This window comes from Mycobacterium sp. MUNTM1, assembly GCF_054660795.1.
In genome coordinates this window covers 1-43,989 of the sequence record NZ_BAAGDE010000053.1, presented here as the reverse complement: position 1 = coordinate 43,989, position 43,989 = coordinate 1, and the positions used below count along the sequence as shown (strand labels likewise).

The following is a 43,989-nucleotide window of genomic DNA, read 5'->3' as shown; positions in this document are numbered from 1 at the left end:
CCCAAGGCCGCCGCGGCGCCCACCCCGGCGCCCCCGCTGGCCCACTTGCGGGGCACCACCCAGAAGGCCAGCCGGATCCGGCAGATCACCGCGAACAAGACCCGCGAATCCCTGCAGGCCACAGCCCAGCTCACCCAGACGCACGAGGTCGACATGACCCGGCTGGTCGGGTTGCGGGCCAAGGCCAAGGCGGCGTTCGCCGAGCGCGAGGGGGTGAACCTGACCTTCCTGCCGTTCATCGCCCGCGCGGTGATCGACGCGCTGAAGATCCACCCCAACGTCAACGCGAGCTACAACGAGGACACCAAGGAGATCACCTACTACGACGCCGAGCACCTCGGCTTCGCGGTCGACACCGAGCAGGGCCTGCTCTCCCCTGTCGTGCACAACGCGGGCGACCTGTCCCTGGCCGGGTTGGCCAGGGCGATCGCCGACATCGCCGCGCGCGCCCGGTCGGGCAACCTGAAACCCGACGAGCTGTCCGGTGGCACCTTCACGATCACCAACATCGGCAGCCAGGGCGCGCTGTTCGACACCCCGATCCTGGTTCCGCCGCAGGCCGCCATGCTGGGCACCGGCGCGATCGTCAAGCGGCCGCGGGTGATCGTTGACGAGTTCGGTAACGAATCGATCGGCGTCCGCTCGATCTGCTACCTCCCGCTGACCTACGACCACCGGCTGATCGACGGCGCGGACGCCGGCCGCTTCCTGACCACCATCAAGCACCGGCTGGAAGAGGGAGCCTTCGAGGCCGACCTCGGCCTGTAAAGAAGGGCAAGCGAACGTGGCTCGCGCTGGTCAGAACGCCGTCATCGCCATTGCGGGTTCGTCCGGCCTGATCGGCTCCGCCCTGGCCGCGGCGCTGCGCGCCGCCGACCACCGGGTGCTGCGCATCGTGCGCCGCGCCCCGGCGAACGCCGACGAGCTGCACTGGAATCCCGAGACCGGCGATCTGGATCCCGACACGCTCGTCGGCGTCGACGCCGTCGTCAACCTGTGCGGCGTCAACATCGGCAAGCGGCGGTGGTCGGGCGCCTTCAAGCAGAGCCTGCGCGACAGCCGCATCGCCCCCACCGAGGTGCTGGCGCACGCCGTCGCCGACGCAGGGGTGGCAACCCTGGTCAACGCCAGCGCGGTGGGCTTCTACGGCAACACCAAGGACCGGGTGGTCGACGAAAATGACCGTGCGGGAACGGGTTTCCTGGCCCGGCTGTGCGAAGACTGGGAGGCGGCCACGCTGCCGGCCCAGTACGGCGGCGCCCGGGTGGTGCTGGCCCGCACCGGGCTGGTGTTCTCCCCCGCCGGCGGCGCGCTGGGCCGGTTGCGGCCATTGTTCCGCACCGGCCTCGGGGCCCGGCTGGGCGGCGGGCGGCAATACATGTCGTGGATCACACTGGAAGACGAAGTGCGCGCGCTGATGTTCGCGATTTTCGACGCGGAGCTGTCCGGCCCGGTGAACATGACCGGGCCCGCGCCGGTCACCAACGCCGAATTCACCACCGCCTTCGGGCGGGCGGTCAACCGCCCCACGCCCTTGATGGTGCCCGGTTTCGCCATCCGGGCGGCGCTGGGCGAGTTCGCCGACGAGGGGCTGCTGATGGGGCAGCGCGCCATCCCGGCCGCGCTCGAGCGCGGTGGTTTCGTCTTCCACCACAACACCATTGGCGAGGCGCTCGCCTACGCCACGGCCCGACGCGACCACGACTAGTGGCGCCGAGCTGGGGGCACCTCCCGCTTGCGGGGGACACGCCAGAGTGACGCGCACCGCACCGATCGCCCGGGCTGTGCCCCGCGGGGCGGGGCCGAGTACCGTCGCGGACGTGATCGATTCCATCCGGTCCAGCCAGGCCCTGATCGACGTCCGCCAACTCGGCATCGTCGACTACCGCGTGGCCTGGCAGCAGCAACGCGATCTGGCCGACGCCCGGGTGGCCGGTGGCAGCGACACGCTGCTGCTGCTGGAGCACCCCGCGGTCTACACGGCGGGGCGGCGCACCGAACCGCACGAACGGCCGGTGGACGGCACGCCCGTCGTCGACACCGACCGCGGCGGCAAGATCACCTGGCACGGTCCCGGCCAGTTGGTCGGGTATCCGATCATCGGCCTGGCCGAACCACTCGACGTGGTCAACTACGTACGGCGCCTGGAAGAGGCGCTGATCAAGGTCTGCGCCGACCTGGGCGTGGACGCGGTCCGGGTGCCGGGCCGGTCCGGGGTGTGGGTGCCGGGCGGCGAGGGCCGGCCCGACCGCAAGGTCGCCGCGATCGGCGTCCGGGTGTCGCGGGCGACCACCCTGCACGGGTTCGCCCTCAACTGCGACTGCGACCTGGACGCCTTCAGCGCGATCGTGCCGTGCGGCATCAGCGACGCCGGGGTGACGTCGCTGTCGGCCGAACTGCTCCGCCCGGTGTCGGTCGAGGACGTCCAGACGGCCGTCGGCGACGCGGTCTGCGACGCCCTGGACGGCGTGCTGCCGGTCCGTGATCACGACGCCGCCCGCGTAGCATCAGCGATGTGACTGTCGCACCCGAGGGACGCAAGCTGCTGCGCCTGGAAGTGCGCAACGCCGAGACCCCGATCGAGCGCAAACCGCCGTGGATCAGGGTGCGGGCCCGGATGGGCCCGGAGTACACGCAGCTCAAGAGTTTGGTCCGGCGCGAGGGGCTGCACACGGTCTGCGAGGAGGCCGGCTGCCCCAACATCTTCGAATGCTGGGAGGACCGCGAGGCCACCTTCCTGATCGGCGGCGACCAGTGCACCCGCCGCTGCGACTTCTGCCAGATCGACACCGGGAAGCCCGCCGAACTGGATCGCGACGAGCCCCGGCGGGTCGCCGACAGCGTGCGCACGATGGGGCTGCGCTACGCCACGGTCACCGGGGTGGCCCGCGACGACCTGCCCGACGGCGGCGCCTGGCTGTACGCCGAGACGGTGCGCGCCATCAAGGAACTCAACCCGTCGACCGGCGTCGAGCTGTTGATCCCCGACTTCAACGGCGAGCCCAGCCGGCTGGCCGAGGTGTTCGGGTCGCGCCCGGAAGTGTTGGCGCACAACGTCGAAACCGTCCCGCGCATCTTCAAGCGGATCCGGCCCGCCTTCACCTACCAGCGCAGCCTGGACGTGCTGACCGCGGCGCGCAACGTCGGGCTGGTCACCAAGAGCAACCTCATCCTCGGCATGGGCGAGACCCCCGACGAGGTGCGCACCGCCCTGGCCGACCTGCGCCACGCCGGCTGCGACATCATCACCATCACCCAGTACCTGCGCCCGTCGGCGCGTCATCACCCCGTGGAGCGCTGGGTGAAGCCGGAGGAATTCGTCGAGTTCGCGCAGCACGCCGAACGGTTGGGCTTCGCCGGGGTGCTGGCCGGACCGCTGGTGCGCTCGTCCTATCGCGCGGGCCGGCTCTACGAGCAGGCCGCTCGCAGCCGCGCCTGACGACGCCGCGGCACGGTGGCGGCGTCTGCCGGTCGCGACCCTACGTATTCTTTGACTATGGCTAAACCCCGCACCGCCGCTGAGAACAAGGCCGCCCGAGCGCAGGCGCAGGCCGCCCGCAAGGCCGCCGCGCGGGAGCGGCGCACCCAGCTGTGGCAGGCGTTCAACATTCAGCGCCAGGAGGACAAGCGCCTCCTGCCGTACATGATCGGCGCCTTCGTGCTGATCGTGGGCGTCTCGGTGGGGGTGGGTATCTGGGCCGGCGGGCTGACGATGATCACCCTGATCCCGCTCGGGGTGGTGCTGGGCGGGCTGGTCGCCTTCATCGTGTTCGGTCGCCGCGCCCAGAAGTCGGTGTACCGCAAGGCCGAAGGCCAAACCGGCGCCGCCGCATGGGCTTTGGACAACCTGCGGGGCAAGTGGCGGGTGACCCCTGGGGTGGCGGCCACCGGCCACTTCGACGCCGTGCACCGGGTGATCGGACGGCCCGGCGTCATCCTGGTCGGCGAGGGGGCGTCGAACCGGGTACGCCCGCTGCTGGCGCAGGAGAAGAAGCGCACCGCGCGGCTGATCGGGGACGTGCCGATCTACGACATCATCGTCGGCAATGGCGAGGACGAGGTGTCGCTGGCCAAGCTGGAGCGCCACCTGACCAAGCTGCCGGCCAACATCACCGTCAAGCAGATGGACACCCTGGAGTCGCGGCTGGCCGCGCTGGGGTCGCGGGCCGGGGCCGCCGTCATGCCCAAAGGCCCGCTGCCCAACTCGGGCAAGATGCGCGGCGTGCAGCGCACCGTGCGCCGCAAGTAGAGGGTCGCCGCCATCGAGTCAGCGGCGATCGCAAGCGCGGCGAAAGCCGGGCGCTGCGGGTCGCCGCCATCAAGTCAGCGGCGCACCACGGCCGTCGCGGTCAGCCGATCCTGCATGCCGCGGCCGTCCCAGTCGGTGAACAACGCCGGCACCACCGTCCCGACCAGCACGCCGCGCACCACCGCCCGGCCCAGGCCGACGGATCCGCGGCCGTCCACCGTGACCACCTGCAGGCGCAGCGCCAGCTGGCCGGGGGTGAACCCGAACAATCGCAAAAACAGCACGCCCAGCACGAACCAGATCACCAGGACCGCGGTGGAAAGCGCCGGCTGGGACAACCAGCCGAAGCGCATGGCCAGCGCGGCCAGACCGTACGAGATCAGCCAGTCGATCATCAGCGCGCCCAGCCTGCGGCCCATCGGCGCCAGCGATCCCGGCCCGCTCTGTGGAAATCCGAGCTGCTCCCCCGGGTATGCGGATCGGGATTCCGCCATCATCGGCGCGGACCGCGGTCCGAATAGCCGGCCGGCACGGCCCGGCGAGGAGGGCAGGCGGTGCGCCCGGCCACCGGAAAAGATACGATCTTGCGATCCATGGCCCCACAATAGAACCCGCCGCCGACGCGGCCACTTTTAGCGTGTGGCATGGTCACGTAACGTGCGCGCAACATCGGGTTGACTGACGGGCAACATCTGCTCCATAGCGTCAGGCCGCGGATCTCACCAAGTAAAGGAGCATTCTGTGACGGAAACGACGCCCGACGACGTCTTCAAACTCGCCAAGGACGCAAACGTCGAATTTGTCGACGTCCGGTTCTGTGACCTGCCCGGCATCATGCAGCATTTCACAATTCCGATTTCGTTCTTCGACGAGAGTGTTTTTGAAGACGGCCTCGCCTTCGACGGCTCGTCGATTCGCGGATTCCAGTCCATTCACGAATCCGACATGCTGCTCCTCCCCGATCCCGCGACCGCGCAGATCGACCTGTTCCGCGAAGCCAAGACGCTGAACCTCAACTTCTTCGTGCACGACCCGTTCACCCTCGAGCCGTACTCGCGCGACCCGCGCAACATCGCCCGCAAGGCCGAGAACTACCTGATCAGCACCGGCGTGGCCGACACCGCCTACTTCGGCGCCGAGGCCGAGTTCTACATCTTCGACTCGGTCAGCTTCGACTCGCGCACCAACGGCTCGTTCTACGAGATCGATGCGATCTCGGGCTGGTGGAACACCGGCTCGCCCAACGAGCTCGACGGCAGCCCCAACCGCGGCTACAAGGTGCGTCCCAAGGGTGGTTACTTCCCCGTCGCCCCCGTCGACCACTACGTCGACCTGCGCGACAAGATGCTGTCCAACCTGATCACGGCCGGCTTCAGCCTGGAGAAGGGCCACCACGAGGTGGGCACCGGCGGCCAGGCCGAGATCAACTACAAGTTCAACACGCTGCTGCACGCGGCCGACGACATGATGCTGTACAAGTACATCGTCAAGAACACGGCCTGGCAGAACGGCAAGACCGTCACGTTCATGCCCAAGCCGCTGTTCGGTGACAACGGCTCCGGCATGCACACCCACCAGTCGCTGTGGAAGGACGGCAGCCCGTTGATGTACGACGAGACCGGCTACGCCGGCCTGTCGGACACCGCCCGCCACTACATCGGCGGCCTGCTGCACCACGCGCCGTCGCTGCTGGCGTTCACGAACCCCACGGTGAACTCCTACAAGCGGCTGGTGCCCGGCTACGAGGCCCCGATCAACCTGGTCTACAGCCAGCGCAACCGATCGGCGTGTGTCCGCATCCCGATCACCGGTACCAACCCGAAGGCCAAGCGGCTCGAGTTCCGTTGCCCCGACTCGTCGGGCAACCCGTACCTGGCGTTCTCGGCCATGCTGATGGCCGGCCTGGACGGCATCAAGAACAAGATCGAGCCGCAGGCGCCGGTCGACAAGGACCTCTACGAGCTTCCGCCCGAGGAGGCTGCCAACATCCCGCAGGCGCCCACGCAGCTGTCCGCGGTGATCGACCGGCTGGAAGAAGACCACGAATACCTCACCGAGGGCGGCGTTTTCACGCCCGACCTGATCGAGACGTGGATCAACTTCAAGCGCGAGAACGAGATCCTGCCGGTCCAGATCCGGCCGCACCCTTACGAATTCGCGCTGTACTACGACGTATAGGCCGGCTAGACGAAACCACCCGCGCGGAGAATGCCGTGCGGGTGGTTTCGTTTTGCGGACGTTGAGGCCGCCCGTTTCATTCGACTGCCGTGACAATGGCGCCGCGATATCGCGGACACCGTCGACCAGCGGTGAAACGATATCGACGTGGGTGACGGGATTCGCGGCGCGCGACAGGCGGGGCCGTGTCAGTCGTGCGGAACCGTGCTGTCGCCGAGCTCCAAGTTCTGTCACGAGTGCGGTAGGCCGGTCATACAGGTGGACCGATCGGCTGAGTACAAGCAAGTAACGGTGTTGTTCGCCGACGTGGTTCATTCGATGGATATTGCCGCGGCCGTGGGCGCGGAGCGCCTGCGCGAAATCATGGCTGAACTGGTCGACCTGGCTTCCGCGGTCGTCCAGCGTTACGGCGGCACGCTGGACAAGTTCACCGGTGACGGGATCATGGCGCTGTTCGGCGCGCCGGCGGCATTGGAGGATCACGCCGTACGCGCATGCCTTGCGGCGCTCGGCATCCAGCAGGCGGTGAGCCGGCTTGCCGGCATCGTCCGCGAGCAGGACGCTGTCGAGTTGCAATTGCGGGTGGGACTGAACTCGGGTCAGGTGATCGCTGGCGAGATCGGTTCGACCGCTTTGGGTTACACCGCCATCGGAGACCAGGTGGGCATGGCGCAGCGGATGGAGTCCGTGGCGCCGCCGAACGGGGTGATGCTCAGCGCATCCACCGCGCGGTTGGTCGAACGTACCGCGGTCCTCGGCGAGCCGGAGCTGGTCCATATCAAGGGCAACGATCAGCCGATCCAGGCCCATCGATTGGTCGCCGTGCCGGCCCGTGATGCCCCGGTCACCGGCACGGCATCGAGTCTTGTCGGCCGGCATTGGGAAATCGCCGCTGCCGAAGGTTTACTGGCTCGGGCCGCCGACGGGCATGGCGGGGTGCTCACGGTGGCCGGCCCCGCGGGAATCGGCAAGAGCCGACTGGTGCAGGAGATCACCGCGCCGGCCAGAACAGGCGGAGTTGACGTGATGCGGGCTTACTGCGAATCACACACCAGCGAGGTCTCGTTCCAGGTGGTGTCGCGGCTACTGCGGTCGGTGACAGGCATCCGGGACCTCGACGACAGCGCGGCCCGTACACAAATCCGTTCGCAACTTCCCGCCGCCGACGAGCAGGACATGCTGCTCTTGGACGACCTGCTCGGTATCGCCGATCCCGACGAGACCATGCCCAGCATCGATCCCGATGCCCGACGCCGACGGTTGACCGCACTCATACGCGCCATCGTGTTGTCTCGTCGGACACCAACGATCTACGTCATCGAGGACGTGCACTGGATCGATGACGCCAGTGAATCCATGCTGGCCGACTTGCTCGCGGTGATCCCCGAAACCGCCTCGCTGGCGCTTGTCACCTACCGCCCCGAATACCGCGGCGCCTTGACCCACATCGACGGCGCCCAGGTCTTTGCTCTTGCGCCGCTGAGTGATTCCGAGACCTCCGCGTTGGTAGCCGAGCTACTCGGGCACGACGAGTCAGTTTCCGATGTCGGCACCTTGATCACCGAAAATGTCTCTGGCAATCCGTTTTTCGTCGAGGAGATGGTGCGAGACCTGGCAGAACGCGGTGTGCTCGACGGCAGCCGAGGAAGCTACCGGTGCACCAGGAATGTGGCCGATGTTCGGGTGCCGGCGACCTTGCAGGCCACTCTGGCCTCGCGCATCGATCGCCTTGCGCCCCAAGCGAAGAGGACCCTGAACGCCGCGGCGGTGATCGGCTCGCGGACCGACGCGGCCTTGTTGGTCAGCCTGGTCGACAACCCCGAGGTGAATGCCCTGATCGAGGCGGAGCTGATCGAGCAGGTGACGACCGGTGCGCGCACTCAATACGCATTTCGGCACCCGCTGATACGCGCGGTCGCCTACGAGTCGCAGCTGAAGTCCGACCGAGCCGAGCTGCATCGCCGCTTGGCCACGGTGTTGGAGAAGCACGATCCCGAATCCGCTGACGACAGTGCGGCGTTGATCGCCGAGCACCGGGAAGCCGCCGGCGACCTGTCCGCCGCGTACGGATGGCGTATGCGGGCCGGCGCTTGGCTGATGGGGCGTGACGTCGCTGCGGCGCGGCGTAACTGGGAACGCGCTCGCCAGGTAGCCGACATGCTCCCATCCGATCTTCCCGACCGCGCAGCGTTGCGCGGTTATCCCCGAGCGATGTTGTGCCAGACCGCATGGCGAGAGGGCAGCGGCGTCGACGAGACCACATTCGACGAATTGCGAACGCTGTGCGCCGCATCCGGTAACCGAGCCTCGCTGGCCGCCGGCCTATCGGGAGCCACGTTGTCGTTGACGATGGCCAACCGCCACAACGAGTCCGCACGGTTGGCGTCTGAACTGATCGCCCTGTTCGATTCGGTCGACGATCCGATGAACCTATTCGTGGTGATGTCGGCACCGATGTTCGCCAAGTTGCATGCCGGTGAGGTGGGCGAAGCGCTCCGCGTGGCCCAGGCTGTGACCGATCTGCTGGCCGACGATGCCTCCAAGGGCAACATTGCGCGGTGGGGATTGGGCTCTCCCCTGGCGGTCGCGTTGCTCTACCGCGCTCTGGCCCGGGCGTGTCTCGGCGATCGCTCGTGGCGCGCGGATCTGAGACGCGCCATCGCGATACAGCGAGAGCTTGCCGATGCGGCAATCGTCATCGTGATCACCTACGGCTACTCCGTTTCCATCACCAACGGCCTGCTGGTGCCGGATGCCGCATCGCGAGCCGAGACCGACGATGTGCTCCGCTATGCCGAAAAGTCCGGCGATGCAGTGGCATTGGCGCTCGCTCAGGTGGCTCACGGCCTGGTCCTGACGCGCACCACGCCAGCGGATCGCGGTGCCGGCGTAGCGCTGATCACCGAGGGTCGCGCGGCCCAACTGCGGCAGCGCAACCTGCTCGGCGTATCGATTGTCGACATCGAGAAGACACGCTTGAAAGCCGAAACCGGGGACCTGGACGACGCCATCGCACTTGGCCGCGCGACCGTTGATGAGCTGATCTCTTCCGGCGAAATGGTGTTACGCGGGGCCGCGATCGCCGCGCTCGTGACTGCGCTACTCATGAGGGGCGGCGACGGCGATGTCCGTGAGGCCGAAACGACGGTCGACCGCTTATCCGCTACGCCAACCGAATCCGGATTTGTCATGAATGACATCTGGGTGCAGCGGCTACGCGCCCTGCTCGCACAAGCGCACGGCGACGGTGCAGCCTATCGCGACTACCGGGACCACTACCGCGCGATGGCGGCATCGTATGGGTTCGAGGGGCACATGACATGGGGCCGAGCAATGCCATGATCTCAGCGCTCGCCGCAGCCGGCACGCTCCCACCCAGCTGTCCGCGGTGACCGGCAGCTGGAAGAAGCCACGAATACCGATTGCCACGCTGGCGGTTTCGTCGTACACGCCGTCGGGCGGTTCGTGTGCCGGCGGGACACACAACTCCTGGATGCGTAGATCATCGGGAATAGGACTACACGCAATTGGTTGTGGTGTGGGATGAAAGCGAACGCAACGCACGCACACTTGTGCGAACACCGACTAGCGTCGCCCCGGTTGCCGCCGCCTCCCTCTTCTCATGAATGTGGTGATCCGCCTATGTCATGCGCGACGGGCCCGCCGTCCTCACGCTCGACGCGGGCACGGTGACGGGCGCCGCCGGATCGCTGGGCGCGATCATGCACGCGTGGTAGCCGAATAAGGCGGCGCAGCCTCCGCCGCGCTGAACGCCCTGTACGGATCGATCTCGGATTCATCCAACCAACATTCGAAAGGACCATCGCCATGCGCGCGTACCGATTCGATTACCACGGCGGGCTGGACGGCCTGCAGGTGCACGACGAACCCGTCCCCTCTCCCCAACGAGGAGAACTCCTGCTGCGGATCAAAGCGGTCTCGCTGAACTACCGCGACATAGCAATCCCGTTGGGCCGCTACGTGCGCAAGGCCAAAGCCGGTTTGGTGCCGTGCAGCGACGCCGTTGCCGAAGTCGTCGAGATCGGTGAAGGTGTTGCCGACTACCGCCCCGGCGACCGGGTGGTGGCAACGTTTCAGCCTAGGTGGTTCGGTGGACCGCTTCCGGCGACCGCAGAGTCCGACAGTTACGGTAGCGGGCAGGACGGATGGCTCACCGAATACAAAGTGGTCTCGCAGGAATCGGTCGTCGGCGTGCCACCCGGCCTGTCCGACGAACACGCCGCCACGCTGCCCTGCGCCGGTGTGACCGCCTGGAATGCGCTAGGCGGTCCCGCACCGATCCGCGCCGGCCAAACCGTGTTGACTCTCGGTTCCGGCGGGGTATCGGTCTTCGCCGTGCAGCTGGCGAAACTTGCCGGGGCTCATGTCATCGCGACGACTTCAAGCACAGACAAGGCGCGGGTGTTGCAGTCGTTGGGCGCTGACGCGGTGATCAATTACCGCACCAACTCTCAATGGGGTCAACGGGTACGCGAACTAACCGAAGGCCGCGGCGTCGACCGCGTCGTCGAAGTTGGCGGTCCGGCCACCATCGAGCAGTCGTTGCGGGCGGTCGCCGTGGGCGGGGAAGTGACCCTGATCGGATTCCTGAGCGAGGATAATCCCGGGATCGACTATTTCTTGCTCAAGGGCAGTGACGCAATAACGCGGTCCATAACGGTCGGCGACCGCACTCATCTTCAAAGTCTCGTGCGGGCCGTCACCGCAACCGGGCTCACACCGGTCATCGACGAAATCTTCGAATTCTCAAATGCACGAGCGGCATTCGAGCGGCTGCGCGACGGAAAGCATCTCGGCAAGCTCGTCATCAGGGTCAACTGAGCCGGTTTGACGAAACCACCCGCGTGGAGATCGCCGCGCGGGTGGTTTCGCATTTTGCTGCCTCGGCTGTTATCCGCGGCGAGCGCAGTCCTTGTCCGTGGGCGCTGACGGCCACACGCAGGCGTCGATGTCGGTCGCGCCGCCGGAGCCCCCTCCAGTGAAGACGCCGAAAGCGTTGCCGTTTCTGGCGGTATACGTCGCCCCGCCGCCGCCCGGTCCAGCGCCGGCGCTGTCGACGATCAGCGTCCAGTTCATCCGCAACAGCGCGGCCTTGTAGGCGCCCATCACGTCGGTGGCAGAGCCGTTGACGAAGAAGTGCGAACGGATGCCGCCGTCGTGAATGGGATCGGGGCCGTCGGTTCTGTTCGTGGTCGCCGGCGTCGGGATCAGCGACCGCAGATACGCGACGGCGGCGGCGGTCGCGGCCTGCGACACGATGGTCGTGACGGTGTTGGTGGGGTTTGCCCGCGTGGTCATGGCCATGCCCGTATACGGCGAACCACCGCACGCCGCCGTCACCATTGCGACGGCGACGGCCGCGACGCACACAGTGGGGCGCATCTGGACTCCGTTCGGGGCAAGGTTCCCCGAAACATAGGCGATGGCGTGTCGCGCCAGCGCGCGTTCGCCTCGGGTTAGGTGCCGGGACGACCCGAATTAGGTGTCGACTAGCCGTCCAGCGCGAGGTCCTTGCGGAAACGCTGCATGCCGTCGATCTTGTCGTCCAGGCTGGCATCGGGCCCGGTGTAGAACATCCACGGCATGGTGATGATGCCGGTGACGCCGGCGTCCTCGACGCGCTGGTAGTCGGCGGTGGTGAACGCGTCGGTCAGCGGTGTCAGGATGGTGAAATCGTCCATGGTCAAACCGTTTTCGGCGCGCATCTGCCGCAGCCGGCCGACCGCCTCGATGGCCCGCTCGGACTTGATCAGATCGCCGATCCAGCCGTCGTTGCGGGCGGCGCGGCGCAGCGCGATGTCGCTGAGCCCACCGACGTACACGGGTATCGGTGGCGGAGTGGGTTGCATCTCCAGCCGCGGCGCGTGATAGAACTGGCCGTCGAACTCGGTCCAACCCGGCGACCACAGCGCCCGCATCAAATCGATGATTTCGTCGGTGCGCTTGCCGCGGGCCTCGAATTGCTCGCCCATCAGCGCGAATTCCTCGCGGCACCATCCCACGCCGATGCCCAGCTCCACCCGGCCGGACGCCAGAACCGCCGCGGTGCCAATGGCTTTGGCTGCCGAGTACGGGTTGCGCATGGCGGGGATGTAGACGGTGTTGACGAACCGCAACCGCGTGGTGACCTGAGCCAGCGCACCGACGAGCACCCAGGGATCGGGCCAGTCGGTGAAGGGCTGCCAGCGCCGTTCCCCGTCTTTGGTGTACGGGTACGGGGTGTCCAGGGTCTCCAGGTTGACGACGTGGTCGGGGATGCCGATCCCGTCGTAGCCGAGCTCGTCGGCCGCCTTGGCGAGCTCGATGATCTCGCGGGTGTTCAGGAAGGCGCTGCTGATGTAGAACTTCACCGCGCCTCCTGCGCCCAGGCCGGCTCGATGAAGACGCCGTCGGCCTCGACGGTGACGCCCGCGGCATCCGAAATGGTGCCGCGGGCAAAGACTTTGCGGCCCTCCTTGCCGTCGACCCACGCCTCGCAGCGGAGCGGGCCCAGCGGAGTGCCGCGCAGGTATTTCACGGTGATGGTGCCGGTGAAGCGCGCCTTGGACAGTCCCTCGCTGGCCGCCTCGCCGAGCATGTGGTCGAGCACCAGGGCGCTGACGCCGCCGTGCACCAGCTTGGGCGGACCCTCGTAGGCGGAGCCGAGGGTGAACTCGCTCCAGCAGCGGCCCTCGCCCTCGTGGTGCACGACGATCGGCGGGGCGATGGGGTTGCACACGCCGATCGCGGCGTTACCCAACGGCAGCGGACGGCCGTCGACGCGGTAGCTCACCCCGAGCGGTCGGGTGCGTTGCCGCAACGACGCGGTGACCGCCTCGATCGCCCGCTTCGCCTCGGCGACGACGTCGGCGTCGGCCTCGGTCCGGATGGTGGCGTCGACGAGCTCGCGGACCGTGTCGGCCAGCGGAGCGTACAGCGCGGTCACGCGATCGGCCTCCGCCGCGCTGAGCACCTCGAATATGGCGTCCAACGCGCCGGCCTCCTGACTCAACTTCCAAACACCTTGCGCACCACCGCTTTTGCTCGTCGCGTCACCCGAAGATAGTTGTCCAGGAATTCGCCGCCCTCGTCGGTCGGCCAGCCCGCGGCCACCGCGACGGCGTTGAGCTGACGCCCGGGCCCGGGCAGCTGGTCGGTGGGCTTGCCGCGGACCAGCACCAGCGCGTTGCGGGCCCGGGTGGCTGTCAGCCAGGCCTGCCGCAGCAGCTCCACCTCGTCGGCCGGCACCAGGTCGGCCGCGGCGATCGCGTCCAGGCACTGCAACGTCGAGGTGTTGTGCAGCGCGGGAATCTCGTGCGCGTGCCGCAGTTGCAGCAGCTGCACGGTCCATTCGACGTCGGCCAGGCCGCCACGGCCGAGCTTGGTGTGCGTGTTGGGGTCCGCCCCGCGCGGCAACCGCTCGGAGTCGACGCGGGCCTTGATCCGCCGGATCTCCTGCATCGCCTCGGCGGACACCCCGTCGGCCGGATACCGCGTCTTGTCGGCCATCAGCAGGAACCGCTGCCCCAGTTCCGCGTCGCCGGCGACCGAGTGTGCGCGCAGCAGCGCCTGGATCTCCCACGGCTGCGCCCACTGCTCGTAGTAGGCGGCGTAGGACGCGAGCGTGCGCACCAGCGGGCCGTTGCGGCCCTCGGGCCGCAGGTTGGCGTCGACCTCCAGCGGCGGGTCGACGCTGGGCGTGCCCAGCAACGCCCGAACCTGTTCGGCGACACCCGTCGCCCAGCGCACCGCCGCGGAATCCTCGACGCCGGGCGCGGGTTCGCAGACGAACATCACGTCGGCGTCGGAGCCGTAACCCAGCTCGGCGCCGCCCAGCCGGCCCATCCCGATGACCGCGATCGCGGCCGGCGCTTTCCCGGAGCCGTCGTCGGGCAGGTTGGCTCGGATCATCGCGTCGAGCGCGGCCTGCAGCACCGCCACCCACACCGAGGTCAGCGCCTCGCACACGTCGGTGACCTCGAGCATGCCGAGCAGGTCGGCGGACGCGATGCGGGCCAGCTCGCGCCGCCGCAGCGTGCGCGCCCCGGCGATCGCGCGCACCGGGTCGGAGTAGCGGCTGGCCGAGGCGACCAGCGCGCGGGCCACCGAGGCGGGGTCGGTGTCGAGCAGCCTGGGGCCGGACGGCCCGTCGCCGTAGTCCTGAATCACCCGCGGCGCGCGCATCAGCAGGTCCGGCACGTACGCCGACGTGCCCAGCACGTGCATCAGCCGGCGGGCCACGGCGGGCTTGTCCCGCAGCGTGGCCAGGTACCAGCTTTCCCCGGACAGCGCCTCGGACAGCCGCCGGTAGGCCAGCAATCCGCCGTCGGGGTCCGGCGCGTAGGACATCCAGTTCAGCAGTCTGGGCAGCAGCACCGACTGCACCCGGCCGCGCCGGCCGCTCAGGTTGACCAGCGCCGACATGTGCTTCAGCGCGGTCTGCGGGCCCTCGTAGCCCAGCGCCGCCAGCTGGCGCTCGGCGGCCTCGGAGGTCATGCCGCGGGAGATCTCCAGGCCCGGCGGGCCGATCGACTCCAGCAGCGGCTGATAGAAGAGCTTGGCGTGCAGCTGGGACACCCGCAGGTTCTGGTGCCGCAACTCCTCGCGCAACACCCCGGCCGCGTCATGGCGCCCGTCCGGCCGGATGTGGGCGGCCCGCGCCAGCCAGCGCACCGCCTCCTCGTCGTCGGCCTCGGGCAGCAGGTGGGTGCGCTTGAGCCGCTGCAACTGCAACCGGTGCTCGAGCAGGCGGAGGAACTCGTAGGAGGCGGTCAGGTTGGCGGCGTCCTCGCGGCCGATGTAGCCGCCCTGGCCCAGCGCGGCCAGCGCGTCCACCGTCGACGCCACGTGCAGCGAGTCGTCGCCGCGGCCATGCACCAACTGCAGGAGCTGCACGGCGAACTCCACGTCGCGCAGCCCGCCGCTGCCGAGCTTGATCTCGCGGCCGCGGACCTCGGCCGGCACCAGCTGCTCAACCCTGCGGCGCATCGCCTGCACCTCGACCACGAAATCCTCACGCTCGCAGGCGACCCAGACCATCGGCATCAGCGCGTCCAGGTAGCGCCGGCCGAGCTCCGCGTCGCCCACCGCCGCACGGGCTTTAAGCAGCGCCTGGAACTCCCAGGTCTTGGCCCAGCGCTGGTAGTAGGCGATGTGCGACTCGACGGTGCGGACCAGTTCCCCGCTGCGCCCCTCCGGCCGCAGCCCCGCATCGACCTGGAAGAAGGCTTCGGAGGCCAGCCGCATCATCTCGCTCGCCACCCGGGTGGTGACCGGGTTGGCCTGCTCGCCGACGAAGATGACGTCGACGTCGCTGACGTAGTTCAGTTCGCGGGCACCGCATTTGCCCATCGCGATGACCGCCAGCCGCGGCGGCGTGCGGTCGCCGCACACGCTGTTCTCGGCCACCCGCAGCGCGGCGGCCAGCGCGGCGTCCGCCAGGTCCGACAGGTGCGCCGCCACCACCGTGAAGGGGACCACCGGTTCGTCCTCGACCGTCGCGGCCAGATCCAGTGCGGCCAGCACCAGCAGCTGGTCGCGGTACAGCGTGCGAAGGCGCACCATCGCCGAACCCGGCGCCGCCAGCGCCTCGTCGACGCATTCGGTGAACCTGTCGCACAGCTGGTCGTGGGTGGGCAGTGTGACGTTGCCGCGCAAGAGTTTCCAGGACTGCGGCTGAGCGATCAGGTGATCGCCCAGTGCCAGCGACGAGCCGAGCACGCCGAACAGCCGGCCGCGCAGCGGACGTTCCGCCAGCAGGGCCGCGTTGAGCTCATCCCATCCCGATTCCGGGTTCTCCGACAGCCGGACCAAGGCGAGCAGCGCGGCGTCGGGATCCGCCGCGCGCGACAGCGACCAGAGCAGGTCGACGTGGGCCTGGTCGTCGTGGTCGTACCAACCCAGCTGCGCCATGCGTTCGGCCGCTTGCGGATCGACCAACCCGAGCCGGCCGACGCTGGGCAACCTGGGGCGCTGCGTCGCGGGTTTGGTCACGCCCACGACCGTAGCGCAAGCCGCAGGCGTTTAACCTGATCGGCGCCCGATCCGGGCTACAGCGACAGGTAGGTGCTCAGCTCGTACGGGGTGACGTGGCTGCGGTAGTTGGCCCACTCCGTCCGCTTGTTGCGCAGGAAGAAGTCAAAGACGTGCTCCCCCAACGTTTCCGCGACCAGTTCGGAGGACTCCATCGCGCGCAGCGCGCTGTCCAGGCTCGTCGGCAGCTCGCGGTAGCCCATCGCGATGCGTTCCTCGGCGGTCAGGTCCCACACGTTGTCCTCGGCTTGCGGCCCCAGCACGTAGCCCTTCTCCACCCCGCGCAGCCCGGCGGCCAGCAGCACCGCGAAGGCCAGGTACGGGTTGCACGCCGAGTCGGGGCTGCGGACCTCGACGCGCCGCGACGACGTCTTGTGCGGCGTGTACATGGGTACCCGCACCAGCGCGGACCGGTTGGCCGCACCCCACGACGCGGCGGTGGGCGCCTCGCCGCCGCCGACCAGCCGCTTGTAGGAGTTGACCCATTGGTTGGTGACGGCGCTGATCTCCGAGGCGTGCTCGAGGACCCCGGCGATGAAGGACTTGCCCACGTCGGAGAGCTGCAGCGGGTCGTCGGGGCTGTGGAACGCGTTGACGTCACCCTCGAAAAGGCTCATGTGGGTGTGCATCGCGGAGCCGGGGTGCTGCCCGAACGGCTTGGGCATGAAGGACGCGCGGGCGCCGTTCTCGATCGCGACCTCCTTGATGACGTAGCGGAACGTCATCACGTTGTCGGCCATCGACAGCGCGTCGGCGAAGCGCAGGTCGATCTCCTGCTGTCCGGGCGCGCCCTCGTGGTGGCTGAACTCCACCGAGATGCCCATGAATTCCAGGGCCTCGATCGCGTGGCGGCGAAAGTTGGAGGCCGAGTCGTGGACGGCCTGATCGAAGTAGCCGGCGTTGTCGACGGGAACTGGCGGCGTGCCGTCGTCGGCGCCCGGCTTGAGCAGGAAGAATTCGATCTCGGGGTGCACGTAGCAGGAGAAGCCCAGGTCGTTGGCCTTCTGCAGCTGGCGGCGCAGCACGTGCCGCGGGTCCGCCCAGGACGGCGATCCGTCCGGCATGGTGATGTCGCAGAACATCCGCGCCGAGTGGTGGTGGCCGTTGGCCGAGGCCCACGGCAGTACCTGGAAGGTGGACGGGTCGGGATTGGCCACCGTGTCGGATTCCGAGACCCGCGAGAAGCCCTCGATCGAGGAGCCGTCGAAGCCGATGCCCTCCTCGAAGGCGCCCTCGAGCTCGGCCGGGGCGATGGCGACCGACTTCAGGAAACCGAGCACATCGGTAAACCACAGCCGAACGAAGCGGATGTCTCGTTCCTCGAGGGTGCGGAGGACGAATTCCTTCTGTCGATCCATATCTCGAACAGTATGCAACTGCTGTTAATTCTGTGTTACCGATGCCCGCTCAGAACCATTGCGGCGCGTGGCGGACGCTGGTCAGGACTGGCAGCGGTAGGCGGCCGGCGGCGGCGTGCCGGCGACCAGATAGCGGACGACGGCGTTGTCCACGCACTGGTGGCCGTTGAACACCGCGGTGTGCTGCGTCCCGTCGTAGGTGATCAGCGGGCCGCCCAGCTGCCGGGCCAGGTTCACGCCGGCCTGATACGGCGTGGCCGGATCGTGCGTGGTGGAGACGACGACGACCTTGCCGGCGGCCATCGGCGGCGCGGCGTGCGGCGCCGACGTCGCGGGCACCGGCCACAGCGCGCACAAATCGCGGGGAGCGTTTCCGGTGAATTGCCCGTAGCTGAGGAACGGCGCGGCCTGACGGATGCGCTGATCGGCGCTCACCCAGCTGGCCTGGTCCGTCGGATTCGGCGCGTCGACGCAGCGGATCGCGTTGAACGCATCCTGATCGTTGGCGTAGTGCCCGTTCTTGTCGCGCCCGTCGTAGTCGTCGGCGAGCAACAGCAAGTCGCCGGCGTCGGTGCCGCGCGCCAGGCCGAGCAGCCCGCTGGTCAGGTATTTCCAGTGCGCCGGCGTGTAGAGCGCGTTGATGGTGCCGGTGGTCGCGTCGGCGTAGCTCAGGCCGCGCGGGTCCGCGGTGCGGCCCGGCCTGGTCGCCAGCGGGTCGACCAGCGCGTGGTAGCGGTTGACGAATTGGGTCGGGTCGGTGCCCAGCGGGCAGGCCGCCGAGCGGGCGCAGTCGGTGGCGTAGTCGTTGAAAGCGGTTTGAAATCCCGCCATCTGATTGACGTTCTCGTCGACGGGCCCGACGGTCGGGTCGATGGCGCCGTCGAGCACCATCGTGCGCACGTGGTTGCTGAACTTCTCCAGGTAGGCGGTGCCCAGCTCGGTGCCGTAGCTGTAGCCCAGGTAGTTGATCTGGTCGTCGCCCAGCGCCTGGCGGACGGCATCCATGTCGCGGGCGACCGAGGCGGTGCCGGTGTTGGCCAAAAACGCCGTGCCCATCCGGCTGACGCACTGCTGGGCCAGCTGGCGGTAGAGCTGCTCGATGTGCGCCACCCCGCCGGGGCTGTAGTCGACCATCGGCTCACGCCGGTAGGCGTCGAACTCCGCGTCGGTGCGGCAGCGCAGCGCAGGCGTCGAGTGACCGACTCCCCGGGGATCGAACCCGACCAGATCGAAGTTGCGCCGGACCGGAGAGTTTTCCAGGTTCGAGGACATCGCGGCCACCATGTCGACCGCCGAACCGCCGGGACCGCCGGGATTGACCAGAAGCGATCCGACCCGCTGTCCCGTCGCGGGTACCCGGATCACCGCCAGCTTGGCCTGCCCGCCGCCGGGGTTGTTGTAGTCGATCGGCACCGACACGGTGGTGCACTGCGCGGTGGGGATATCGCTTGTGTCCTCGACGAATTGGCCGCAGCTTCCCCAACCCTGCGGCACGGCGGCCGACGGCGGGTTCGGGCCCGGCGTCTGCCCGGCGCCGGGTTCGGGCGTGGCGAGGGCCGCGGGCGGCGCGACGACGCAGGGGCCACCGAGCAGCAGCCCGAATGAAAACAGCGCCGAGCTCAGGGATCTCAGACGCGACATGGCTGTCATCGTTGCAGCCGCGGGTACCCGTGACAGCGCGAAATGGTTACGCCTTGGTCTCGGCTGCCGCGTTCGCCGAGCGTGCAACCATGGCGAGAAATCGACGAAAGTTTCGCCGTGAGTGCATGTTCGGCGTCAGCGGGCGGCTAGCACTTGGCGCCGTCGGGCGGGATGGACCCGCTGACCAGATACGCCGTGATGTAGTTGTCGATGCAGCCGTCGCCCTGAAAGACCACGGTGTGCTGGGTGCCGTCGTAGGTGAGCAGCGAGCTGCGCAGCTCGTTGGCCAGATCCACGCCGGCCTTGTACGGGGTGGCCGGGTCGTGGGTCGTCGACACCACCACCGTGGGCGCCAGACCGGGCGCGGAAATGGTGTGCGGCTTGCTCGTTGGCGGCACCGGCCAGAATGCGCAGGTGCCCAGCGGGGCATTGCCGGTGAACTGCCCATAGCTCATGAACGGCGCGAGCTCGCGGGAGCGGCGGTCCTCGTCAACCACCTTGGAGCGGTCGGTGATCGGCGGCTGGTCCACGCAGTTGACCGCCACCCGCGCGTCGGTGGCGTTGGTGTAGTGGCCGTGCGAGTCGCGGCGCATGTACATGTCGGCCAGGGCGAGCAGGGTGTCGCCGTGGTGGTCGACGAGTTCGGACAGGCCGTCGGTCAGGTGATGCCACAGGTTCGGCGAATAGAGCGCCATGATGGTGCCGATGATCGCGTCGGAGTAGCCAAGTCCGCGTGGATCATTCGTCGGCACCGGATGGCCGACCATGGGGTTGTTCGGGTCGACCATCGGGTCGACCAGGCTGTGGTAGACCTCCACCGCCTTGGCCGGGTCGCTGCCCAGCGGGCAGGTCGGCTGCTTGGCGCAGTCGGCGGCGTAGTTGTTGAACGCGTCCTGGAATCCCTTGGCCTGACGCAGGTCGGCTTCGATCTGATCGGCGTTGGGGTCGACGGCGCCGTCGAGGATCATCGCCCGCACGTTGTGCGGGAAGGCCTCGGCGTACGCCGAGCCGATCCGGGTGCCGTAGGAGTAGCCGAGGTAGGTCAGCTTCTCATCACCGAGCGCCGCGCGGATGGCGTCGAGATCCCGTGCGACGTTGACGGTCCCGACGTTGGCCAGGAAGCCCTTGCCCATCTTGTCGATGCAGCGGCCGACGAACTGCTTGGTTTCGTCCTCCATGTGGGCCACGCCCGCCGGGCTGTAGTCGACGTTGGGCTCCGTGCGCAGCCGGTCGTTGTCGGCGTCGGAGTTGCACCAGACCGCCGGGCGCGACGCCCCGACCCCGCGCGGGTCGAAGCCGACGAGGTCGAATCGTTCGCGCACCTTCTTGGGCAACGACTGGACGACCCCGAGCGCCGCCTCGATGCCGGACTCCCCCGGCCCGCCGGGGTTGATCACCAGCGAGCCGATCTTGTCTCCGGTCGCGGGGAAACGAATCATGGCCAGCGTCGCCACGTCGCCGTCGAGATGGTCGTAGTCGACCGGGACGGCCAGTTTGCCGCACAGCGCGCCGGCCGGGAGTTTGACTTTCGGGTTCGCGGCCCGGCACGGCGTCCACTCCACCGCCTGGCCCAGCTTCGGCCCGGACATGACGGCGCGCCCGACCACGACGCGGACGCACCCCGCTGCAAGCAGCGCGACGGCAGCCATCGACGTCCAGATCAGCAGCGTGCGCGCGATCTTGGCGCGACGAGACAGGCCCATGCCAACCTATGCTGCCAGAGGAAACCTGAGATCCCGATTAGCGGCACCGCCGCCGGAGCTAGCGCGCGAGCGCGAGCAGCTCCTCCATCCCGACCGCAAACTCGTCGGCCATCTCCCACAAGTCAGGCAGCAGATCCGGGCAGCCGACGAGCCCGATGTCGAGTTTGCCCTGCAGCGACATCGCGGTGATGTTGAGTCCGGAGCCGTGAAATATCGGCCCCAACGGGTACATCGATTTCACCTCGCAGCCCAGCATGTACAGCGGAACCTGCGGTCCCGGAACGTTGGAGACCACCAAATTGTGCACGGGCATGCTGGCGGTGAATCGGGTTCTGGCGTAGATCCGCATCGCGATGCCGAAAACCGCCGGGGCGGCGAATTGTGACCAATCCTGCAGCAGTGACGCACCGATGGCTGAACTGTGTTCTTTGGCAACCGAATTCGCCCGGGCGATGGCTTTCAGCGGCTCCACCGGATCGGTGATCTGGGTGTGCAAACTGGAAAACATCGCCGACACTTGATTGCGGCCGGGACGGTCGGATTTGCCATGCACCGAAACGGGGACGGATGCCACCAGCGACGAATCCGGCAATTCATTTCGGTCCGTCAGGTATTGGCGAAGCACACCGGAAACCAATGCCATCACGACGTCGTTGACTTTGACGCCGAAATGGTTCTTCACCCCTTTGACGTCGTCGAGATCCAATTCGGCATAAGCGACGTTGCGGCGGTCACTGATCCTGGCGTTGAATACGGTTCCGGGCGCCGCGAACGGGCGGGCCATGGCGAGGCCCTCGCGCGCCCGTCGCACCGTGGCGAGCACCGACGAGACGGTGTCGGGCACCACGCTGGCCAGGTGCAGCGGCCGGGCCGCGAAGCGGACCAGCCCGCCGGCCGCGATCTGCCAGCCTTGCGCTCCCCCGACGCCCTCGGCCGGCTCCGGCGCGGGCGCGTCGGCTTCGGTCGCGCACAACTGCGACATCAGGTTGGCGCCCGTTACCCCGTCGACGCCGGCGTGGTGCACCTTGGTCATCACCGCCAGCCGCCCGTCCCGGTGGCAGTCCGTGCCGGCCACGCCTTCGATGACCCACATCTCCCAGAGCGGCCTGCCGCGGTCCAACGGCCGCTCGGCGATGTGGCCACAGATCTCGGAGAGCTCGGCCCGCCCGCCCGGCGCGGGCACCGCGATGCGGTGCAGGTGGCGATCGATGTCGAACCTCTGGTCGTCTACCCACACCGGGTGGTCGAGATTCAACGGACTGTTCGCGAGCTTCTCGCGGAACGCCGGGATCGCCTTGATGCGGAGCGCAAGCGCGTCGCGCAGCCGGTCGAAGCTGTAGCCGCCCGGCGCGGTCGACGTGTCGAGCTCGATGATCGAACACACATGCATGGGCTGTGACGAGGTCTCCAGGTACAGGAAGCTGGCGTCCAGTCCACTCAGCCGCTGCATGCGCGCATGGTATGTCTCACACCGTCGCGGCGATGCAACTGCGCAAAAGAAATGGCAGAATCGAGTAGTCCGACGAACCCGGGGACCACTAACGGCCACGAGGATCGAACCGACCACCATTAGGGACAATGATGTCTGAGCACAACGTTTACGGTGCCAACTCGCCTGCGCAGCCCGAAAAGCCGCGGACCAGGATTCGCACCCACCACCTGCAGAAGATGAAGGCCGAAGGCCACAAGTGGGCGATGCTCACCGCCTACGACTATTCGACCGCGCGCATTTTCGACGAGGCCGACATCCCGGTGCTGCTGGTCGGCGACTCGGCGGCCAACGTGGTGTACGGCTACGACACCACGGTGCCCGTCTCGATCGACGAATTGATTCCGTTGGTGCGCGGTGTGGTGCGGGGCGCCCCGCACGCGCTGGTCGTCGCGGACCTGCCGTTCGGCAGCTACGAGGCCGGGCCGGCCGCAGCGCTGGCCGCCGCCACCCGGTTCATGAAGGAGGGCGGGGCGCACGCGGTCAAGCTCGAGGGCGGTGAGCGGGTGGCCGAGCAGATCGCCTGCCTGACCGCCGCCGGCATCCCGGTGATGGCGCACATCGGGTTCACCCCGCAGAGCGTGAACGGACTGGGCGGCTTCCGGGTGCAGGGCCGCGGCGACGCGGCCGAGCAGACGGTGCACGACGCGATCGCCGTCGCCGAGGCCGGCGCGTTCGCCGTCGTCATGGAGATGGTGCCGGCCGAACTGGCCACCCAGATCACCGGCAAGCTGACCATCCCGACCGTCGGCATCGGCGCCGGGCCCAACTGCGACGGCCAGGTCCTGGTTTGGCAGGACATGGCCGGCATGAGCAGCGGCAAGGCCGCCCGCTTCGTCAAGCGGTTCGCGGACATCGGCGGGGAATTGCGCCGGGCCGCAACGCAATATGCGCACGAGGTGGCCGGCGGGGTCTTTCCCGCCGACGAACACTGCTTCTGATCCGCCCGCCGCGGGCCCGCCTCGGCCGGTGGCGATGTGTTGCGCGGTCGCGCCGTCGGCCTGAAGTACGCGCCTGGTCCACGCGTTATTCCCGTCACCATGAAACCGCTGAAAAGCGTTGCGGTACAGGGATGTACGATGGCTCGTGGAGACAATCTGAACTCTGACGAGCAGGGGTGGACCACATCGACCGGGGGAATCGCGGTGCCTTCGTGCACCGTCGAACCGTGCTGACGCTGCCGCTGCTGGTAGCGGGAGGCATGGCTGTGGCCCAGACATCACGCGCGTCGGCGCAACCACCGCCCAACACTTCGCCGCAGGCGAGCCGGTGGTCGCCCGAACGGGCCAACCGCTGGTATGAGGCGCAGGGCTGGCTGGTGGGCGCGAACTACATCACGTCCAACGCCATCAATCAGCTGGAGATGTTCCAACGCGAAACATTCGATCCCCGGCGCATCGATACCGAGCTGGGCTGGGCGCGGACCAACGGTTTCAACGCGATACGGGTCTTCCTGCACGATCAGCTTTGGGCGCAGGACTACCGCGGGTTCCAGGGCCGGCTCGCCCAGTTCGTCGACATCGCCGCCCGGCACGGCATCAAACCGCTGTTCGTCCTGTTCGATTCGTGCTGGGACCCGTTCCCCCAGGCCGGTCCGCAGCGCGCGCCGCGCCCGGGCATCCACAACTCCGGTTGGGTGCAGAGTCCGGGGGCGGCGCGCCTCGACGATCACGGCTACCTGCACACCATGCGCGGCTACGTCACCGGGGTGCTGACACAGTTCCGCAGTGACGACCGCATCCTGGGCTGGGACCTGTGGAACGAGCCGGACAACCCGGCCGACGCCTACGCCGCGGTGGAGCGCAAAGACAAGGTGGACCTGGTCGCCCGGCTGTTGCCCCAGGTGTTCGAGTGGGCGCGGCTGGTCGATCCGCGCCAGCCGCTGACCAGCGGCGTCTGGCACGGCGAGTGGGCCGACCCGGGACGCCGCAGCGTGATCAGCGGCATCCAGCTGGACAACTCCGACGTCATCACCTTCCACTCCTATGCCGGCCCGGAGGAGTTCGAGAGACGCATCGGCGAGCTCGTCCCGCTGGGCCGCCCGATCCTGTGCACCGAGTACATGGCCCGGCCGCTGGGCAGCACGGTGCAGTCCATCCTGCCGATCGCGAAGCGGGCCAACGTCGGCGCCTTCAACTGGGGTTTGGTCACCGGGAAGACGCAGACCTTCTTCCCCTGGGATTCCTGGGACCAGCCGAACCCGGACCCCGCGATGCCGCGGGAGTGGTTTCACGACCTGCTGGGCCCCGACGGCCGGCCCTTCCGCGACACCGAGATCCAGACGATCTTGGAGCTGAGCGACCTGGCGATGCACCTGCAGTCGCCCCCGCCGCCGCCTCCGGCCGGCTGACGGCGATCGGTCAGCGGCACCGATTCTGGAAGTCGGTCAACGGCTGGCGAATGCCCTCGAGGTCGGCGTGGGTCTGCGGGTTGGCGTCCATGTACTGCTTCAACTGCGCGCGCATGTCGTCGCGCGGCTGACCCTTCAAGCTGGTGAAGTAGGCGTTGACGTCGGGATGGGTGAACAAATACGCCGACGTCGCCGCGGCCACGCCCGACGAGACCTGGGCAAGGTCGGCCGCCGTGCAATTCGGTTGCGACGAGGGCGCCGGTTCCGGGTCGTCCATCGGCCAGTCCGCGGCGGCCGAACCCGCCGTCGCGAAAAGCATTGCCACACCGACCGCGCCGGACGCCACTGCGCCGGTAACAACTCGGGGCGCCGGGCGAACAAAAGACACCATGGAAACGCTCCTTCGCCGTCGCATCCGCAATCGCGGCCGTTATCCGTATCGCAAACCTTAGGGCGTTTTCTCGGCGCGCATGCGTTAATCACCGGCAACGGAAACTGGAGCCATTCTTCGATCTCGGCCCGTCGGTCGGGCCGCGGCGGCAGAATGCGTTAGGGGTGGCAGGAAGGAGGCCGCAGATGATTCGGCGCCGCTGGTTTGCCGTAATTCTGGTGTTCTCGGGCTTGGCCGTAAACCCCGCAATCGTGGTTGCCGCGCATTCCGCCGACCGGGCGGAGGCTACCGTGTGTGTGGGCGCGGGCCGGCGCATCTCGGTCAGCGGGTGCACCAACATCGCCGACAACATCGAACGCTACGTCCCGCCGCCGGCCGCTTACGCGCCACTGCCCGAGGACGACGCGCCGCCTGCTCCCCCGCCGCCCTGAGCGCGGCCGCAACGGGCGCTTCACTCGCCGGCCGATCCGCGGCGGCCTCGTCGCTTCGGTGTGGCAGGCTATGGGTGCTCATTTCCCATCCAATCCGTTCACGGCCGCGGCGACGCGCCCAACGCGCCCTCAATGGAGCCGAAGATGCCTGCAAAAGCGCCCTCGCGTCATCTCGAGGTCGAGCGCAAGTTCGATGTAGTCGAATCCACCGTGTCGCCCTCGTTCGAGGGGATCGCCGCGGTCGCGCACGTCGAGAAGTCACCGGCGCAAACCCTCGATGCGACGTACTTCGACACGCCCATCCACGATTTGGCGCGCAACAAGATCACGCTGCGCCGCCGCACCGGTGGCTCCGACGCGGGATGGCACCTGAAGCTGCCGTCCGGTCCCGACGCCCGCACCGAGGTCCGCCTACCGCTGGACGCATCGGACGGAAACGACTCCGTGCCCAACGAGTTGACGGACGTGGTGCTGGCGATCGTCCGCGACCGCCCGCTGCAGCCCGTCGCGCGCATCACCACCCGGCGCGAGAGCCAGGTGCTGTACGACGCCGCGGGCACCGCTCTGGCCGAGTTCAGCAACGACCATGTCACCGCGTGGTCGACGCGGGGATCCGAGGACACCGACTCGCCGACCGAACAGGAATGGCGCGAATGGGAATTGGAGCTCCTCGAGGCGAGTGGGCTGTCCAACGGGACGGCCGGCGCCGAGCTGCTGAGCCGGTTGAGCAACCGGCTGCTGGACGCCGGGGCCGCGCCGGCGGGTCACGGCTCCAAGCTGGCGCGGGTGCTCGGCACGCCGCCCAACGGCGCCACGCCGCCCGAAGACCCGCTGCAGCGCGCGATCGCCGAGCAGGTCCGCGAGCTGGTGGTGTGGGATCGCGCGGTACGCGCCGACGCCTACGACTCCATCCACCAGATGCGGGTGACCACCCGCAAGCTGCGCAGCCTGCTGCGGGATTACCAGGAGTCGTTCGGGCTGCCCGAGGAGGGGTGGGTGCTGGACGAGCTGCGTGAGCTCGCCGGGATTCTGGGCGTGGCGCGCGACGCCGAGGTGCTCGCCGAGCGATACGAACGCGACTTGGACGGGCTCGCACCGGAATTGGTGCGCGGACCGGTGCGCGAACGCCTGGTCGGGGGGGCCCAGCGGCGCTACCAGACCGGGCTGCGCCGGTCGTTGATCGCGATGCGCTCGCAGCGGTACTTCCGCCTGCTGGACTCCCTCGACCTGATAGCGGCCGCGACGCCGGGCGTCGCCACGGCCGAGGAACAGGCGCCGGTGACCATCGAGGCCGCCTACAAGAAGGTGCGCAAGGCTCAGAAAGCCGCCGCCCAGGTCGACCGCGAGCACCCGGACGACCACCACCAACGCGACGAGGCGATCCATCGGATCCGCAAGCGCGCCAAGCGTCTTCGCTACACCGCCTCCGCTACCGGCGCCGCGAAGGTGTCCGAACAGGCCAAGGCGGTCCAGTCGCTGCTCGGTGACCACCAAGACAGCGTCGTCAGCCGCGAGCATCTGCGTCAGGAGGCCGAGATCGCCCACGCCGCCGGCGAGGACACCTTCACCTACGGGCTGCTGTATCAGCGGGAGGCCGACCTCGCCGACCGCTGCCGCGACGCACTCGACGACACCCTGCGCGAACTCGCCAGGGCCGTCCGCAAGGCGGGGCATTAGAAGGCGGACGAGTTGGCCTGTAAGCCGGATTCTGTTCCCCGCCGCCGCGCATAAGCAACGGCGGCGCGGCGGCGACCATCCATCTGGACACACCGTCACCGGGTGCCTCGAGCGGCCTACCCGCAGGCTCGGGCGAGCAGCCCTCGAACGCCTGCGCGGCCACACCATAGGTGCGGCCTTCTTGGCCTTGCTTCGGGTGGGGTTTGCCTAGCCACCCCGGTCACCCGGGATGCTGGTGCGCTCTTACCGCACCGTTTCACCCTTACCACCGCGAGGGTGGCGGTCTGTTTTCTGTGGCACTTTCCCGCGAGTCACCTCGGATTGCCGTTAGCAATCACCCTGCTCTGTGAAGTCCGGACTTTCCTCGAACCGCCTTGCGGCGGTCCGCGGCCGCCCGGCCAACTCGTCCGCGACGATCCACGGTACTACCTGCGGCATTCCGGTGCCAGCAACGATTGCTCGCGCGGCTCTATCGTGGACCTGATGGACCGATGGCAAACGCGTGTCGACTCCGGCGATTGGGACGCCATCGCCGCCGCGGTCGGCGAGTACGGTGGTGCGCTGCTGCCGCGGCTGATCACGCCGGGTGAAGCGGCCCGGCTGCGCAGGCTCTGCGCCGACGACGGCCTGTTCCGGTCGACCATCGACATGGCGCCCAAACGCTATGGCGCCGGGCAATACCGCTATTTCCATGCGCCCTATCCCGAACCGATCGAAGAGCTCAAGCAGGCCCTCTATCCCCGGCTGCTGCCGATAGCGCGCGATTGGTGGGGCAAGCTCCGCCGCGACGCACCCTGGCCGGACCGCCTCGACGATTGGCTGGCGGCCTGTCATGCCGCCGGTCAGAGCAGGTCGACCGCCCTGATGCTGAAATACGGTGCGGGCGACTGGAACGCGTTGCACCGGGATCTGTACGGTGACTTGGTTTTCCCGCTCCAGGTCGTCATCAACCTGAGCAACCCCGGGTCCGACTACACCGGCGGCGAATTCCTGCTCGTCGAACAACGGCTGCGGGCCCAATCACGGGGCATGGCAACGCAACTGCCGCAGGGACACGGGTATGTCTTCACCACCCGGGAGCGACCGGTGCCCTCGGCCCGCGGGTGGGCCGCGGCGCCCGTGCGCCACGGTGTCTCGGTCGTTCGTTCCGGTGAGCGCTACGCGATGGGGTTGATCTTTCACGACGCGGCATAGGGGGCTATCCCGCTCGCCGCAACACCATGATGTTGTCGGCCATCGTTCCGACTTCGCCGTTCGGGCTTACCATTTCGCGCTCGACGGCCTCGGTCCTCACCCGCGTCCACCGCGGCGCCTTTAGGCGCAGCGAGTCGAGGACCTCGTCGATGCCGGCGAAGTGGTGATCGTGATGATCCGCCCAGGGCGGGGGTGCCCCGTGGTCGACGATCACCAGCACCCCACCGCGATCCACCCGCTCGGCCGCCCGCTGCAGCACCCCGTCGCGTTCCAGCCGCGCCGGGGAGTGCAGATACTGCGCGGACACCAGGTCGAAGGACCCGTCGGGGAAGCTCTCGTTGAGGTCGTGGCGCTGAAAATCGATGTGTGCGAGCATGTTCCGTGCCGATGCGGCCTCGGTGGCGCGCTGCAGCGCGGTGGCCGAGATGTCGACGGCCACCACCCGCCAGCCGCGCTCGGCCAGCCACAACGCGTCGGCGCCCTCCCCGCAGCCCAGGTCGAGCGCGCGGCCGGCCGGCAGGCCGGCGGCCACCTCGGCCAGGCGGGGATTGACCCGTCCGCTCCACGCTCGCTCCACCGAGCGGTAGCGCTCCTCCCAGAAGCGCTGGGCATCATCGGGTTTGCATGAATTGTCCACACCGCGAGCTTGCCTACCCGGTACAGTTTTGCCAAGCTGAATTGCTATGCCGGCAAATACCGCCCCGGACATCGACCTCCTGGTGCGCCGGCGGCTGCGCGAACTGCGGGTGCAGCGCGGCCTGACGCTGCAGGACGTCGGCGAGCGCGCCGGCATCGACGTCTCGACGCTCAGCCGCCTCGAGTCCGGGAAACGCCGGCTGGCACTGGATCACCTGCCGAGGCTGGCTCGGGCCCTGTCGGTCAGCACCGACGAGCTGCTGCAGGCGCCGCCCACCCCCGACCCTCGGGTGCGCGGGACCGCGCACACCCACCACGGCGTCACCTATTGGCCGCTGACCCGCCAGGGTCCCGCCGGGGGCCTGTACGCTTTCAAGGTCCGGGTCAGCGCGCGTCGCCGCACCCCGCCCGACGAGCTGCCGGTGCACGAGGGCCAGGACTGGATGTATGTGCTTTCCGGCCGGATGCGGCTCATCCTGGGCGACCGGGACTTCACCATCGACCCCGGCCAGGCCGTCGAGTTCTCGACGTGGACGCCGCACTGGTTCGGCGTGGTGGACGGGCCGGTGGAGGCCATCGTGATCTTCGGGGCGCACGGCGAGCGGCTTCACCTGCATAGTTGACCAGCGGTAGACCATTGCCCAACAGGCACGTCGGTGCCAGGCTGACCGCATGACAGAAGCCGAAAGTTTCGTCGACCAAACGGTCACGGGGCTCGCGGAGCCACAACCGATGTACAAGGCGCTGCGGGAAACCGCCCCCGTGTTCCGGTCGCCGCGGGCGGTCGTTCTCAGCCGCCTGGCCGACATCGAATTGGCGCTCAAACACACCGAACTGTTCTCGTCGAACATGGATGCGGTCGACCTGGGTAACGTGCGGCCGCTGATCCCGCTGCAGATCGACCCGCCCGAGCACGCCAAGTACCGGCGGATCCTCGATCCGCTGTTCACTCCGCGGGAGATGGCCCGGCGCGAGCCACGCGTCACCGAGCTGGTCAACGAGATGATCGACCGCTTCGCCGGCCGGGGCGAGTGCGACTTCCACACCGAGTTCGCGGTGCCGCTGCCCTGCACCGTCTTTCTGCAGCTGCTCGGCCTGCCGCTGAACGACCTCGACCAATTCCTGGTGTGGAAGGACGGCGTCATCCGCCCCGCGGGCGACTCGGGCTACGACCGCCGCCACGAGAGCTCCGCCGGCGTGGCCCAACAGATCTACGAGTACTTCGACCGCGCGATCGACGACCACATCGCCAGCCCGCGCGACGACGTGCTGTCCGCGATGATCGCGGCGAACTTCAAAGACGAGGCCGGCCAACCACTGTCGCGCGAGGAGCTGCTCGACATCTGCTTCCTGTTCCTCATCGCCGGGCTGGACACGGTCACCGACTCGCTCGACTGTTTCTTCGTCTACCTGGCGCGTCACCCCGATCACCGCCATCAACTCGTCGAGCAGCCTGACGTCCTGCCGAGCGCCGTCGAGGAGTTGTTGCGTTGGGAGACACCGGTTCCCGGCGTTGCCCGGGTGGCCGTCCAGGACGTCGAGGTGGGCGGGTGTCCGATCAGCAAGGGCGAGCGGGTCAGCCCGTTGCTGGGGGCGGCCAACACCGACCCGGCCGAATTCCCCGACCCGGAGCTGGTGGACTTCACCCGCAACCCCAACCGGCACCGGGCTTTCGGCGGCGGGCCGCACCGCTGCCTCGGCTCACATCTGGCCCGCATGGAACTCCGGGTGGCGCTGCGTGAATTCCACCGTCGCATACCGGATTACCAGATCAAGCCCGGCACCGAGCTGACCTACACCGCCGCGCTGCGCTCGGTGGAGTCGCTGCCGCTGGTCTTTCCGGTGTCATGAGCCGCGTCGATGACGATGCAGAGCGAAGCGATGAGGAGCGGCGCAAATGACTAACGTCGGCGTGGACCCCGACCGGTGCAGCGGCCACGGGCGCTGCTACACCCTGGCCCCCGACGTCTTCGACGCCGACGATGCCGGATACTGCCTGGTGCTCGTCGACGAGGTGTCCGGCGAGCTGGAATCACAGGCCGTCACGGCCGAACGGAACTGTCCGGAAAGCGCCATCACGCTGTCGCGCTGAACACCGGCCATCGAAGCGCGCTAGAACACGCCGTACCGGGGTAACCCGAGGTATGGCCATGAACGTCGCTCACAAGCTGATCAGCTCGCATCTGGAGTCCGGGGAGATGTCCCCGGGAGAAGAGATCGCGATCCGCATCGATCAGACGCTGACCCAGGATGCGACCGGCACGCTGGTGATGCAGGAACTCGAGGCGCTCGGGCTCGATCGCGCCCGCACCGAGGTGAGCGTGCAGTACGTCGACCACAACCTGTTGCAGGGCGACGAGAAGAACGCCGAGGATCACGAGTACCTGCGCACCGCGGCGCAGCGCTTCGGGCTGTGGTTCTCCAAACCGGGCAACGGCGTCTCGCACCCAACTCACATGCAGCGCTTCGGCATCCCCGGCAAGACGATGGTGGGCTCCGACTCCCACACTCCGGCGGCGGGATCGCTGGGCATGCTCGCGATCGGCGTCGGCGGGCTCGAGGTGGCGCTCGCGATCACGGGGCGGCCACTGCACATTCGCATGCCCGAGGTGTGGGGCGTGCGACTCGACGGTGAGCTGCCCCCGTGGTGTTCGGCCAAAGACGTGATCCTGGAGATGTTGCGGCGCCACGACGTCAAGGGCGGGGTGAACCGGATCATCGAGTACCACGGCCCCGGCGTGCGGACGCTGACCGCGATGGACCGCCACGTCATCGCCAACATGGGGGCCGAACTCGGCGCCACCACGACGGTGTTTCCCAGCGACGAAGCCGTGCGCGAATTCCTGCGCGCCGAGGAGCGCGAGGACGACTGGATGGAGTTGCTGGCCGATGACGACGCGGCGTATGACGTCGAGGAGACCATCGACCTGTCGCAGATCGAGCCGTTGATCGCCAAGCCGTCGTCGCCGGGCAACGTGGTGCCCGTTCGCGAGGTGGCCGGCGAGGAGATCGCTCAGACCGTGATCGGGTCCAGCGCCAATCCCGGGCTGCGGGATTTCGCGATCGCGGCCGCGATGGTGGCGGGACGCCAGACGGCCCCGCAGGTCAGCTTCGACATCAATCCGACGTCGCGCGAGATCCTGGCCGACCTGACCAAGATGGGCGCCACGCTGGATCTGGTGGTGGCCGGCGCGCGCATCCACCAGGCGGGCTGCATGGGGTGCATCGGCATGGGCCAGGCTCCCGCGGTCGGCCGCAACTCGCTGCGCACGATGCCGCGCAACTTCCCCGGCCGGTCCGGGACGAAGGAGGACGCGGTCTGGCTGTGCTCGCCCGAGACCGCTGCGGCGTCGGCGCTGACCGGAGTGATCACCGATCCGCGGGACTGGGCCAAAGAGGAGCGGATGGAGTATCCGAAACTGGATCTACCCGAGCGCAACTGCGTCAACACGGCGATGCTGGTCCCTCCGCTGGACGCGGAGGAGGCGCAACGCGTCGAACCGGTGAAGGGACCCAACATCTCCAGCCTGCCCGAGTTATCCCCGCTGCCAGACGAACTCGAGGCGCCGGTGCTGCTCAAGGTCGGCGACAACATCTCCACCGACGAAATCTCACCGGCCGGCGTGCAGGCTCTTCCGCTTCGGTCCAACATCCCCAAGCTCGCGATGTTCAGCTTCACCCGGGTCGACGACTCCTACCCCGAGCGGGCTCAACAGGCCGGCGACGGCGGGCACATCATTGTTGCCGGGGACAACTACGGCCAAGGCTCCTCGCGTGAGCACGCCGCGATCGCACCGCGCTACCTCGGGTTGCGGGTCGTCATCGCGAAGTCCTTCGCACGCATCCACTGGCAAAACCTGGCCAACTACGGGATTTTGGCGCTCGAGTTCGAGAATCCCGACGACTACGACTCGATCGACCAGGACGACACCCTGCGCATTCAGCACCTGCACGCGATCGACGATGAGGATGTCCTGCAGGTCGACAACGTCGGCAAGGAATCGTCATTCGCGGTCCGGCATCGACTCTCGCCGCGACAAGTCAAGGATGTGTTGGCCGGCGGCTTGATTCCCCGACTCAACCAAGAGCAGGAATGACGTTTACAGATACGCTGTCTGGTTGACCAAGCGCACCGAAGACGCTCCGTCGGAATAGAACTCGGCGATGCTCAGCGACGCCAGGTCGAGGTGCAGGCGGTACAGGACGCCGGGCCCGGCGTCCAGCGCCTCGCGCAGCAGCATCTTGATGGGTGTCACGTGCGACACCAACAGCACCGTGGTGCCCTGGTGTGCGGCGACGATCCGGTCACGAACCCTCGCCACCCGCTCGGCCACCACGTCGAAGCTCTCCCCGTCGGGCGGCGCGGCGCTGGTGTCGCGCAGCCAGCGGCCGTGCAGTTCGGGGTCGCGCTCGGCGGCCTCGCCGAACGTCAGCCCCTCCCAGGCCCCGAAGTCGGTCTCGATCAGGTCGTCGTCGACGGTGACGTCCAGGCCCAGTGCCTTGGCCGCGGCCGCCGCGGTGTCGTACGCCCGTTGCAACGGCGAGGCGAACACCGCTGAAATGCCGCCGCGCTGGGCCAGATAGCGCGCCGCCGCATCGGCCTGCCGCCGCCCCACCTCGGTGAGCGCCGGGTTGCCACGGCCCGAGTAGCGGCGGTGCACCGACAACTCGGTCTGGCCGTGACGCAGCAACAGCAGCCGGGTCGGGGTGCCGCGCGCGCCGGTCCAGCCGGGCGCCGACGGGGTGGGCTCGGGTTTGTCCGCCGGGGCGGATTGTTGTGCCGGCTCCGGCTTTTCGGTCACGTGGTTGACTTCGGCGGCGGCGTCCATCGCCTCGTTGGCCAGCCGATCGGCGTGGGTGTTGCGCTCTCGCGGGATCCACGAGTAGCTGATCCGCTCGAACCGTCGTGCCCGGTTTCGGGCTTCGGCGTGCAGTTCGATCAGGTCGGGGTGCTTGACCTTCCACCGTCCGGACATCTGCTCGACCAGCAGCTTGGAATCCAGGTACACCGCCGCCTCGGTGGCGCCCAGGTTCAGGGCATCGTCCAAACCGGCTATCAGGCCCCGGTATTCGGCAACGTTGTTGGTCGCGCGTCCGATGGCCTGCTTGGCCTCCGCCAGCACGGTCGTGCGGTCCTCGGTCCACACCACCGCGCCGTAGCCGGCCGGGCCGGGGTTGCCGCGCGATCCACCGTCGGCCTCGATGACGACTTTCACTGATCGAACCCCTTGACCCGCAACAGAATTGCGCCGCATTCCGGGCAGCGCACCACGTCGTCTTCGGCGGCCGCCGAGATGCGGGACAGCTCGCCGCGGTCGATCTCGAGCCGGCAGGCCCCACACCGGCGCCCCAGCAGCTGCCCGGCGCCGGCCCCTCCCCCGGCCCGCTGACGTTCGTAGAGGGCGGACAGCGCCGGATCGAGCGCGGCGCTCAGCGAGTCACGGCGCGAGGACTGCAGCTCGCGGGCCTGGCTGATCTCGGCGACCGCGGCGTCGAGCGCCTCACGCGCGGCGGTCATCTCGGCCTCCAGCGACGTGAGGGTCTGCTGCTCGCCGTCCAGCTGGGATTGCAGCTCCTCACGACGCTCCATCACCTCGAGCAGGGAGTCCTCCAGGCTGGTCTGCCGACGCTGCAGGGTCTCCAGCTCGTGCTGAAGGTCCGACAGCTGCTTGGCGTCGGTCGCGCCCGACTGCAGCAGCGCGCGGTCGCGGTCCTCGCGCTGGCGCACCGCATCGATCTCGGCCTCGAGCCGCGCCACCTGGGCGTCGATGTCCTCCAGCGCGATGCGCACCGTGGCCAACCGGTCACCGGCGGCCTCGAATTCCACCTGCAGCCGCTCGCAGGCCTCTTGCTCGGGCAGATGCGTGGCCCGGTGCGTGATGCGGGACAGCTCGGCATCCAATTTCGACAGTTCGAGCAGCGAACGCTGCTGTGCCACTTCGGCTTTCATGACCCGTCACCCCCGGACTCGTTGCCAACCCGCTCGACATTCCAAGGGTCGGTGCGTATCGAGCTCACCCGCACCGGGAGCTCCGCACCGAAACGCGACCGCAGCACGCCGGCGGCCTGTTCACACCAAGGGAATTCACTTGCCCAATGTGCCACATCGATCAGGGCCACATCGGAGGCACGGCGATGTTCGTCGGCCGGGTGGTGGCGCAGGTCGGCCGTGACGTAGGCCTGCACGCCGGCACCGGCCGCGGCGGCCAGCAGCGCATCCCCGGCGCCGCCACACACGGCGACCCGCGACACCGGCATGTCGGGGTCGCCCGCCGCCCGCACTCCCCAGGACGTGCGCGGCAACGCCGCGTTGACACGGGAGACGAAGTCGCGCAACGGTTCCGGGCGCTCCAGCGTCGCGATGCGGCCCAATCCGGCGCCGCTCGGCGGGGGCACCATCGCAAAGATGTCGAACGCCGGCTCCTCGTAGGGATGGGCGGCGCGCATCGCGGCCAGCACCGCAGCCCGGGAACGCGCGGGCGCGACGACCTCGAACCGGTCTTCGGCCACCCGCTCGACATTCCCGACGCTGCCCACCGCGGGCGAGGCGCCCGCGTGCGGCAGGAACTGCCCGATGCCGCTGACGGTCCAGCTGCAATGCGAATAGTCGCCGATATGCCCGGCCCCGGCCGCGAACACCGCCGCCCGCACCTCCTCGGCGTTCTCACCGGGGACGTAGACGATCCACTTGTCGATGTCGGGTCCGCCCGATGCCGGTTCGAGCGCGGCCTCGACGGTCAGTCCCAGCGCCTCGGCCAGCGCATCGGAGACGCCCGGGCGGGCCGAGTCGGCGTTGGTGTGCGCGGTGAACAGCGAGCGCCCGCCCCGGATCAACCGGTGCACCAGCGCACCCTTGGGGGTGCTGGCCGCCACGGTGTACACCCCGCGCAGCAGCAGGGGGTGATGGGCCAGCAGCAGGCTCGCCGGGGGCACCTCATCGACGACCGCCGGCGTCGCGTCGACGGCGATAGTCACCGACTCGAGCTCGTCGTCGGGGTCGCCGCACACCAGGCCCACCGAATCCCAGGATTCGGCGAGCCGCGGTGGGTAGGCCTCGTCGAGCACCGCGATGACGTCGGCCAGCTTCACGCTCACCGCCGCCTCGTTTCCGAAATCGCCTGCACCAGCTGCGGCCACTCGCGGCGCACCGCGGCCCGCAGATACCGCTCGTCCAGGCCAACGAAGGTATCACAACGGCGAAGGGCAATTCCCCTGTCCTGCAGGCTCTTTCGGAGGTGGGCCGCATCGGGCGTGCGGAACAGCACGAACGGAGCCCGGCCGTCGACCACCTCGGCGCCCACCGACGCCAGGCCGGTCACCATCTCGGCGCGCAGCCGGGCCAAGCGCGCCGCCCCGGCCGCCGCGTCGGCCACGGCCTGACGACCGCAGCAATCCGCGATGGCCGTCAGTTGCAGCGTCCCCACCGGCCAGTGCGCCCGCTGCGCGGTCAGCCGCGCCAGCACCTCCGGGGAACCCAGCGCGTAGCCCACCCGCAACCCGGCCAGCGCCCACGTCTTGGTCAGGCTGCGCAGCACCAGCACGTCGGGCAGCGCGTCACCGGCCAGCGATTGCGGCTCGCCGGGGATCGAGTCGGCGAACGCCTCGTCGACCACCAGGATCCGTCCCGGCCGGCGCAGCGCCAGGAGTTGGTCGCGGGTGTGCAGCACCGAGGTGGGATTGGTCGGGTTGCCCACCACGACAAGGTCGGCGTCGTCGGGGACGGCCGCACCGGCCAGGCCGAACGGCGGCTCCAGCACGACGTGGTGCACCGGCACCCCGGCCGCGGTCAGCGCGACGGCCGGCTCGGTGAACGCCGGCGCGATGATCGCCGCCCGCCGCGGACGCAGGTTGCTCAGCAGGGCGAACGCCTCGGCCACCCCGGCCAGCGGCAGCACCTCGTCGCGGGCCCGGCCGTGTCGCTCGGCGACCGCGTCCTGCGCCCGGTGCACGTCGAGGAGGCTCGGGTAGCGCGCCAGGTCGGGCAGCCGCTCGGCCAGCCGTCGCAGCAGCCACTCCGGTGGTTGGCCGTGCCGGACGTTGACGGCGAAATCCAGCATCCCGGGCGCGACGGCCTGATCGCCGTGGTAGCGCGCCGCAGGCGGGCTCAGGTTCAGACTCGCCATCCGTGAAACACTAGTGGGCCGTGCGGGCCGGGCGGAGCAACACCGTCACACCCGCGTATACCCATCGAGGACAATGGTGAGGTGACAGGCACAACGTCAGCCGACCGCCGGGCGCCCCGCGACGCCACCGCACCGGACGCGGCACAGCTGGTGATCTTCGATCTCGACGGCACGCTGACCGACTCCGCGGAGGGGATCGTCGCCAGCTTCCTGCACGCGCTCGAGCACATCGGCGCGCCGGTGCCGCCCGGTGACCTCGTCGCGCAGATCGTGGGCCCGCCGATGGACGACACCTTCCGGGCCATGGAGCTCGGCGACGACGCCGAGGAGGCGATCGCGGCCTTTCGCGCCGAGTACGGCGCCCGGGGCTGGGCGATGAACGCGCTCTTCGACGGGATCGAGGCGCTGCTGACCGACCTGCGCGCCGCCGGTGTCCGGCTGGCGGTGGCCACCTCCAAGCTCGAGACGACGGCGCGGCGCATCCTCGCCCACTTCGGGCTCGACCAGCACTTCGAGGTCATCGCCGGCGCCAGCCCGGATGGTTCGCGCAAGGCCAAGGTCGAGGTGCTGGCGCACGCCCTGGCGCAGCTGGAACCGCTGCCCGACCGGGTGCTGATGGTCGGTGACCGCAGCCACGACGTGCACGGCGCGGCCGCCCACGGCATCGACACCGTGGTGGTCGGCTGGGGCTACGGCGAGGCCGACTTTCCCGACCGCGCCGCCGAAAGCGCGGCCGAATCCGGCGTGACGCACGCCGCGACCATCGACGAGTTGCGGAGGGCGCTGGGTGTCTGAGGCCGCGACGAACGAACCGTTGCACGTCACGTTCGTGTGCACCGGCAACATCTGCCGTTCGGTGATGGCCGAGAAGATGTTCGCCGACCAGCTGCGCCGGCGCGGCCTGGCCGACGCGGTCCGGGTGAGCAGTGCCGGCACCGGCAACTGGCACGTCGGTGAGTGCGCCGACGAGCGGGCGGCCGGCGTGCTGCGCGCCCACGGCTACCCGACCGAGCACCGGGCCGCCCAGGTCGATGCCGAACACCTGGGCGCCGACCTGGTGGTGGCCCTCGACCGCAACCACGCCCGGATGCTGCGGCACCTGGGCGCCGATGAGGACCGCGTCCGGATGCTGCGGTCCTTCGATCCGCGTACCGGCGCGCACACCCCCGACGTCGACGACCCGTACTACGGCGACACCGGGGACTTCGAGCGCGTGTACACGGTCATCGAGGCCGCGCTGCCGGGCCTGCACGACTGGGTCGACGAGCGGCTCGCGCAGAACGGATCCGGTTGATGCGTCGCCTGCCCTTTCCGCTGCGCCCCGGCTGGATCGTGCTGGCCCTGGTGGTCGCCGCCTTCGCCTACCTGTGCTTCACGGTGCTCGCGCCCTGGCAGCTCGGCAAGCACAGCAGGACCTCGCAGGAGAACCGCCAGATCGAATCGTCGCTCAACACCGCACCCGTCCCGCTGAAAACGCTGCTGCCGCAGCAGAATTCGGCGGCTCCCGGCGCCCAGTGGCGCCAGGTCACCGCCACCGGGCACTACCTGCCCGACGTGCAGGTGCTGGCCCGGTTGCGGGTGATCGATTCGAAGCCGGCGTTCGAGGTGCTGGCGCCATTCGTCGTCGACGGCGGACCGACCGTCCTGGTCGACCGCGGCTACGTGCGGCCACTGGAGGGGTCCCATGTCCCGCCCATCCCCCGCCCCCCGACGCAGACGGTGACCATCACGGCGCGGCTGCGCAACTCCGAGAGCGCCGCGGTGAACAAGGATCCGTTCGTGGGAGACGGTGTGCAGCAGGTGTATTCGATCGACACCGAACAGGTGGCGGTGCTGACCAAGGTCCCGCTGGCCGGGTCCTATCTGCAACTGATCGATGGTCAGCCCGGCGGCCTCGGCGTGGTCGGGGTGCCGCAACTGGACGCCGGCCCGTTCCTGTCCTACGGCATCCAGTGGATCGCGTTCGGCATCCTCGCCCCGATCGGGTTGGGCTATTTCGCCTACTCGGAGATCCGCGCCCGCCGACAGGAGAAGCAGCACCGGCCGTCGCCCGAGGCGGCACCCACCCCCGAGGCGCCCGCAGCGCCGCAGTCCGTGGAGGCCAAACTCGCCGACCGCTACGGTCGCCGGCGGTAACCCGACAGGCACACCATCAGCGCCGCCGACACCGCGGCGCCGGCCTGCACCAGCGACGACAGCGCCACCGCGCGCCGCAGGTCGGTCACCGCCGGCGCCCGGCCGTCGCCGAGCGTGGGCCGGATCTGCAGCTCGTGGCGGTATTGCGTGGGCCCGCCCAGGCGCACGCCCAGCGCCCCGGCGAAGGCGGCCTCGACGACGCCGGCGTTGGGGCTGGGATGGCGCGCGGCATCGCGGCGCCAGGCCCGCGCCGCGCCCGACGGCGATCCGGCGACCAGGGGCGCCAGCAGCACAGTGAGCACCGCGGTCACCCGGGCGGCGACGTAGTTGGCGATGTCATCCAATCGCGCTGCGGCCCAACCGAATCGGAGGTAGCGCGGTGAGCGATAACCCACCATCGAGTCCAGCGTGTTGATGCCGCGATACACCAGCACCGCGGGCGCGCCGCCCGCCGCCGCCCACAGCAGCGGCGCCACCTGGGCGTCGGAGGTGTTCTCGGCGATCGATTCCAGTGCCGCGCGCGCCAGGCCCTGTTCGTCCAGCGACGCCGGGTCGCGCCCACACAGCGACGGCAGCAGCCCGCGCGCGGCGTCGACGTCGCCGCGCTCCAACAGCTCCGACATCTCCAGGCCGGTGCGCGCCAGCGAGGTTCCGCCCAGCGCGACCCAGGTGGCCGCGCCGGTCGCCGCGATCGACCACACCCGGCCGCGCCGTGCCGCAGCCCGTCGCGCCGCCAGGCCCAGCAGGCCCAGCGCCCCGATCAGCGCGCCGGCGTGGGCCGCCCCGGCGGTCCGGCTGTCGCGATAGGTCAGGTTCTCCAGCGCGGCCGCGGCCCGGCCGAACAGCGCGACCGGGTGACCCCGGCGCGGGTCGCCCAGCGCGCGGTCGGCCAGATAGCCGATCGCCACGCCCGCGACCCGGGTCCGCCTCGCAACCACCTCGGCAGCGTCTCACACCCTCGCACGCGCCTCGGCCAGGTGCTGATCCGCCCCATTCTCGGGCGGATATCTCGCCGAGATCATTGATCGTGCCGATCCGGCGATGGTCTACTCGAAGGCATGAGGCCCAGCAGTCGAGGTCCGCGGTGAAGCGGCCCGCGACCCGGATCGCCGACCTGCTGAACCCAGCGGCGACGTTGTTGCCCGCCGCGAACGTCATCATGCAGCTGTCGTTGCCCGGTGTCGGCTATGGCGTGCTGGAAAGCCCGGTGGACAGCGGCAACGTCTACAAGCATCCGTTCAAGCGCGCCCGCACCACCGGCACCTACCTGGCGGCCGCGACCGTCGGGACCGAGTACGACCGGGCGCTGATCTGCGCGGCCGTCGACGCCGCCCACCGGCAGGTCCGGTCCACGTCGTCGAGCCCGGTGTCCTACAACGCTTTCGACCCCAGGCTGCAACTGTGGGTCGCCGCGTGCCTGTACCGGTACTTCGTCGACCAGCACGAATTCCTGCATGGCCCGCTGGATGACGCGACGGCCGACGCGGTCTACCGAGACGCCAGCAAGCTGGGCACCACACTGCAAGTGCCCGAGCGGATGTGGCCGCCGGATCGGGCCGCGTTCGACGAGTACTGGAAACGCTCCCTCGACGAGCTGCGCATCGACCCTCCGGTGCGCGAGCACCTGCACGGCGTGGCGTCATTGGCCTTCCTGCCGTGGCCATTGCGGGTGCTGGCGGGGCAGTTCAACCTGTTCGCGACCACCGGGTTTTTGGCTCCCGAGTTCCGGGAGTTGATGCGGCTGGACTGGTCGGCAAGCCAGCAGCGCCGCTTCGACTGGTTGCTGACCGCGCTGCGGCTGGCCGACCGGCTGATCCCGCACCGAGCCTGGATCTTCGGTTACCGGCTCTATTTGTGGGACATGCGATCCCGCGCGCGGCAGGGCCGGCGGATCGTCTAGATGGCGCAGGATCGTCTGGCGGGCAAGGTCGCCATCATCACCGGTGCGGGTTCCGGTATCGGGTGGGCGGCGGCGCGCCGGTTCGCCGACGAGGGAGCCCGCGTCGTGTGCGCCGACGTCAGCGGGCAGGAGCGCGAGATCGCCGCCCGGCTCGGCGATGTCGCGTTGCCGGTGCACGTCGACGTCACCGACGCCGCCGATGTCCAGCGCATGGTCGCCACCGCCGTCGACCGCTTCGGCCGGCTGGATGTGCTGCTGAACAACGCGGGATTCGGTGGGCCGCACGCGGCCCTGGCCGACACCGACGAAGATATGTTCGACAAGATCGTGGCGATCAATCTCAAAGGCGTGTTCCTCGGCATGAAATACGCCATCCCCGCGATGCTCGAGGCGGGCGGCGGCGCCATCGTCAACACCGCGTCGGCGTCCGGGCTGGTCGGCTGGAAGGGGTTGTCCTGCTACGCCGCAGCCAAGGCCGCGGTGGTGCAGATGACGAAATCCGCCGCGCTGGATTACGCCAAGACGAACGTGCGCATCAACGCGATCTGCCCAGGCATGACCTACACCGGCCTGGCCGGGGCCAAGCCCGACGACGACGTGCCGCCCGGCGGTTACCTGCCGACGCCGATGGCGCGGTGGGGCGAACCCGCCGAATTAGCCGCCGCCGCATTGTTTCTCGCCAGCGACGAGGCATCCTTCGTCACCGGCGCCGCGCTGCCCGTGGACGGTGGGTATTCGGCGAGCGGCCCGATGGTCGGCAAACCGCGCAAAGCGGACTAGCGTGGCAAGGCATGACCTTTCCAGCGCTCAACCACGTCGCGGTCACGGTGCGTGACCTCGAAGTCAGCGGGCCGTGGTATCGCAACCTGCTCGGCGCGGACCCGATCCTCGACGAGCACACCGACGCCGGCTTTCACCACCAGGTGTGGATGCTCGACGGCGGCACCGTATTCGGCATTCATCAGCACGACCGGGCGGCGCCCGACGAACAGTTCAGCGAACACCGTGTCGGCCTCGACCACGTCGGCTTCGGCTGCGCCAGCCGCGGCGAGCTGGAGCGGTGGGTCACCCGGCTGGGCGAACTGGGCATCGAGCACGGCGGCATCGTCGATGCGCCGTACGGCTCGGGGCTGAGTTTCCGCGACCCCGACGGCATCGCGCTGGAGTTCTTCGCCCCGCCCGGGTGATCGCTCAGCGCACCGTCGCGAAGAACGCGCGCAGGTCCTCGACGAACAGTTCCGGTTGTTCGAACGCCGCGAAATGCCCGCCGCGCGGCATGTCCGTCCAGTGGGTGATGTTGTAGACCGGCTCGCACCAGCTGCGCGGCGCCTTGAGCAGCTCGCCTGGGAAAGCCGCGACGCCCGTGGGCAATTCGACGCGGTCCCCTCCGCCCCACACCGCAAAGCTCTCCCAGTACAGGCGAGCCGAGGACGCGGCGGTGTCGGTGACCCAATAGACCATCACGTTGTCGAGCAGCTCGTCGCGGCTGACCGCGTTCTCGGGGTGCCCATCGCAATCGGCCCAGTCCCAGAACTTTTCGACGATCCAGGCCAGCTGCCCCACGGGCGAATCGGCCAGGGCGTAGCCCAGTGTTTGCGGCCGGGTGGACTGTTGCTTGGAATAGCCGGTGCCCCACTTGCGGTGGTTGGCCAACCCGGCCAGCGCTCGTTGCTCCTCCTCGGTCGGGTTGGTCAGCGAGTCCTTGGTGGGCCGGCCGACCGGCATGTTCAGGTGGATGCCCACGCAGTGGCCGACATTGCGGCCGATCTGCGTCGTTACCGCGGCACCCCAGTCGCCGCCCTGGGCGCCGTAGCGGTCGTAGCCCAGGCGCAGCATGAGCGTTTCCCACGCCTCGGCGATTTTTTCCACGCCCCAGCCGGTGTGGGTGGGCTTGCCCGAGAAGCCGTAGCCGGGCAGCGACGGACACACGACGTGGAAGGCGTCCTCGGCGCGCCCCGACGCGGGGTTGGTCAACGGCTCAATCACCTTGTGGAACTCCACGATTGAGCCCGGCCAGCCGTGCGTGATGACCAGCGGGAAGGCGTCGGCATGCGGGGACCGCTGGTGTATGAAATGGATGTCCAGCCCGTCGATTTCGGTGGTGAACTGATCGAAGCGGTTGAGCGCGGCCTCCCGCGAACGCCAGTCGTAGCCGCTGGCCCAGTAGTGGGCCAGTTCGCGGGTGTAGGCCAGCGGCACGCCCTGGCTCCAGTCGTCCACGCATTCGGCGTCGGGCCAACGCGTGCTGGCCAGCCGCGATCGCAGATCGTCAAGAACGTCGTCGGGAACGTCGATGCGGAACGGTTTCACGCGTTCATAGTGCCCCCGAGTGCGATCGGCGCCGCACACGCCCCCTCTCGATTGCGTGCGCACAAACGGCCGCGGGGCCGCCCGAGCGCCGTCACTCTCGTCAGGGCGCGAGCCTGACAAAGCCCGGCGCCATGGGCGGCGCTGGTGGCTCGGGTGGAGGCGGCGGAGGCGCCGCGGGCGGTGCCGGTGGC

The 43,989-nt window shown here is 68.9% G+C and carries 40 protein-coding genes and 1 other RNA gene; 23 read left to right on the top strand and 18 right to left on the bottom strand.

All coding sequences use genetic code 11. The annotated features are described in order from the left end of the window. From sucB to ACYQ8K_RS24065, 5 genes are all read left to right on the top strand, one after another. Positions 1-768, top strand: a 768-nt coding sequence (gene sucB, locus ACYQ8K_RS24085; protein ID WP_459972955.1) for a 2-oxoglutarate dehydrogenase, E2 component, dihydrolipoamide succinyltransferase, incomplete at its 5' end; no start/stop codon positions are given. 16 nt (positions 769-784) lie between these two features. Then, a complete protein-coding gene (locus ACYQ8K_RS24080) occupies positions 785-1,708 on the top strand; it encodes a TIGR01777 family oxidoreductase (protein WP_459972953.1) in 924 nt (307 codons plus the stop codon). A gap of 112 nt (positions 1,709-1,820) precedes the next feature. Next, complete coding sequence (gene lipB, locus ACYQ8K_RS24075) at positions 1,821-2,519, top strand: lipoyl(octanoyl) transferase LipB (RefSeq protein ID WP_459972951.1); 699 nt, start codon at positions 1,821-1,823, stop codon at positions 2,517-2,519. Further along, a complete protein-coding gene (gene lipA, locus ACYQ8K_RS24070; RefSeq protein WP_459972949.1) occupies positions 2,516-3,439 on the top strand; it encodes a lipoyl synthase in 924 nt (307 codons plus the stop codon). Before lipB ends, lipA begins: the two co-directional genes overlap by 4 nt. Before the next feature lie 57 nt (positions 3,440-3,496). Next, positions 3,497-4,249: a DUF4191 domain-containing protein gene (locus tag ACYQ8K_RS24065; protein ID WP_459972948.1), complete on the top strand. Its 753-nt coding sequence runs from the start codon at positions 3,497-3,499 to the stop codon at positions 4,247-4,249. 74 nt (positions 4,250-4,323) lie between these two features. Here the strand turns inward: ACYQ8K_RS24065 and ACYQ8K_RS24060 are convergent, their stop codons facing one another. Continuing rightward, the gene (locus tag ACYQ8K_RS24060) at positions 4,324-4,746 is read right to left on the bottom strand and encodes an RDD family protein (RefSeq protein WP_459972946.1); all 423 of its coding nucleotides are present in this window, start codon (positions 4,744-4,746) and stop codon (positions 4,324-4,326) included. Between the two features lie 244 nt (positions 4,747-4,990). Between ACYQ8K_RS24060 and glnA (ACYQ8K_RS24055) the strand changes: the two genes are divergently transcribed. The 3 genes from glnA (ACYQ8K_RS24055) to ACYQ8K_RS24045 all read left to right on the top strand — a co-directional run bounded on the left by glnA (ACYQ8K_RS24055) (position 4,991) and on the right by ACYQ8K_RS24045 (position 11,269). Further along, positions 4,991-6,427: a type I glutamate--ammonia ligase gene (glnA, locus tag ACYQ8K_RS24055; protein ID WP_459972944.1), complete on the top strand. Its 1,437-nt coding sequence runs from the start codon at positions 4,991-4,993 to the stop codon at positions 6,425-6,427. 258 nt (positions 6,428-6,685) lie between these two features. Next, complete coding sequence (locus ACYQ8K_RS24050; RefSeq protein WP_459972942.1) at positions 6,686-9,769, top strand: ATP-binding protein; 3,084 nt, start codon at positions 6,686-6,688, stop codon at positions 9,767-9,769. 486 nt (positions 9,770-10,255) lie between these two features. Beyond that, entirely contained in the window at positions 10,256-11,269 is a 1,014-nt protein-coding gene (locus tag ACYQ8K_RS24045) for a zinc-dependent alcohol dehydrogenase family protein (protein ID WP_459972941.1), read from the top strand. Between the two features lie 69 nt (positions 11,270-11,338). Here ACYQ8K_RS24045 and ACYQ8K_RS24040 read toward each other — a convergent pair whose 3' ends face one another. The 8 genes from ACYQ8K_RS24040 to ACYQ8K_RS24005 all read right to left on the bottom strand — a co-directional run bounded on the left by ACYQ8K_RS24040 (position 11,339) and on the right by ACYQ8K_RS24005 (position 22,611). Next, positions 11,339-11,830, bottom strand: a complete 492-nt coding sequence (locus ACYQ8K_RS24040; protein WP_459972939.1) for a hypothetical protein — start codon at positions 11,828-11,830, stop codon at positions 11,339-11,341. 107 nt (positions 11,831-11,937) lie between these two features. Beyond that, positions 11,938-12,798 carry a TIGR03619 family F420-dependent LLM class oxidoreductase gene (locus ACYQ8K_RS24035; RefSeq protein ID WP_459972937.1) on the bottom strand — a complete coding sequence of 287 codons (861 nt, stop codon included), beginning with the start codon at positions 12,796-12,798 and terminating at the stop codon, positions 11,938-11,940. Further along, complete coding sequence (locus ACYQ8K_RS24030) at positions 12,795-13,439, bottom strand: PaaI family thioesterase (RefSeq protein WP_459972935.1); 645 nt, start codon at positions 13,437-13,439, stop codon at positions 12,795-12,797. The genes ACYQ8K_RS24035 and ACYQ8K_RS24030 overlap by 4 nt, the downstream gene beginning before the upstream one ends. After that, positions 13,436-16,426 carry a bifunctional [glutamine synthetase] adenylyltransferase/[glutamine synthetase]-adenylyl-L-tyrosine phosphorylase gene (locus ACYQ8K_RS24025; protein ID WP_459972934.1) on the bottom strand — a complete coding sequence of 997 codons (2,991 nt, stop codon included), beginning with the start codon at positions 16,424-16,426 and terminating at the stop codon, positions 13,436-13,438. Before ACYQ8K_RS24025 ends, ACYQ8K_RS24030 begins: the two co-directional genes overlap by 4 nt. 50 nt (positions 16,427-16,476) lie before the next feature. Continuing rightward, positions 16,477-17,817, bottom strand: coding sequence for a type I glutamate--ammonia ligase (glnA, locus tag ACYQ8K_RS24020; RefSeq protein WP_459972932.1), 1,341 nt, complete (start codon positions 17,815-17,817; stop codon positions 16,477-16,479). 81 nt (positions 17,818-17,898) lie between these two features. Further along, positions 17,899-19,467, bottom strand: coding sequence for an alpha/beta hydrolase (locus ACYQ8K_RS24015; RefSeq protein ID WP_459972930.1), 1,569 nt, complete (start codon positions 19,465-19,467; stop codon positions 17,899-17,901). 137 nt (positions 19,468-19,604) lie between these two features. Continuing rightward, positions 19,605-21,161: an alpha/beta hydrolase gene (locus ACYQ8K_RS24010; RefSeq protein WP_459972928.1), complete on the bottom strand. Its 1,557-nt coding sequence runs from the start codon at positions 21,159-21,161 to the stop codon at positions 19,605-19,607. 58 nt (positions 21,162-21,219) lie between these two features. Further along, on the bottom strand, positions 21,220-22,611 hold the full coding sequence (locus tag ACYQ8K_RS24005; protein WP_459972926.1) for a WS/DGAT/MGAT family O-acyltransferase: 1,392 nt from the start codon (positions 22,609-22,611) through the stop codon (positions 21,220-21,222). 131 nt (positions 22,612-22,742) lie between these two features. Here ACYQ8K_RS24005 and panB point away from each other — a divergent pair, with 131 nt between their 5' ends. Further along, positions 22,743-23,591 (top strand): 3-methyl-2-oxobutanoate hydroxymethyltransferase, encoded by an 849-nt coding sequence (panB, locus tag ACYQ8K_RS24000; protein ID WP_459972957.1) that lies wholly within the window; start codon positions 22,743-22,745, stop codon positions 23,589-23,591. A gap of 212 nt (positions 23,592-23,803) precedes the next feature. Next, on the top strand, positions 23,804-25,000 hold the full coding sequence (locus ACYQ8K_RS23995; protein ID WP_459972924.1) for a glycoside hydrolase 5 family protein: 1,197 nt from the start codon (positions 23,804-23,806) through the stop codon (positions 24,998-25,000). 10 nt (positions 25,001-25,010) lie between these two features. On the opposite strand, the gene ACYQ8K_RS23990 is transcribed toward ACYQ8K_RS23995, so the two are convergent. Next, positions 25,011-25,391 carry a heme-binding protein gene (locus tag ACYQ8K_RS23990; protein WP_459972922.1) on the bottom strand — a complete coding sequence of 127 codons (381 nt, stop codon included), beginning with the start codon at positions 25,389-25,391 and terminating at the stop codon, positions 25,011-25,013. Positions 25,392-25,576: 185 nt separating this feature from the next. Here ACYQ8K_RS23990 and ACYQ8K_RS23985 point away from each other — a divergent pair, with 185 nt between their 5' ends. After that, positions 25,577-25,822, top strand: coding sequence for a hypothetical protein (locus ACYQ8K_RS23985; RefSeq protein ID WP_459972921.1), 246 nt, complete (start codon positions 25,577-25,579; stop codon positions 25,820-25,822). Positions 25,823-25,966: 144 nt separating this feature from the next. After that, positions 25,967-27,499, top strand: coding sequence for a CYTH and CHAD domain-containing protein (locus tag ACYQ8K_RS23980; RefSeq protein ID WP_459972919.1), 1,533 nt, complete (start codon positions 25,967-25,969; stop codon positions 27,497-27,499). Between the two features lie 4 nt (positions 27,500-27,503). Here ACYQ8K_RS23980 and rnpB read toward each other — a convergent pair. After that, positions 27,504-27,905, bottom strand: an RNA gene (gene rnpB, locus ACYQ8K_RS23975) — RNase P RNA component class A. A gap of 77 nt (positions 27,906-27,982) precedes the next feature. Between rnpB and ACYQ8K_RS23970 the strand changes: the two genes are divergently transcribed. Continuing rightward, positions 27,983-28,693: a 2OG-Fe(II) oxygenase gene (locus ACYQ8K_RS23970; RefSeq protein ID WP_459972918.1), complete on the top strand. Its 711-nt coding sequence runs from the start codon at positions 27,983-27,985 to the stop codon at positions 28,691-28,693. Between the two features lie 4 nt (positions 28,694-28,697). Here ACYQ8K_RS23970 and ACYQ8K_RS23965 read toward each other — a convergent pair whose 3' ends face one another. Continuing rightward, entirely contained in the window at positions 28,698-29,330 is a 633-nt protein-coding gene (locus tag ACYQ8K_RS23965) for a class I SAM-dependent methyltransferase (protein WP_459972916.1), read from the bottom strand. A gap of 46 nt (positions 29,331-29,376) precedes the next feature. Between ACYQ8K_RS23965 and ACYQ8K_RS23960 the strand changes: the two genes are divergently transcribed. The 4 genes from ACYQ8K_RS23960 to ACYQ8K_RS23945 are packed head-to-tail and all read left to right on the top strand — an operon-like array spanning position 29,377 to position 33,426. Continuing rightward, the gene (locus ACYQ8K_RS23960) at positions 29,377-29,952 is read left to right on the top strand and encodes a helix-turn-helix domain-containing protein (RefSeq protein WP_459972914.1); all 576 of its coding nucleotides are present in this window, start codon (positions 29,377-29,379) and stop codon (positions 29,950-29,952) included. A 49-nt stretch (positions 29,953-30,001) separates the two neighbouring features. Then, positions 30,002-31,180 carry a cytochrome P450 gene (locus ACYQ8K_RS23955; RefSeq protein WP_459972912.1) on the top strand — a complete coding sequence of 393 codons (1,179 nt, stop codon included), beginning with the start codon at positions 30,002-30,004 and terminating at the stop codon, positions 31,178-31,180. 46 nt (positions 31,181-31,226) lie between these two features. Further along, positions 31,227-31,421, top strand: coding sequence for a ferredoxin (locus tag ACYQ8K_RS23950; protein ID WP_459972910.1), 195 nt, complete (start codon positions 31,227-31,229; stop codon positions 31,419-31,421). A gap of 52 nt (positions 31,422-31,473) precedes the next feature. Further along, a complete protein-coding gene (locus ACYQ8K_RS23945) occupies positions 31,474-33,426 on the top strand; it encodes an aconitate hydratase (RefSeq protein WP_459972909.1) in 1,953 nt (650 codons plus the stop codon). 3 nt (positions 33,427-33,429) lie between these two features. On the opposite strand, the gene ACYQ8K_RS23940 is transcribed toward ACYQ8K_RS23945, so the two are convergent. The 4 genes from ACYQ8K_RS23940 to cobC are packed head-to-tail and all read right to left on the bottom strand — an operon-like array spanning position 33,430 to position 37,452. Next, complete coding sequence (locus ACYQ8K_RS23940) at positions 33,430-34,545, bottom strand: bifunctional RNase H/acid phosphatase (RefSeq protein ID WP_459972907.1); 1,116 nt, start codon at positions 34,543-34,545, stop codon at positions 33,430-33,432. Then, entirely contained in the window at positions 34,542-35,279 is a 738-nt protein-coding gene (locus ACYQ8K_RS23935; protein WP_459972905.1) for a zinc ribbon domain-containing protein, read from the bottom strand. The genes ACYQ8K_RS23940 and ACYQ8K_RS23935 overlap by 4 nt, the downstream gene beginning before the upstream one ends. Then, positions 35,276-36,424, bottom strand: a complete 1,149-nt coding sequence (locus ACYQ8K_RS23930; protein ID WP_459972903.1) for a Nif3-like dinuclear metal center hexameric protein — start codon at positions 36,422-36,424, stop codon at positions 35,276-35,278. The genes ACYQ8K_RS23935 and ACYQ8K_RS23930 overlap by 4 nt, the downstream gene beginning before the upstream one ends. After that, positions 36,421-37,452 (bottom strand): Rv2231c family pyridoxal phosphate-dependent protein CobC, encoded by a 1,032-nt coding sequence (gene cobC / locus ACYQ8K_RS23925; RefSeq protein ID WP_459972901.1) that lies wholly within the window; start codon positions 37,450-37,452, stop codon positions 36,421-36,423. Before cobC ends, ACYQ8K_RS23930 begins: the two co-directional genes overlap by 4 nt. Positions 37,453-37,533: 81 nt before the next feature. Here cobC and ACYQ8K_RS23920 point away from each other — a divergent pair, with 81 nt between their 5' ends. From ACYQ8K_RS23920 to ACYQ8K_RS23910, 3 genes are read left to right on the top strand one after another with little or no spacing between them, the layout of a single operon-like run. Continuing rightward, positions 37,534-38,247, top strand: a complete 714-nt coding sequence (locus ACYQ8K_RS23920) for an HAD-IA family hydrolase (RefSeq protein WP_459972899.1) — start codon at positions 37,534-37,536, stop codon at positions 38,245-38,247. Further along, positions 38,240-38,746 (top strand): low molecular weight protein-tyrosine-phosphatase, encoded by a 507-nt coding sequence (locus ACYQ8K_RS23915; protein WP_459972897.1) that lies wholly within the window; start codon positions 38,240-38,242, stop codon positions 38,744-38,746. The genes ACYQ8K_RS23920 and ACYQ8K_RS23915 overlap by 8 nt, the downstream gene beginning before the upstream one ends. After that, entirely contained in the window at positions 38,746-39,588 is an 843-nt protein-coding gene (locus ACYQ8K_RS23910) for an SURF1 family cytochrome oxidase biogenesis protein (protein ID WP_459972895.1), read from the top strand. Before ACYQ8K_RS23915 ends, ACYQ8K_RS23910 begins: the two co-directional genes overlap by 1 nt. On the opposite strand, the gene ACYQ8K_RS23905 is transcribed toward ACYQ8K_RS23910, so the two are convergent. Next, the gene (locus ACYQ8K_RS23905) at positions 39,570-40,526 is read right to left on the bottom strand and encodes a cobalamin biosynthesis protein (protein ID WP_459972894.1); all 957 of its coding nucleotides are present in this window, start codon (positions 40,524-40,526) and stop codon (positions 39,570-39,572) included. The genes ACYQ8K_RS23910 and ACYQ8K_RS23905 overlap by 19 nt on opposite strands. Before the next feature lie 146 nt (positions 40,527-40,672). On the opposite strand from ACYQ8K_RS23905, the gene ACYQ8K_RS23900 reads away from it, so the two are divergent. From ACYQ8K_RS23900 to ACYQ8K_RS23890, 3 genes are read left to right on the top strand one after another with little or no spacing between them, the layout of a single operon-like run. Next, positions 40,673-41,488: an oxygenase MpaB family protein gene (locus ACYQ8K_RS23900; protein ID WP_459972892.1), complete on the top strand. Its 816-nt coding sequence runs from the start codon at positions 40,673-40,675 to the stop codon at positions 41,486-41,488. Continuing rightward, positions 41,489-42,268 (top strand): SDR family NAD(P)-dependent oxidoreductase, encoded by a 780-nt coding sequence (locus tag ACYQ8K_RS23895; RefSeq protein ID WP_459972890.1) that lies wholly within the window; start codon positions 41,489-41,491, stop codon positions 42,266-42,268. An 11-nt stretch (positions 42,269-42,279) separates the two neighbouring features. Next, positions 42,280-42,675 (top strand): VOC family protein, encoded by a 396-nt coding sequence (locus tag ACYQ8K_RS23890; protein ID WP_459972888.1) that lies wholly within the window; start codon positions 42,280-42,282, stop codon positions 42,673-42,675. Positions 42,676-42,679: 4 nt separating this feature from the next. Here the strand turns inward: ACYQ8K_RS23890 and ACYQ8K_RS23885 are convergent, their stop codons facing one another. Then, a complete protein-coding gene (locus tag ACYQ8K_RS23885; RefSeq protein WP_459972886.1) occupies positions 42,680-43,798 on the bottom strand; it encodes an epoxide hydrolase family protein in 1,119 nt (372 codons plus the stop codon). Between the last annotated feature and the right edge of the window lie 191 nt (positions 43,799-43,989).

Coding starts and splice junctions, on each gene's coding strand:
- ACYQ8K_RS23910 (WP_459972895.1), top strand. CDS start 38,746: ATGCGTCGCCTGCCCTTTCCGCTGCGCCCCGGCTGGATCGTGCTGGCC.
- ACYQ8K_RS24015 (WP_459972930.1), bottom strand. CDS start 19,467: ATGACAGCCATGTCGCGTCTGAGATCCCTGAGCTCGGCGCTGTTTTCA.
- ACYQ8K_RS23980 (WP_459972919.1), top strand. CDS start 25,967: ATGCCTGCAAAAGCGCCCTCGCGTCATCTCGAGGTCGAGCGCAAGTTC.
- ACYQ8K_RS23950 (WP_459972910.1), top strand. CDS start 31,227: ATGACTAACGTCGGCGTGGACCCCGACCGGTGCAGCGGCCACGGGCGC.
- ACYQ8K_RS23890 (WP_459972888.1), top strand. CDS start 42,280: ATGACCTTTCCAGCGCTCAACCACGTCGCGGTCACGGTGCGTGACCTC.
- glnA (WP_459972932.1), bottom strand. CDS start 17,817: ATGGATCGACAGAAGGAATTCGTCCTCCGCACCCTCGAGGAACGAGAC.
- cobC (WP_459972901.1), bottom strand. CDS start 37,452: ATGGCGAGTCTGAACCTGAGCCCGCCTGCGGCGCGCTACCACGGCGAT.
- ACYQ8K_RS24065 (WP_459972948.1), top strand. CDS start 3,497: ATGGCTAAACCCCGCACCGCCGCTGAGAACAAGGCCGCCCGAGCGCAG.
- ACYQ8K_RS23990 (WP_459972922.1), bottom strand. CDS start 25,391: ATGGTGTCTTTTGTTCGCCCGGCGCCCCGAGTTGTTACCGGCGCAGTG.
- panB (WP_459972957.1), top strand. CDS start 22,743: ATGTCTGAGCACAACGTTTACGGTGCCAACTCGCCTGCGCAGCCCGAA.
- ACYQ8K_RS24045 (WP_459972941.1), top strand. CDS start 10,256: ATGCGCGCGTACCGATTCGATTACCACGGCGGGCTGGACGGCCTGCAG.
- ACYQ8K_RS23985 (WP_459972921.1), top strand. CDS start 25,577: ATGATTCGGCGCCGCTGGTTTGCCGTAATTCTGGTGTTCTCGGGCTTG.
- ACYQ8K_RS23895 (WP_459972890.1), top strand. CDS start 41,489: ATGGCGCAGGATCGTCTGGCGGGCAAGGTCGCCATCATCACCGGTGCG.
- ACYQ8K_RS24040 (WP_459972939.1), bottom strand. CDS start 11,830: ATGCGCCCCACTGTGTGCGTCGCGGCCGTCGCCGTCGCAATGGTGACG.
- ACYQ8K_RS24060 (WP_459972946.1), bottom strand. CDS start 4,746: ATGATGGCGGAATCCCGATCCGCATACCCGGGGGAGCAGCTCGGATTT.
- ACYQ8K_RS23935 (WP_459972905.1), bottom strand. CDS start 35,279: ATGAAAGCCGAAGTGGCACAGCAGCGTTCGCTGCTCGAACTGTCGAAA.
- ACYQ8K_RS23970 (WP_459972918.1), top strand. CDS start 27,983: ATGGACCGATGGCAAACGCGTGTCGACTCCGGCGATTGGGACGCCATC.
- ACYQ8K_RS23945 (WP_459972909.1), top strand. CDS start 31,474: ATGGCCATGAACGTCGCTCACAAGCTGATCAGCTCGCATCTGGAGTCC.
- ACYQ8K_RS23960 (WP_459972914.1), top strand. CDS start 29,377: ATGCCGGCAAATACCGCCCCGGACATCGACCTCCTGGTGCGCCGGCGG.
- ACYQ8K_RS23955 (WP_459972912.1), top strand. CDS start 30,002: ATGACAGAAGCCGAAAGTTTCGTCGACCAAACGGTCACGGGGCTCGCG.
- ACYQ8K_RS24005 (WP_459972926.1), bottom strand. CDS start 22,611: ATGCAGCGGCTGAGTGGACTGGACGCCAGCTTCCTGTACCTGGAGACC.
- ACYQ8K_RS24010 (WP_459972928.1), bottom strand. CDS start 21,161: ATGGGCCTGTCTCGTCGCGCCAAGATCGCGCGCACGCTGCTGATCTGG.